The sequence below is a fragment of the Blautia schinkii genome, from assembly GCF_013304825.1.
GTDB lineage: Bacteria > Bacillota > Clostridia > Lachnospirales > Lachnospiraceae > Blautia_A > Blautia_A schinkii_B.
Genome location: NZ_JAAWUO010000013.1, coordinates 1 through 57,671, shown reverse-complemented (window position 1 = coordinate 57,671; position 57,671 = coordinate 1). Strand labels below are relative to the sequence as shown.

At 41.4% G+C, this 57,671-nt stretch carries 48 protein-coding genes, 3 pseudogenes and 1 CRISPR repeat array (1 of these 52 running past the window's edge); of the genes and pseudogenes, 39 read left to right on the top strand and 12 right to left on the bottom strand.

Annotated features, from left to right (window positions below; genetic code table 11):
• From HFM85_RS10980 to HFM85_RS10970, 3 genes are all read left to right on the top strand, one after another.
• Positions 1 to 57: the final stretch of an aminotransferase class V-fold PLP-dependent enzyme gene (locus HFM85_RS10980; protein WP_173738179.1), read on the top strand. 1,239 nt of this gene lie to the left of the window's left edge; only the last 57 of its 1,296 coding nucleotides appear in the window; the start codon falls outside the window, past its left edge; it ends in the stop codon at positions 55 to 57.
• A gap of 216 nt (positions 58 to 273) precedes the next feature.
• Positions 274 to 2,289, top strand: a complete 2,016-nt coding sequence (locus tag HFM85_RS10975; protein ID WP_173738178.1) for a beta-galactosidase — start codon at positions 274 to 276, stop codon at positions 2,287 to 2,289.
• Between the two features lie 169 nt (positions 2,290 to 2,458).
• On the top strand, positions 2,459 to 3,331 hold the full coding sequence (locus HFM85_RS10970) for an alpha/beta hydrolase (RefSeq protein WP_173738177.1): 873 nt from the start codon (positions 2,459 to 2,461) through the stop codon (positions 3,329 to 3,331).
• Between the two features lie 157 nt (positions 3,332 to 3,488).
• Here the strand turns inward: HFM85_RS10970 and HFM85_RS16070 are convergent, their stop codons facing one another.
• Complete coding sequence (locus tag HFM85_RS16070) at positions 3,489 to 5,759, bottom strand: hypothetical protein (RefSeq protein WP_179976601.1); 2,271 nt, start codon at positions 5,757 to 5,759, stop codon at positions 3,489 to 3,491.
• Between the two features lie 142 nt (positions 5,760 to 5,901).
• Between HFM85_RS16070 and HFM85_RS10960 the strand changes: the two genes are divergently transcribed.
• The 11 genes and pseudogenes from HFM85_RS10960 (at position 5,902) to HFM85_RS10910 (ending at position 14,849) form a co-directional block, all read left to right on the top strand.
• Positions 5,902 to 6,237: a hypothetical protein gene (locus HFM85_RS10960; RefSeq protein WP_173738176.1), complete on the top strand. Its 336-nt coding sequence runs from the start codon at positions 5,902 to 5,904 to the stop codon at positions 6,235 to 6,237.
• Positions 6,238 to 6,262: 25 nt separating this feature from the next.
• On the top strand, positions 6,263 to 6,784 hold the full coding sequence (locus tag HFM85_RS10955) for a cysteine hydrolase family protein (RefSeq protein ID WP_173738175.1): 522 nt from the start codon (positions 6,263 to 6,265) through the stop codon (positions 6,782 to 6,784).
• A gap of 451 nt (positions 6,785 to 7,235) precedes the next feature.
• Positions 7,236 to 7,715, top strand: coding sequence for a PTS sugar transporter subunit IIA (locus tag HFM85_RS10950; protein WP_118062224.1), 480 nt, complete (start codon positions 7,236 to 7,238; stop codon positions 7,713 to 7,715).
• Between the two features lie 113 nt (positions 7,716 to 7,828).
• Entirely contained in the window at positions 7,829 to 9,301 is a 1,473-nt protein-coding gene (locus HFM85_RS10945; protein WP_118515802.1) for a PTS transporter subunit EIIC, read from the top strand.
• A 192-nt stretch (positions 9,302 to 9,493) separates the two neighbouring features.
• On the top strand, positions 9,494 to 10,594 hold the full coding sequence (locus HFM85_RS10940) for a YibE/F family protein (RefSeq protein ID WP_173738174.1): 1,101 nt from the start codon (positions 9,494 to 9,496) through the stop codon (positions 10,592 to 10,594).
• On the top strand, positions 10,591 to 11,337 hold the full coding sequence (locus HFM85_RS10935; RefSeq protein ID WP_173738173.1) for a YibE/F family protein: 747 nt from the start codon (positions 10,591 to 10,593) through the stop codon (positions 11,335 to 11,337). Before HFM85_RS10940 ends, HFM85_RS10935 begins: the two co-directional genes overlap by 4 nt.
• Before the next feature lie 200 nt (positions 11,338 to 11,537).
• A pseudogene (locus tag HFM85_RS10930) lies at positions 11,538 to 11,690 on the top strand (helix-turn-helix domain-containing protein); the annotation flags it as partial.
• A gap of 99 nt (positions 11,691 to 11,789) precedes the next feature.
• A complete protein-coding gene (locus tag HFM85_RS10925) occupies positions 11,790 to 12,098 on the top strand; it encodes a HipA domain-containing protein (protein WP_330594873.1) in 309 nt (102 codons plus the stop codon).
• A gap of 314 nt (positions 12,099 to 12,412) precedes the next feature.
• Positions 12,413 to 12,760, top strand: a pseudogene (locus tag HFM85_RS10920) (TnpV protein).
• A 202-nt stretch (positions 12,761 to 12,962) separates the two neighbouring features.
• The gene (locus HFM85_RS10915; RefSeq protein WP_173738172.1) at positions 12,963 to 14,093 is read left to right on the top strand and encodes a PDDEXK nuclease domain-containing protein; all 1,131 of its coding nucleotides are present in this window, start codon (positions 12,963 to 12,965) and stop codon (positions 14,091 to 14,093) included.
• A 102-nt stretch (positions 14,094 to 14,195) separates the two neighbouring features.
• Positions 14,196 to 14,849, top strand: a complete 654-nt coding sequence (locus tag HFM85_RS10910) for a hypothetical protein (protein WP_244092508.1) — start codon at positions 14,196 to 14,198, stop codon at positions 14,847 to 14,849.
• On the opposite strand, the gene HFM85_RS10905 is transcribed toward HFM85_RS10910, so the two are convergent.
• The 4 genes from HFM85_RS10905 to HFM85_RS16540 are packed head-to-tail and all read right to left on the bottom strand — an operon-like array spanning position 14,796 to position 17,467.
• Positions 14,796 to 15,203 (bottom strand): DUF3592 domain-containing protein, encoded by a 408-nt coding sequence (locus HFM85_RS10905; RefSeq protein WP_330594872.1) that lies wholly within the window; start codon positions 15,201 to 15,203, stop codon positions 14,796 to 14,798. The genes HFM85_RS10910 and HFM85_RS10905 overlap by 54 nt on opposite strands.
• Complete coding sequence (locus HFM85_RS10900) at positions 15,200 to 15,841, bottom strand: ABC-2 transporter permease (RefSeq protein ID WP_173738171.1); 642 nt, start codon at positions 15,839 to 15,841, stop codon at positions 15,200 to 15,202. Before HFM85_RS10900 ends, HFM85_RS10905 begins: the two co-directional genes overlap by 4 nt.
• Positions 15,838 to 16,695: an ABC transporter ATP-binding protein gene (locus tag HFM85_RS10895; RefSeq protein ID WP_173738170.1), complete on the bottom strand. Its 858-nt coding sequence runs from the start codon at positions 16,693 to 16,695 to the stop codon at positions 15,838 to 15,840. Before HFM85_RS10895 ends, HFM85_RS10900 begins: the two co-directional genes overlap by 4 nt.
• A gap of 1 nt (position 16,696) precedes the next feature.
• Positions 16,697 to 17,467, bottom strand: a complete 771-nt coding sequence (locus HFM85_RS16540; protein WP_330596724.1) for a GntR family transcriptional regulator — start codon at positions 17,465 to 17,467, stop codon at positions 16,697 to 16,699.
• A gap of 555 nt (positions 17,468 to 18,022) precedes the next feature.
• Here HFM85_RS16540 and HFM85_RS10885 point away from each other — a divergent pair.
• The 3 genes from HFM85_RS10885 to HFM85_RS10875 all read left to right on the top strand — a co-directional run bounded on the left by HFM85_RS10885 (position 18,023) and on the right by HFM85_RS10875 (position 20,808).
• On the top strand, positions 18,023 to 18,460 hold the full coding sequence (locus HFM85_RS10885; RefSeq protein ID WP_173738169.1) for an Hsp20/alpha crystallin family protein: 438 nt from the start codon (positions 18,023 to 18,025) through the stop codon (positions 18,458 to 18,460).
• A gap of 309 nt (positions 18,461 to 18,769) precedes the next feature.
• Positions 18,770 to 19,732, top strand: coding sequence for a nucleoside hydrolase (locus HFM85_RS10880; RefSeq protein WP_173738168.1), 963 nt, complete (start codon positions 18,770 to 18,772; stop codon positions 19,730 to 19,732).
• 113 nt (positions 19,733 to 19,845) lie between these two features.
• Positions 19,846 to 20,808 (top strand): 3'-5' exonuclease, encoded by a 963-nt coding sequence (locus HFM85_RS10875; protein WP_173738167.1) that lies wholly within the window; start codon positions 19,846 to 19,848, stop codon positions 20,806 to 20,808.
• Here HFM85_RS10875 and HFM85_RS10870 read toward each other — a convergent pair.
• The gene (locus HFM85_RS10870) at positions 20,779 to 22,083 is read right to left on the bottom strand and encodes a D-alanyl-D-alanine carboxypeptidase family protein (protein WP_173738166.1); all 1,305 of its coding nucleotides are present in this window, start codon (positions 22,081 to 22,083) and stop codon (positions 20,779 to 20,781) included. The genes HFM85_RS10875 and HFM85_RS10870 overlap by 30 nt on opposite strands.
• A gap of 687 nt (positions 22,084 to 22,770) precedes the next feature.
• On the opposite strand from HFM85_RS10870, the gene ileS reads away from it, so the two are divergent.
• Both ileS and HFM85_RS10860 read left to right on the top strand, forming a co-directional pair.
• Positions 22,771 to 25,935: an isoleucine--tRNA ligase gene (ileS, locus tag HFM85_RS10865; RefSeq protein WP_173738230.1), complete on the top strand. Its 3,165-nt coding sequence runs from the start codon at positions 22,771 to 22,773 to the stop codon at positions 25,933 to 25,935.
• Positions 25,935 to 28,397 carry a glycogen/starch/alpha-glucan phosphorylase gene (locus HFM85_RS10860; protein ID WP_173738165.1) on the top strand — a complete coding sequence of 821 codons (2,463 nt, stop codon included), beginning with the start codon at positions 25,935 to 25,937 and terminating at the stop codon, positions 28,395 to 28,397. The genes ileS and HFM85_RS10860 overlap by 1 nt, the downstream gene beginning before the upstream one ends.
• A gap of 99 nt (positions 28,398 to 28,496) precedes the next feature.
• On the opposite strand, the gene HFM85_RS10855 is transcribed toward HFM85_RS10860, so the two are convergent.
• Entirely contained in the window at positions 28,497 to 28,991 is a 495-nt protein-coding gene (locus tag HFM85_RS10855; protein WP_173738164.1) for an HD domain-containing protein, read from the bottom strand.
• Positions 28,992 to 29,277: 286 nt separating this feature from the next.
• Here HFM85_RS10855 and HFM85_RS10850 point away from each other — a divergent pair, with 286 nt between their 5' ends.
• On the top strand, positions 29,278 to 29,841 hold the full coding sequence (locus HFM85_RS10850) for an HD domain-containing protein (RefSeq protein ID WP_173738163.1): 564 nt from the start codon (positions 29,278 to 29,280) through the stop codon (positions 29,839 to 29,841).
• Positions 29,842 to 30,092: 251 nt separating this feature from the next.
• Positions 30,093 to 33,359: an Ig-like domain-containing protein gene (locus HFM85_RS10845; protein ID WP_173738162.1), complete on the top strand. Its 3,267-nt coding sequence runs from the start codon at positions 30,093 to 30,095 to the stop codon at positions 33,357 to 33,359.
• A 71-nt stretch (positions 33,360 to 33,430) separates the two neighbouring features.
• Here the strand turns inward: HFM85_RS10845 and HFM85_RS10840 are convergent, their stop codons facing one another.
• Positions 33,431 to 33,976, bottom strand: a complete 546-nt coding sequence (locus HFM85_RS10840) for an NADH peroxidase (RefSeq protein ID WP_173738161.1) — start codon at positions 33,974 to 33,976, stop codon at positions 33,431 to 33,433.
• Between the two features lie 106 nt (positions 33,977 to 34,082).
• Positions 34,083 to 34,487 (bottom strand): Fur family transcriptional regulator, encoded by a 405-nt coding sequence (locus HFM85_RS10835; RefSeq protein ID WP_173738160.1) that lies wholly within the window; start codon positions 34,485 to 34,487, stop codon positions 34,083 to 34,085.
• Between the two features lie 256 nt (positions 34,488 to 34,743).
• Here HFM85_RS10835 and HFM85_RS10830 point away from each other — a divergent pair, with 256 nt between their 5' ends.
• From HFM85_RS10830 to cas2, 18 genes and pseudogenes are all read left to right on the top strand, one after another.
• Positions 34,744 to 35,337, top strand: a complete 594-nt coding sequence (locus HFM85_RS10830; protein ID WP_173738159.1) for a DUF3793 family protein — start codon at positions 34,744 to 34,746, stop codon at positions 35,335 to 35,337.
• 30 nt (positions 35,338 to 35,367) lie between these two features.
• On the top strand, positions 35,368 to 35,793 hold the full coding sequence (locus HFM85_RS10825) for a flavodoxin (protein ID WP_173738158.1): 426 nt from the start codon (positions 35,368 to 35,370) through the stop codon (positions 35,791 to 35,793).
• 252 nt (positions 35,794 to 36,045) lie between these two features.
• Positions 36,046 to 36,801, top strand: coding sequence for a threonine/serine exporter family protein (locus HFM85_RS10820; RefSeq protein WP_173738157.1), 756 nt, complete (start codon positions 36,046 to 36,048; stop codon positions 36,799 to 36,801).
• A gap of 145 nt (positions 36,802 to 36,946) precedes the next feature.
• On the top strand, positions 36,947 to 37,393 hold the full coding sequence (locus HFM85_RS10815; protein ID WP_173738156.1) for a threonine/serine exporter family protein: 447 nt from the start codon (positions 36,947 to 36,949) through the stop codon (positions 37,391 to 37,393).
• Between the two features lie 381 nt (positions 37,394 to 37,774).
• Positions 37,775 to 39,790 (top strand): methionine--tRNA ligase, encoded by a 2,016-nt coding sequence (metG, locus tag HFM85_RS10810; protein ID WP_173738155.1) that lies wholly within the window; start codon positions 37,775 to 37,777, stop codon positions 39,788 to 39,790.
• A gap of 2 nt (positions 39,791 to 39,792) precedes the next feature.
• Positions 39,793 to 40,272, top strand: a complete 480-nt coding sequence (gene moaC / locus HFM85_RS10805) for a cyclic pyranopterin monophosphate synthase MoaC (protein WP_173738154.1) — start codon at positions 39,793 to 39,795, stop codon at positions 40,270 to 40,272.
• Positions 40,269 to 41,258, top strand: a complete 990-nt coding sequence (gene moaA / locus HFM85_RS10800) for a GTP 3',8-cyclase MoaA (protein ID WP_173738153.1) — start codon at positions 40,269 to 40,271, stop codon at positions 41,256 to 41,258. Before moaC ends, moaA begins: the two co-directional genes overlap by 4 nt.
• A gap of 6 nt (positions 41,259 to 41,264) precedes the next feature.
• Positions 41,265 to 41,753 carry a MogA/MoaB family molybdenum cofactor biosynthesis protein gene (locus HFM85_RS10795; RefSeq protein WP_173738229.1) on the top strand — a complete coding sequence of 163 codons (489 nt, stop codon included), beginning with the start codon at positions 41,265 to 41,267 and terminating at the stop codon, positions 41,751 to 41,753.
• A gap of 403 nt (positions 41,754 to 42,156) precedes the next feature.
• A pseudogene (locus HFM85_RS16690) lies at positions 42,157 to 42,564 on the top strand (MOSC domain-containing protein); the annotation flags it as partial.
• Positions 42,565 to 42,588: 24 nt separating this feature from the next.
• On the top strand, positions 42,589 to 43,365 hold the full coding sequence (locus HFM85_RS16685; protein ID WP_173738228.1) for a TatD family hydrolase: 777 nt from the start codon (positions 42,589 to 42,591) through the stop codon (positions 43,363 to 43,365).
• A 487-nt stretch (positions 43,366 to 43,852) separates the two neighbouring features.
• Positions 43,853 to 44,575 (top strand): CRISPR-associated endoribonuclease Cas6, encoded by a 723-nt coding sequence (cas6, locus tag HFM85_RS10780; protein WP_173738152.1) that lies wholly within the window; start codon positions 43,853 to 43,855, stop codon positions 44,573 to 44,575.
• A 14-nt stretch (positions 44,576 to 44,589) separates the two neighbouring features.
• Positions 44,590 to 46,302, top strand: a complete 1,713-nt coding sequence (locus tag HFM85_RS10775) for a Cas8a1 family CRISPR/Cas system-associated protein (RefSeq protein ID WP_173738227.1) — start codon at positions 44,590 to 44,592, stop codon at positions 46,300 to 46,302.
• A gap of 2 nt (positions 46,303 to 46,304) precedes the next feature.
• Positions 46,305 to 47,186: a type I-B CRISPR-associated protein Cas7/Cst2/DevR gene (cas7i, locus tag HFM85_RS10770; protein WP_173738151.1), complete on the top strand. Its 882-nt coding sequence runs from the start codon at positions 46,305 to 46,307 to the stop codon at positions 47,184 to 47,186.
• Complete coding sequence (gene cas5 / locus HFM85_RS10765) at positions 47,164 to 47,877, top strand: CRISPR-associated protein Cas5 (protein ID WP_173738150.1); 714 nt, start codon at positions 47,164 to 47,166, stop codon at positions 47,875 to 47,877. Before cas7i ends, cas5 begins: the two co-directional genes overlap by 23 nt.
• 108 nt (positions 47,878 to 47,985) lie before the next feature.
• Complete coding sequence (cas3, locus tag HFM85_RS10760; protein WP_173738149.1) at positions 47,986 to 50,382, top strand: CRISPR-associated helicase Cas3'; 2,397 nt, start codon at positions 47,986 to 47,988, stop codon at positions 50,380 to 50,382.
• Positions 50,383 to 50,391: 9 nt separating this feature from the next.
• Entirely contained in the window at positions 50,392 to 50,886 is a 495-nt protein-coding gene (cas4, locus tag HFM85_RS10755) for a CRISPR-associated protein Cas4 (RefSeq protein WP_173738148.1), read from the top strand.
• 27 nt (positions 50,887 to 50,913) lie between these two features.
• Complete coding sequence (cas1b, locus tag HFM85_RS10750) at positions 50,914 to 51,906, top strand: type I-B CRISPR-associated endonuclease Cas1b (RefSeq protein WP_173738147.1); 993 nt, start codon at positions 50,914 to 50,916, stop codon at positions 51,904 to 51,906.
• 3 nt (positions 51,907 to 51,909) lie between these two features.
• Complete coding sequence (cas2, locus tag HFM85_RS10745) at positions 51,910 to 52,188, top strand: CRISPR-associated endonuclease Cas2 (RefSeq protein WP_173738146.1); 279 nt, start codon at positions 51,910 to 51,912, stop codon at positions 52,186 to 52,188.
• A gap of 178 nt (positions 52,189 to 52,366) precedes the next feature.
• Positions 52,367 to 54,510: direct repeats of the CRISPR family, unit length 30 nt; unit sequence GTATTAATAGAAACATAGTGGAATGTAAAG.
• 130 nt (positions 54,511 to 54,640) lie between these two features.
• On the opposite strand, the gene HFM85_RS10740 is transcribed toward cas2, so the two are convergent.
• Genes HFM85_RS10740 through HFM85_RS10730 form a run of 3 tightly spaced genes read right to left on the bottom strand, consistent with a single transcriptional unit; the run spans position 54,641 to position 57,607 of the window.
• A complete protein-coding gene (locus tag HFM85_RS10740; protein WP_173738145.1) occupies positions 54,641 to 55,864 on the bottom strand; it encodes a CDP-glycerol glycerophosphotransferase family protein in 1,224 nt (407 codons plus the stop codon).
• A gap of 3 nt (positions 55,865 to 55,867) precedes the next feature.
• A complete protein-coding gene (locus tag HFM85_RS10735; RefSeq protein ID WP_173738144.1) occupies positions 55,868 to 56,893 on the bottom strand; it encodes a zinc-binding dehydrogenase in 1,026 nt (341 codons plus the stop codon).
• The gene (locus HFM85_RS10730; protein WP_173738143.1) at positions 56,894 to 57,607 is read right to left on the bottom strand and encodes an IspD/TarI family cytidylyltransferase; all 714 of its coding nucleotides are present in this window, start codon (positions 57,605 to 57,607) and stop codon (positions 56,894 to 56,896) included.
• Positions 57,608 to 57,671: the final 64 nt, after the last annotated feature.

The window sequence follows — 57,671 nt, the reverse complement described above, 5'->3', positions numbered from 1 at the left end:
ACAGATGATATTGATAAATTCCTGAAGATCACTAAGGATATTGCTGAAGGTAAATAAAACAGAATAAGTTTTTGTAAAAAATGAAACAGGAACCGCTCTTTTCTCATGTTTTGGCATGGAAGAAAAGGGTGGTTTTTTTATAAGGATATTGGGGATTTTTCAGGGCAAGTGATAATAATATGGGATAAATGATAATCATATTGAATAAATGATATTCTGTGCAGGAAATTTCTGCTAAGATAGGATTATTAAAATATACAGTGGGAGGCAGAGATGAAAGAACTTCTTTTTGGGGCGGCTTATTATGATGAATACATGCCGTACGACAGACTTGATAAAGATATAGAGATGATGAAAAAAGCGGGGATCAATACGGTGCGTATTGCGGAGTCTACGTGGAGTACCTGTGAGCCGCAGGAAGGTGTGTTTGATTTTTCTCATGTGGAGCGTGTGATGGATGCCATGGAGGAAGCAGGGATCAATGTGATCATCGGAACGCCTACGTATGCAGTGCCTGCGTGGATGGTGAAAGCTCACCCGGATGTGATTGCCACAACGAAAAAAGGCGCAGGGATCTATGGTGCAAGACAGATCATGGACATTACCAATCCGGTGTATCTTTTTTATGCAGAGCGTGTGATCCGCAAGCTGATGGAGCTCAGTGCACACAAGAAATGTGTCATAGGTTTTCAGGTGGATAATGAGACAAAATATTACGGCACAGCAGGCAAAAATGTGCAGCTGGCTTTTGTGAAATATTTAAGAGAAAAATTTCATGATGATCTGGATGCCATGAACCATGAATTCGGGCTGGATTACTGGAGCAACCGGGTCGATGCATGGGAGGATTTTCCGGATGTAAGAGGAACCATCAACGGCAGTCTGGGAGCAGAGTTTGAGAAATTCCAGAGGACTCTGGTGGATAAATTCTTAAGCTGGCAGGTTGGGATCGTCAGTGAGTATAAGAGAGAAGATCAGTTTATTACCAATAATCTGGATTTTGAATGGAGAGGTTATTCCTACGGGGTGCAGCCGGATGTGAACCATCTTCATGCATCACAGGCCCTGACTGTTGCTGCAACAGATATTTACCATCCGTCACAGGACGATCTGACAGGAGCGGAGATTGCTTTTGGCGGGGATATGATCCGCAGTCTGAAGCATGATAATTATCTGGTGATGGAAACCCAGGCGCAGGGATTTCCGTGCTGGACACCGTATAAAGGACAGCTTCGGCTCTGTGCGTACAGCCATCTGGCATCCGGGGCTAATAGTGTGATGTACTGGCACTGGCATTCTATCCATAATTCATTTGAGACATACTGGAAGGGCCTTCTCAGCCATGATTTTGCGGAGAATGATACTTACCGGGAGGCTTGTATCATTGGAAAAGAATTTCAGGAAAAAGGCAGCCATCTGGTGAATCTCAGGAAGAAAAATAAAGTGGCAGTGATGGTGAGCAACGAGGCGCTGACTGCGCTGAACTGGTTTGGTATCCAGGCGACGTCCGGGGATAATGGTGAGATCCGCTACAATGATGTGGTGCGCTGGATCTATGATGCGCTGTATCGGATGAATGTAGAGTGTGATTTTGTATGGCCGGAATCTGAGAATCTTTCTGAATATAAGGCGATTTTTGTACCTGCGCTTTATGCTGCACCTGACAGCACTTTGGAGAGACTGAATCAATATGTGAAAGACGGCGGTACTCTGGTTGTGACATTTAAGAGCGGTTTTGCCAATGAGAATGTGAAGGTCCATGCGGATGCACAGCCGCATATGCTTAAGGCTGCGCTGGGTATAAGTTATAATCAGTTCACGTTTCCAAGGGAGGTGAAGCTGTCAGGAAAACTATATGGTGCGGACTCGGCAGATGGTGAAGGAGCAAGGGCCTTTATGGAACTTCTCAAACCAGAAGGAGCAGAAGTGCTTGCAGGATATGATCATTACAACTGGAAGGATTATGCGGCTATAACCCGAAATAAATATGGTGAAGGTACTGCTTATTATCTGGGGTGTATGACAGATGATAATACTCTTTATAAAGTGATAAAAGGTGCTCTTGGAAGTGCAGGTGTTGAATTATCTGGTTACAGTTATCCGGTAATCGTACGTGAAGGAACAAATGATTTTGGAAAAACTGTCCGGTATTTCCTGAATTATTCTGCAGAGGAACAGGAAGTTACTTATAAGTACGATGATGGAGAAGATGTGATTTCCGGTGAGGAAATTAAATCTGGTGAAGAGCTGAAGATTTCTGCCTGGGATATGCGGATTGTTGAGGCATAGTAACAGTTAGCGTTTACAGGGAATATTTTGCGGGTTTTCCAGGGAGAAAGTCACAAATTGGACAGCAATTAATAATATTAGGAAAAGGGGGCGCAAGCTCCCTTTTTGTGTACATGATAGGGGTTTCTTGTGCTATACTGGAGTAAAAAAATGAAAGGGGTGTTATGGAATGGAAAAAATGAGCAGCATAATAAGGCGGGAATTCAAAAAAGGTGATGATATCCGCGATGCAGGTCTGACGGCTCCGGATGATGTGATCCGATATAAAGATATTGCTTATGGAAAAGATTCTGCCATGCAGGTACTGGATGTGTATCGTCCGAAGGATACAGAGGGAAGTCTTCCGGTGATTGTCAGCGTACATGGTGGCGGTTGGGTATATGGTGATAAAGAGCTGTATCAGTATTATTGCATGAGTCTTGCACAGAGAGGCTTTGCAGTGGTTAATTTCACTTATCGGCTGGCACCGGAGTATCAGTTTCCGGCACCTGTGGAAGATACGAACAGTGTTTTTGCATGGATTCTTGATAATAAAGATAAATATGGCATGGACGTGGAGAATCTTTTTGCAGTGGGCGATTCAGCTGGTGGACAGATCCTTTCGCTGTATGCAGATATCTGCACGAATGAGGAGTATGCAAAAGAATATGATTTCCAGGTACCTGAAGGCCTTAAGATAAAGGCTGTGGCCTTAAACTGCGGTCAGTATAACATGGAGGATACCAGTGATATGACCAGGCAGCTTATGGAGGAGTATCTTCCGGAAAAAGGAACTCCGGAAGAATTAAGAAGGATATCTTCTGATTTACATATAACAGAGAAATTCCCGCCTGCATATGTTATGACAGCAGAAGGCGACTTCCTCCGCGAACAGGCACCATATATGTATGAGAAACTGAAAGAGAAAAATGTGATCTGCGAACTTCACGAATACAGCAGCGCAGATGAGAAACTGATGCATGTTTTTCATCTTAATATGAAGTCTGAGGATGCGAAGAGATGCAATGATGATGAGTGTGAGTTTTTCAAGAAATTTATTTGATAGAATAAATCTGTAAGGAATATATATGCGGGAATGTGTTAAAGGCTTTGGAAATGTGCAGCTTAGGATTATCCGGTAAGGAAACAAAAACACCCTCATATATTACAGTACAATTAATATTGAGGGTGTTTTGTTTATGAATAGTTGTTTGTTTTATTTAAGAAAGAGTTATTTTAGCAAAATTTTCTGTATGAGAAAAGTCGATTTTGTTCACTTTTGCAACATATCCGGTTTCTGTAAGCGGGCACGCTGAGAAATATCGAGTTTCATTACCAATTGTTAATCGGGCGTTAGGATGCATATACGACCAATTTTCTGCATCGTAGTAGCAGTTATGAATATCGTCGAATCCACCGATTAATTTTGCAAAGTCGCAAAGAGCAGCTGGAGAGAGCATGGAATCCCAGTGGTAGGTAGTCCAGTATGGCTCATTTGGAGCTGCCGCTAGATCTAATATTTGTTTTCCGTCGTTTAACAGGTAATTAAACTTCATACGGAGGTATTGGCAAATGGCATCCATCTTTTCAAAAGGAGTCATTTCTTCTGTTGTAACTTTAGAAATAATATCTTTCATCCAGTTTGATTTTGCTGTATTGGAATCTTGTACATGAACAGTTGCTGTTCCGGCAACAGTATAACCATCTAAAGAAGATTCTCTGATTTCTAGTTTGGATGTACCAGATTTTGAAAATTCCCATCCTGTTACATAACCGCCTTCTACTTTCTGTAAACGGGAACTTTCATCACTTTTCAGTAAAAATGTGATGTCATCGTTAAAATCTCTCCAGTTACTTGCTCCGGAATAAGGAGAGCCGTTATCACTGGAAATAGAAATTGTGTCAGGATCAGGATTATCTGTTTTTATGTATACAATTCTGTTGTATCCGGTGTACAGATCTGATACATTTTTATCCAGATAATATAGTTCATATGAGTATTTAGGTTTTCTTGAAAGCTTTTGGCCAGAAGAAATATCGACTTGTTGTATAGCGGTCCAAGGACCTGTGATTTTTTTATTATTCTGAATTTTGTATGTACGGGTGCGAATATAATAGGTGGTGCCTTTTTTTTCATTAAAAGTTATATAAGTATATCCATATCGATATCTGTCATCATCAGCAAGATAGTTATTTGTGTGATCTTCTTTTATATGATATTTTGTTGCGAAATCTTTTTCTTTGCTGATTTGAACTTCACAACCCTCATAAGGATCTGTTATTTCAAAACTATTTGAAAAATAAACAGCAATACCATAAGAACCATAGCTGATTCGTTCTATTTCAGGAAGGGGAAGTGTAGAATCAGTACCTGTACTTGTTATAGTTACATCTCCTTTTCCTTTCTCCTCCATTTTTTGAGTTACCTGTACATTAGCCTGTATAGTTTGATCATAGCGATCTTTAAATGTGATGGTTACATTTCCTGGTTCAGAAGCATAAAAACTATAAAAATCAGAAGAGTATTTCTTATATAGCTGAATAGCATCGGTGTTTGAAATAGTCATTTCTTTAGCAGGAATAGAAGTCTGAATGGTAAAAAATCTTCCTGCATTAACAGACATACTCTCTGAACCTTCAATAAATTTAAAAACTGGTTTAGGGGTTGGAGTAGCGGTAGGTGTTGGTGTATTTGTCGGTACAGGAGTAGCGGTAGGTGTTGGTGTATTTGTCGGTATAGGAGTAGCGGTAGGTGCTGGAGTGTTTGTCGGTATAGGAGTAGCGGTAGGTGCTGGAGTGTTTGTCGGTATAGGAGTAGCGGTAGGTGCTGGAGTGTTTGTCGGTACAGAAGGTGGTGCAATTATAACTTTTTTTCTGGTTCGTCGGCTTTTTATGTGGGACCATATGGAGTAATATTTTTTTCCGTTTGTAATTATATATGTACGGACTTTAGTATAATAAACAGTGTTAAATTTTAATTTTGAGATTGACACTTTTGTTCGATTTTTAACGGTTAGTATTTTAGCATTTTTCATTTTAGAATTTGATGAATACGAAAGCTGATAATAGGTATTGGGGATAGCACTTTTTTTCCATGAAACAGACAATTCTGCGTTCTTTTTAGATGGAGTGATGCTTTGTATTTCTACGGATTTTGGATTAATTGTATAAAATTTGTGAATAGTTCCCCGGTAGGCACCGGTTCCAACAATGGTTAGTTCGTGTTTTCCGACTTTGGAAAAGTCACCTTTATATTTCAGGGCATAATCTTTTCCCTGTTTTAAAACACGATTTTTGTATTTGACGATTACTTTGGGTTTTTGCTTTTTTCCGGTGAATACAGTATTTTCTTTGGAGAGCTGAATATTTTTGCTGCTCAGAGGAAATTTGCTTGCTGCCTGAATGATATTTGTATTTTCAGGAAATATAAGAATTACCATAAGAAAAATACAAAGTAATTGTTTCATCCAGTTTCTTTTTTTGTTTTTCATACGTAGTCACTCCTTTTGTGTAGTTTTTGATTTGCAGGTATAATCAGTATACCACGAAAAACTGAAAATAGACACAACGAAGGAAAGATCTTTCAGGTTATCGAAATATATATTCCTTCCACTTGACATCTTCCGTGAGAGTATGCACAATAAAGGTATCATAGATAAACTGGATGCATGGCCGACATTTTTAAGTATGGATTCATCGGAAGTGATCGTAGAACTAATTGAGAGGTATCCGGAGTTTAGAGCCATGTACGAGCACATATATAATATATGCCGGAATGTGGAAGGAATGATGGAAATGTATTCAGAAGAATTAAAGATTCTCGATCGGAACACAGTGAAGTATATGGTGGATCAGATGCAGGAGCAGATTGATAGTCAGAAGGAACTGATCGACAACCAGAAAGAACAACTTGTAGAGAAAGAAAAAGAAATACAGGAATTAAAACGAAAACTTGCAGAGCGGAAATAAATGATAAAAACAGAGGTGACAGGAAATGAAAAATATTCTTATCGTAGTAGACATGCAAAATGACTTTATTGACGGAGCACTTGGCACAAAAGAGGCTGTTGCCATTGTGCCAAAGGTGGAGGAGAAAATCCGAAATTTTGACGGAGAAGTATTTTTTACAAGGGATACCCATGAAACGTATTATCTGGAAACCCAGGAGGGGAAAAATCTTCCGGTTAAGCACTGTATCCGTGACACAGAAGGCTGGCAGATCCGGAAAGAACTGGATGTTCTCAGGAAGACAGCTCCTGTTGATAAAGAAACCTTCGGCTCCACAGATCTTGCCGGGGAATTGACTATGATCGATGAAGATGAAGGAATTGGAAGTATTACTCTCGTGGGACTTTGCACAGATATCTGTGTGATCTCCAATGCTCTTCTGATCAAGGCATCCCTTCCGGAAGTCCCGATCTGTGTTGATGCCACATGCTGCGCAGGCGTAACACCGGAGAGTCATGAGAATGCACTGAAAGCCATGGAAGCGTGCCAGATTAAGATTATCAGATAAAAATATATCTGACGAAAAATAAATATTTTTTCAAAAAATAAAACTATCCTGAACAAATTGCAAAGTTGAGAAGCTTTGTACCTGGCAGGATAGTTTTATTTGCGTTAAGAGGCTGCGAAAAACATATTGAAATATGGAAGTGATGAACGAACAGGATACGTGGGCAGATGAGATGAGTAAAAAAGAACAGCTGAAATATACAGAATATTCTTGCATAAGATACCACATTAATGTGCGAAAGCTAAATTTTTTTGAAAAATGACAATAAAAATGTGGACAAAACCAAAAATAATGGTTAATATATACACATGCTCAAAAAACCAAATATAAAAATTATGCGAAATATATAATATAAATCCACTATTGATAAAAAATATATAGATATATTTACAAAACAACATCGGGTATATCAATACAGGAAGCAGCGGGGAAATAACGGGAGGGAGATATTATGTTGAAATTTTTTAAAGGAAAAGATAAAGGAAATTTAATTTATGCACCCTGCAGAGGAAGAGTGGTTCCCCTTGCAGAGGTTCCGGACCCGGTCTTTGCAGATAAGGTACTGGGTGACGGTTTTGCCGTGATCCCGGCAGAGGGCAGGATATATGCTCCGGCAGACGGTGAGGTGGCAATGGTATTTGATACTCTTCATGCAGTTACGCTGACAAGCACTCAGGGAGCGGAAATACTGATACATATCGGACTGGATACAGTCACACTTAAGGGTGAACCCTTTAAAGCGCACGTTGCAGCAGGTGACAAGGTTAAAAAGGGTGATCTTCTGATAGAGGCTGATCTGGACAAAATCGAGAAAGCCGGTTTAAATACAATTATCCCGGTTCTGATCTGCAACACAGATGATTACGGAAAGATAAGCCTCCAGAAGGAGGGGGATGTTTCGGCGGATGAAGCCGTCCTCAAGCTTTCATGATCATCTTCATGCAGCTGACAGGCTTATAACAGCCCGGAGATAGTAGTAATTTTCGGGGTGTTATAACCGGAGTGATCCGGTCAAATATATTTATTTTAAGGGAGGGGAAATATATGAAATTTCTTCAAAAACTGGGAAAAGCGTTAATGCTTCCAGTGGCAGTACTGCCAATCTGTGGTATCCTCATGGGTATCGGATACAGGTTATGTCCGGCAACCATGCAGGGTGGAGACATTCACGGCGCAGCCAATCTGATCGGTCTGTTTTTGGTTAAGGCAGGCGGAGCGCTGATCGACAACATGGCGATCCTTTTTGCTATCGGTGTTGGTGTCGGTATGTCAGAAAAGAATGACGGAACCGGCGGAATTGCTGCACTTGCATCCTGGCTGATGCTCACAACACTTCTTTCTACAGGATTTGTTACAACCATCATTCCATCAATCGCTGACAGTGCAACAAAAACTCTTGCATTTGACAAAATTGCGAATCCTTTTATCGGAATCCTTGCCGGTATCATCGGATCTACATGCTATAACAAATTCAAGAGCACCAAGCTTCCTGACTGGCTGTCATTCTTCAGCGGCAAGCGTTGCGTAGCGATCATCGCAGGAGTGGTTTCCATTATCGTATCTGTTGTATTACTGTTTGTATGGCCATTACTTTTCAGCGCACTTGTAGCATTAGGAAAAGCGGTTGCAGGTATGGATGTTGTTGGTGCAGGTATCTATGCATTCCTGAACCGTCTGCTGATCCCTACCGGATTACATCACGCACTGAACAATGTATTCTGGTTTGATACCATTGGACTTGGTGATCTTCAGCGCTTCTGGGCAGGTGAAACCTCTGCAGATGTATCCTGGAGCCTTGGAATGTACATGTCCGGATTCTTCCCATGTATGATGTTTGGTATTCCTGGTGCAGCACTTGCAATGGTTAAATGTGCGAAACCTGCAAAGAAAAAAATCGCGATCGGTCTTGTTGCATCTGCAGCAATCTGTGCATTTATCTGTGGTGTAACTGAGCCGTTCGAGTTTGGATTTATGTTCCTTGCTCCTGGCCTCTATGTGATCTATGCATTACTTTACGGTATCTTTACCATGATCACAGTTGCTCTTGGCTTCCGTGCAGGCTTCAGCTTCTCAGCCGGTGCGATGGATTTACTTTTCTCATCCTCACTTCCGGCAGCACAGAAGACATGGCTCATCCTTCCTCTTGGAATTGCAGCATTCATCGTATTCTATGTTGTATTCCTTTTTGCCATCAAGAAATTTGATCTGAAGACTCCGGGAAGAGAAGACGATGACGATCTTGAGGCAGAGAAGAATATCGAGCTTGCAAATGATGATTATACTGCTATTGCCGCAAAAATCCTTGAAGGCTGTGGCGGAAAAGAGAACATCACAAGTATCGATAACTGCATCACAAGACTGAGACTTGAGGTTAAGGATATTACAGCTGTAAATGATAAAGTGATCAAATCTGCAGGTGTTGCAGGCGTGATCAAACCTGGAAAAACTTCTGTACAGGTTATTATCGGAACCAAGGTTCAGTTTGTTGCAGATGCATTTTCTGAGCTTTGTAAATAATGGCTTTTTTGGAGTCAGGTATTTGTTAAAATAATTATGGGGGCAGCAGAACTGTGAAAACGGTTCTGCTGCTGTTTTTTTGTATACCTTATATTGACCGATACTTTCAAAAAGCGTACAATGTTACTTCGATAAAAAGCAATCGGTCAGTGCGTTTACAATTGCAATATTTCTACAGGGGGAATGAAGTTAATGAAATCCTGCATATTTCACAAAAAATATCTTTTAGCCGGTATATATATTATTTTTGTTCTGTTTACCTGCTGTAATTCCCGATTTTATCATACACCGCTGGCAAAAATATGTTCCGTAACAGAAAAACAGACTCTGAGCAGAGAAGGAACCAGGGGCTCAAAAGAATATTATTATACTCAGAATATTACGGCACGGATATTAAACGGTCCGCATAAAGGGGAAAAAATAACGGTCTCTAATGAATATACATCTTCTCAGGTTCAGACCAAGAAATATCATAAAGGAGACACCGTTCTTTTAAGCGGTTCAAAGGAAAGCCCCGGAAAAACGATACGTTCTGTAAAAAGGGATGGGTATCTGGCATTACTGGCAGGAGGATTATTTTTTCTTCTGATCTGCATTACAGGAAAGCAGGGATTTTACACGATCATATCACTGATACTGAATACAGTCATATTTGCGTATGGATTTCAGGCTTTTACAGAAGGGAAAAATATTTTAAATATCTGTAATGTCATCGCAGTTCTTTTTTCACTGACTACATTGATCTGCTTAAATGGAATTCACAGAAAAACATTTTCCTCAGTTCTTTCAACACTGTGTGTTCTGTTTCTGATCATGGCATTGTTTGAATTTTCTATTTATATGTACGGAGATCTGGATTATTCCAATCTGGAATACCTTGGAAGTACAGGCAATTCAGCAGATATATTCTGGGCAGATATTATGCTGACAGGACTTGGTGCAATTATGGATGTGACGGTGACGATCAGCGCAGCAGTAGGAGAGATCGTGCGGAAAAATCCATCGGTTTCTCTGAAAAGACTGATACATTCCGGTCGTGAAATCGGATATGATATTATGGGAACCATGATAAATGTACTGCTGTTTGTTCTGGCAAGCGGCATGATTCCCATGTTCATACTTAAGATGAATAATGATATAAGCTTTATAACGATCGTGAGATACCACATTCCATATGATATCTGTCGTTTTCTGATAGAAAGTATTGGAATTGTACTGGCAATACCGGTATCTGTTTTTATTGCTTCAGCGATTATGAAAATACCATCACGGAAAAGGGGTGTCAGAGAATGATCATTTTTCTTACATTGATTTTAATTTTTCTGGTGATCTTGATTGGCGGAGAGCGTGGAGCCATGTCAATTATGACACTGGCGGGGAATATTGTAATTTTGTTTTTTTCAATTATGCTGATGTCTGCCGGTTTTCCTGTACTGCTCCTGATATTGGTGGCAGGTGCAGGTGTCTGTTATATTTCTCTGTTTTATCAGAACGGAAATAATCCAAAGACGCGGGCGGCTTTTCTGGCTACACTGCTGGTAATGTTACTTTTGTTTATTCCGATTTATATTATTACATGGAGATCAGGAAGTTACGGGTTAAATGAGCTGCAGATTTCGGAAGACGATTTTATGTATTATTACAGTACGGACCTTCATATTAATATGCTTCATGTAGGAATATTTGTAACTGTTTTCAGTACTCTTGGGGCTGTTATCGATACAGCATTATCTGTAACATCTTCTGTATATGAAGTCTGGACTCATAAAAACAGTCTGACAGCGAAAGAGCTTACAGCTTCCGGCTATCAGGTTGGAAAAGAAATTATCGGTACAACGGTAAATACGCTGCTGTTTGCCTATCTTGGAGGAACTATTTTATTATTTTCATACATTCAGACACAGCAATATACCCTGGAGATCATTCTTAATTCCCAGTTCCTATTCCAGGATGTTGCAGTCATGCTATCTGGTGCGGTAGCCTGCCTTATTACAGTTCCGGTATCGATCAGATGTATTATTAGACAGATCTCATGAAGCATATCTCCACTGCACTGAAGACGGAATCCGTGGTCCCGATACAGATGTTCTTTCCTGTATTCAGCAGATGTGGGCTCTCTTTTATGAAAGCAGTTATTATATTTATGTATTTATGGGAGTGTTTTTACAGGCAGTTCCATTTCTGATCCTGGGAGTCCTTCTATCTTCGGCGCTTCAGACATATGTATCGGAAAAATGGATCGATCAAAAGATTTGAAAGTTCCGGGCAGATTTCGCTGATATCACTTACAAAGATCGCTATGGCACTGGACATAGCAGATGAACTCAGAAATCTTTTTACACAGGTACCTTATAAAGATATTCAGGAGGTCATAAATGAGACAAGATAATACATTGCAGGTATGTTATGACGAAAAGTTTGTAGGAACATTGGCTATGACAGCTGATCATAAGGCTGCATTTCAATATGGCGAAGAATGTGAGAAGATGTGGAAAACATGTTTCGACGAATGTGTTTTAATGTGGCTGCACATAACCGGGACGATCATTCAAAAAATTTCACATATCTATATGATGAATTAAATGACCAGTGGCGTCTGAGCCCGGCGTATGATCTTACTTACAGTAATACCTATTACGGAGAACATACAACAACCGTTGATGGAAATGGGCGAAATCCAGGCAGAAAGGAACTTCTGGCAGTAGGAGTTACAGCAGGTATGAAGAAGGGTAAGTGCGAAGAAATCATAGATACAATTTATGAATGTGTTGGACAGACATTGGGAGAGTATTTATAAGTGTAGCCAGAGAACGAAAAATGTGAAAATGTGAAATGTGTGAAATGTGAAGAAAGTGTGAAATTAGCACTCACCTCTTGATAATGGAAGTCGATTTTTGTCCTGTCTTGTGTATCCCGGAAGTGCCTGTTTTACAGGCTTTCCGGGGCATCAGTCATTTTGTCTGGTATTGTAAAGCAGTGTCAGATTTGTCGTAAATGTCGTAAATTTGTGGTCAAAAAATGATGAGAAATGGAGAGTGCTAATAAAATGAACGCAGGCAGCGAAGCAACTGCGTTCATGAGTAAGTAGCGAAAGCGGATTGCGAATGTCCTATTTATATAACGTATACGAATGTAAATGGATATCTAATCCCGAATCTCACCTATAAATCCGGTGAGCAGATGGAGCAACTTGGCAGGTATGGTTTTCTTCGCAGAGATTATCTGAAGAACCATCGAAATTAAACTTATCAGGTGATGCTTCTGCAGGACACCATTGGAGAGCATCTTCTGGAAGTAGATAAGGCAGTCAGAGAACGGGAAGAGGTAATTCTGAAACAGTTGGAAGAAAAAGAACCACTGCCGGATAAAGAAGCAGATCAAATGGCATGGGTAAGAGCTGCTAATCAGCACAGAGCAATTGCGAAAGAGATTATTCTCAGGAAATTAATTTATGTTTAAATGAAGGTGATAAGGTCGTGGATTGCGACCTCATTATTATATGTGAACATGAAATAGCAGTAGGCAGAATGAAAGAGTTGGGGTAAAATAAGAACATAGATTTTGGAGATTTAAAGAAATCGTTTTGAGGTATCAATCTGGAACTTCAAAATGGAAAAGTTGCGACAGTGTCGCAACAATTATCGAAAAGGAGGTTGCTTTGATGGAAAAAAAACATTCTGAAAAAGAAAAAACAAGTTTGGATTCACCGAGTCCAAAATTAAATAAAAGTATGATTGCTTACCATGAAACAGGAGATTTATTTGCTGATACATGTGAAATCGTGGAGAGTGCACAAAGTATTGCGTATGCGGCTGTCGATACAATTCTGGTTCAAAGGAACTGGTTGTTGGGAAAACGAATTGCTATAGAGTGTCTGAATGAAAATGGAAAAGCGGACTATGGCAAAAAAACTATGGAAAAGCTATCATCAGAATTAAAAGAAAAATATGGCAAAGGCTTTGACTTTAGTAGTCTTTATAAATATGTGAAATTTCATCAGGAATTTCCTCAAATTTTGGACTCACTGCGTCCAAAGTCTGGGCGTCCCTTGTCATGGACGCATTATAGAATTTTGCTTCAGGAAACATCACCAGAGGCACGAGCATGGTATGCAAAAGAGGCACAGGAGCAAGCATGGTCAGTTCGGACTTTGCAACGGAATATTTCTTCACAGTATTATTACCGCATGCTCATGTCTCAAAATACAGAACCTGTAGAAAAAGAAATGAAAGAACTAACAGCTACTTATCAGGCTGATAAGCTGGAATTTATCAAAAATCCAGTAATAGCAGAATTTCTTGGACTATCTTCTAATACAGACTTTACAGAAAGTGAATTGGAGCAGAGAATTATCACGCATATTCAAAAATTTCTCATGGAGTTGGGGAAAGGATATGCATTTGTAGCGAGACAACAGCATATTCGAACTGAAAAAGAAGATTATTACATTGATCTTGTTTTTTACAATTACATTTTGAAGTGTTTTGTATTGATTGATTTAAAAACGTCGAAAATCACACATCAGGATGTGGGACAGATGGATATGTATATTCGTATGTATGATGAAATGAAGCGAAATGAAGGGGATAATCCAACATTAGGCATTATTTTATGTTCTGATACAGACGAAGATATTGCAAAATATTCTATATTGCATGGGCACGAACAATTATTTGCATCTAAATATAAAACTTGCCTTCCATCAGAAGAACAGCTTCGAGAAGAGATTGAAATTCAGAAGAGATTTTATTATCTACAGAAAGAAGAAGACAAAGAAAATAAAGATTTATAAAATATGAGTAGAGAAAGGCGTGAGTCATAGAAATGTGGCTTGCGTCTTTTTCTTTGCCTGAAAGGAAGTGATAAGTTTGAACAAGAAGTTTTGAAGAATTATATGGAAACCAATCCAGAAGGGACAGCACAGACCTATATCTTTCTGGTGGACAATCAGGATATCGCACTTAATATTGTGATGTCAGGTTATCAGGCACTTTGTCTGGTTCAGGAAGATGACGGATATTATTTCAGTGCAGATTCCTTTATAGAAGAAATGAGAGCTATTCAGTTTACTGGAAGTTGCCAGTGTGCCTATCATTATGTGGCTTCCTGTTCAGTGAAGTGGGTAAATGATAAGTTACTGACATTTTTCAAAGACGCTGGTCTTGGTGGAAAAGCAGTCTGGCAGTTGTTCAAAGAGAAAGAGTATCTTGGCAAACTGGATAATCAGAAAGAAGTTGAGAAATTACTGGAACAGTATATTCTTCGGCTTGAGCGAAATCCAAAAGAAGAACCGAAACTGAGCCGTTTTCACTTATTTGATGCAAAAGGGAATGTGAAAGGTGTCCGGGATATGGAGATTGTAGATTACCTGGTGGAGAATGTTCAGTTTTTTGTCGTGGGAATCACACCTTATTATTATGAACACGACGTTTTCCTGGAAGACCATGATGGGGTAAGAATGAAATACCGTATCCAGAAGCTAATCCTACTTATCTTATACAAGATTGAATATAGCCGCTGCAATGCAGATAGCAGCAACGATAAGTGATACAATAATTTGTAAAATGGAAAAACTATACAATTTTTCTGGATTTTGCGTGTCATAACGCACGGTAATGGTTGTTCCAATCTGTGACGCCATTGGTACTTGTATGCAGTTTTGGGACTGATACGTTCTTCCATTCACTTTATACGAAACGGTCGCCCATTTTGAATTACGAAATTTTGAGTTTTCTGGATTTATTGTTTTGAAAGAAATAATCGTACCGACGGTTTGTGCCGTTTTGTTTCCTTTTAAAAAAAATTGAATACAGTTTATCAATCCAAAACACGATGCTATCACAGCAATGACATAAAGAAAAATAGTATCTCTATCCATAGTCTCACCTTCTTTCTTTATCACGCCAAGTCTGCTTTATCGTAAATCTTTATAGACAAAGATGCTGATATTGCTAAAATCGCAAAACCAATAAGGACAATACCGCCATAAACAAGGTATGGGGAAAACATAGAGAGGAAGTTTAAGTTTAGACTTCCTGCTCTCATAAACAGTGGCAGAATAAATGGCGAAGCCATAATAATCACCCCAAAGGCAAACTTTGTTTTTTCATATCCAAACTTATACTGTATTGGCAAATAAATACCAATAAAAACAGATACAATAAGAAACATAAATGCAAACAGCTTTATATCTGATGTTCCTAATCCGGGCATAAACAAGGTTTCAAGTTCAAAAACGATACAACAGATTGCATATATAGCCATGCAAAAAATGTATTTTGATGAAACTATTGCTTTCCGTGAAAATGGTGTGGCACATAGTAATGTCGCAGCTTTTGGAAATTGATACTCTTTTAGGGATACATATTGCAACAGCATGAAAACGCCAAAAATGACAGAAAGAATAAATCCAAAAACTCCCGTAAACTCCGGTGTCCGCCAACGCATGACAGGTGGGATAAGTGCAATAACTACAAGCATAATCAGCACATATTTTTTTACAATCAGAAAATCCTTTTTTAGTAGGGCGAACAACATCATCTTTCACCTCCGATATTTCCAAGCATAATATCCTCAATCGTCGGACGCTCAACCATAATGTTGGGAATATAAGACCGTACTTCGGATATTTGCTTTGTAATTCCTGTAAATCCAAAATCAGTTTCAGATATAGATAAAAAAAGCTTGCGAGCATCAGTTGTTAAAGCTCCGCTATCACCTTTGACTATCCGATATGTGTCAAGCAAGGTATCCTTTTCCTCTCGAAAGACGATACGCCCGTTATCAATCATAATGAGCATATCGGCAATCTTATCAAGGTCAGAGGTGATATGTGTCGAAAAGAAAACACCTTTGCCGCCATTTTCCATGTACTCAGTTAAGATTTTCAAAAGCTGCCCCCTAACTAAAGGATCAAGTCCGCTTGTCGGCTCATCCATAATCAAAAGTTCTGCGTTATGAGAAAGAGCTAAAGCAAGAGCATACTTCATTCTCATACCTTTGGAAAGGCTATTGATTTTTTGCTTCGGGTCAAGCGAAAACATATCCATGTACCGCTTAAAATCCTGTTCAGACCATGAAGTGTACGCAGATGAAATAATTACTTTCATTTCATCCAGCGAAAGTTCTTCGTAAAATCCCCCGCCGTCTAAAACTATACCAATACGGTCTTTGATTTCTCTTTCATTCTTATCCATGTCAAGACCGAAAAACTGAATTTTGCCGGATAGCTTGTTCGTCAGACCTAAAAGCGTCCGCAGCGTTGTTGTTTTACCTGCTCCATTGACACCAATAAAACCTGTGATACACCCCTCTGGCAAAGAGAATGTCACATCTTTCAAAGAAAAATCGCCATACGACTTATTTAAACCGCTGACTGTCAAAATATCGTTCATTTCAATCCTCCTCGTAAAGAATATCCATCATGGAATTAAGTTCTTCCTTACTGATTTTCAGTGATTTTGCTGTTTGTATCATATCCGCCATTTTTTGTTCTACAAGCCGTCGTTTGGAGTCGCGGAGTAATTCAAGATTGCTTGTAGATACAAATGTCCCAATTCCTACTTGACTTACAATAAAGCCCTCCTGTTCTAACTCCTCATATACCCGTCGAATTGTTAAGACGCTCACTTTCAAATCATTAGCAAAAGCTCGAATAGAGGGAAGTGCGTCCCCTTCAACCAATTCTTCTTTTAATATGGCGTCCTTAATCTGGTCTTTTATTTGTTGGTATAAGGGAGTGTCAGAAGTATTTGAGATTAGTATTTTCACAAAGCCTCTCGCCCCTTTCTTTTGATGTGATGTAAATACATATACATTATAAACAATAAGTACATTATTGTCAATATAATACTGAAAACAAACAGATAGAGAGGAATTACAGGATTTTTCTTTACTCTCTTTTGGCAAATGGGGCTTTCCGTTGTAGTAGATAACAAGGGATAAAACTTTCATAGCAAGCATAGGAAATGAGTACCCACTTCCGTATTTTGCCCTGCAAAATTGCTTGTTGGGAAGTGTCCCAAACCCTCGATACGAAAGGAGCGCTTGGATAAAATTAAATATACAGTGAATAAAAGTATTATATGGAATTGCATTGATAATTATTGGTATAATATTGGCTGCCCGGCATTTTATTGTGGCTGGAAATGGTATCGGATATTTCATTTCTGGCATATGTTAATTTTGAGGGTATTTCTAATTTGGATATGTCTAAAATGAATCTGCCGGAAACTGTACCTGCTGTGGTATAAACCATAAGCCGTTGTCGTAAAATGTGGTAAGAAAATCAGACGAATATATTTTTCCAAGAATTTGTCGTAAAAATGTGGTCAAATCAAGAAAATCGAGTGCGAAAGCAAGTGAAAAATCCCTGTGAAGCTGTGAGATACGCCATGCACAGCGCGGGAAAGAATTCCCTCGCTGTAGGGCTGTCGCCCTATATATTTCCATGAAAGGAACCTCCTTTTCAAGCAAGCTTGAAGGAGGTTCCTTTCATGGAAATATGCATGGCTTGTAGCGGTCACAAATTCTTCACAAAAAATTAGCACTCGCCTCTTGACAGTGCTAATAATACGTGTTATAGTACATACAGAACAAAGGAAGAGAGAAAAAAGAAATCTTCCGGAGAAAGTTCTTACAGAATTTTTAGATGTTTTCTGAAACAGTAAATTGAAAATGGTTGCACAGCACGCAGCGAATATAGATCAGGAGGAATGAGTTATGTTAATGCCAAGTATTTTCGGAGAAGATTTATTTGATGATTTTATGGGATATCCAACAGGCCGTCAGGCAGCTTCTAATGCTTATCCTCAGGTAAGGGATATGATGAAGACAGATATCCGTGACGTAGATGGTAATTATGAATTGGAGATCGATCTTCCGGGCTTTAAGAAGGAGGATGTGAAGATCCAGCTGAAGAATGGTTATCTGAACATTCAGGCAACCAGGGAAGAGAAGAAGGACGAGAAGGATGATAAAGGTAAATATGTTCGCAGAGAACGTTATACAGGAACCTGCAACAGAAGCTTTTATGTAGGCTCGAGCATTAAGCATGAAGATATCCATGCGAAATATGAGAACGGAATCCTTCATGTAACCTTCCCGAAGGAAGAGACCAAGAAAGAAGCAGAAGAGAAGAAATTTGTTTCTATTGATTGAGCAGCATTTACTTTGAAGACAATATCCGGAACAACCCAAACGGATAGAATATAACCCCCTTTTTTTTCCACCCCTCTGCCAATGCCCGGCAGAGGGGTTCTTTACGTTTCGGCCTGAAGTACAGAGGTGAATTCTGATTACTGTTTACTGGTAATATTCCGCGAAGCGTGTTGCTGAGAACGGAGTGAACAGTAACGAATTCTGATTAACTTTACACTACATCCTCACTCTGTTATACTTGGAACAGGTAAACAGCGGAAATTCGGCAATACTATAAAATTGGGGAAAAGTTTTTACAGAGGTGAACATATGGGAGATAGAATCAAGGTTATCATGGACTGTGATCCGGGAATTGATGACGGGATTGCGCTGGCATATGCGGCAGCGCATCAGGACGAGCTGGAACTTCTTGCAGTGACAACATTTGCAGGAAATAATACCATTGATAAAGTGACGAAGAATGCACTGGAGCTGGTAGATTTTTACGGACTGAATGTTCCGGTGGCAAGAGGCCAGGAACGTCCTCTTGTGAAAGAGGTACTTCATGCGGAAGAATTTCACGGAGAGACAGGGCTTGGCCATTGTGTGCTGCCGGAAGCAAAATCAGAGGCTGCATCAGACAATGCAGTGCTTTTTATCCGTGAGCTTCTGAACAGACTTCCGGAAGGTGAGCAGGTAGTAATGATTGAAACTGCGCCAATGACTAATCTTGCACTTCTGTTGAAGGTTTTTCCTGAAATAAAGAATAAGATTGGAAAAATTGTATTTATGGGCGGCGCAGCAAAAGGCGGAAACATCACACCGGCAGCAGAATTCAACATTTATGCAGATCCGGAAGCTGCGAAGATCGTATTCGATTCCGGTATCCCACTGGTGATGTGCGGACTGGATGCTACCCTGAAATGCAATCTTACCAGAAACCAGATCATGAAATTATGTCAGTCCGGTGATCCGACAGCCAGAGCCTGTGGAGATATGGCTGGCTATGTACTTGAAAATTCTTCCAAATATCGCTGCGTGGCAAGTATTCACGATGCAGTACCGTTTATGTATCTCCTTCATCCGGAGTTCTTTAAGACAGAAAAAGTGCTCCTGGATGTGGATTGCTCCGATGGTGCCGGACGGGGTGCCACATTATGCGATTTCCGCTGGTGGCTTCACGATGAAGAAAAAATAAAAGATATGATTCTGACAGACGCAGATACAGAGCGCTTTCAGCAGGAGCTGTTCGAAGCGATTTATTCTGTTTCTGAGTGCAGAACCGGGAAATAACCGGGATCAGACCATGAAGTAGCTGCGTTCATAAGATATAGAGGGGCAGAACACAGTGCCTGCTCTTCATAAAGATATCTGTACACACTGTCAGATAAGAGGACAGAAAACCCATGAACTATATTGTATTTGACCTGGAATGGAACCAGAATCCGGACGGAAGAAGACATCCGGACAGCCGGCTCCCTTTTGAGATCATTGAGATCGGGGCAGTAAAATTAAATGAAAAAAGAGAGATCATCGACACCTTCCAGTGCCTGATCAAGCCCAAAGTGTACCACTGGATCCACGACAGCATCCATGAGGTGATCCATGTGGATTATCATGAGCTTGAGAATGGAATCCCGTTTCCAAGAGCTATCCGAAATTTTCTGGAATGGTGCGGAGAGGAGTACCGTTTTTTTACCTGGGGAAATCAGGATGTTATGGAACTTCAGCGGAATATGAAATATTATAATCTTCTGAAACTGATGCCCGGACCGGTACATTATTATGATGTGCAGAAGCTTTTCAGTGTGAAATTCGAAGATGGGATCGCCAGACGTTCTCTGGAATATGCCATTGACTATCTTAATCTTCCAAAGAACCGGGATTTTCACCGGGCACTGGCAGATGCCAGCTATACGGCAAGGATTCTTCTGGAGATTGACGAAGCCTGCATGATCCGTCATCCATCCCTGGATGTATACCAGAATCCGAAGTCAAAAGAGAAAGAAATCTATATTTCCTATACAGATCACGACAAGTTTGTATCCAGGGAATTTGTATCAAAAGAGCGATTAATGAAAGACCGGAATATGATCAGTACAATATGTCCTGTTTGTAAATGTCCTGCAAAGCGAAAGATCCGCTGGTTCAGTACCAATAATTCCAAGGTATATTATTGTCTTGCGCTTTGCCATGAGCATGGCCCTGTTGCAGGAAAGATCCGTATCCGTAAAACAGACGAGGGAAAATATTTCGGAGTAAAAACCCTGAAAGTGAATGATACAGAAGCAGCGGATGAGATCCGCGAAAAACATGAATCTCTCCGCCGCAGGAAACTTTTAAGAAGAGGTCTGGAGAAGCAGGTCTGATACGACATTCCGTTCGTACTGCATTCCCCAGCCAACCAGATGTTTATTATAGTAGTATTTGCTTTTCAGACGCAGCGGGCCGGCAGCATTCTGGAGAACGGCCTGGCGTTTGTTAAGTTTTGATTTCCTGATGCCTTTTGGCAAAGTTACATAAACTTTAGTCTTGTAATAAAACGGATAAGTATTTCCGTTATCTTTAAGGATATATTTGTCACATGGGAGTACCTTAAATGGGACTGGATTCATGGAAACTTTCATATCCACTTTTTCAAAATTTTCAAAACCGTAATTAAAAAGTGAAGCAGTGTCGCTGTAGGCATTTGCAGCAGAAGTAGAATTCAGGATTACAGCAACCAGAGTCATATTTCCGCGTCTGCAGTAGGTGACAAGAGTATTGCCGGAAGCATCTGTGTATCCTGTTTTTCCGCCAAGGACACCCTCGTAGTAGTATTCACCGTTCTTGATCATCTTGTGGTGATTAAGAAGCTGGCGGGCTTCTGCGAATTTATTGGTGGCCGGGATCTCATAATAGCGTCTGGTACAGAACTTACGGTAAAGCGGATTCAGCCAGGCGGATTTTGCAATTCTGGCCATATCAGAAGCTGTGGTGTAATGGTTCTCATCCGGAAGGCCATTCGGATTGTTGAAGTGAGTGTTTTTACACCCAAAAAGCTTTGCACGCCAGTTCATAAGTTCTGTGAATTTTTTTACAGAGCCGGAAACCTGCTCTGCAACTGCTACAGACATTTCGTTTGCAGACTGGAGCATAACAGCCATCAGTGCCTGGTCTCTGGTAAATACTTCACCGGGAGCTGCATAAATGCTGGAATCACCTGCTGATACGCTGGCAGATGCGCTTTCGGAAACAGTGATTTTCTGTTTGTAAGGAATATTTTCACAGGCCAGAAGCGTTGTCAGGATCTTGGTAATGCTGGCAGGATAAAGCTGGGTGTCGGCATTCTTGGAATAAAGAACTGCTTCTGTATTTACATCCATAAGAACTGCTGCCTGTGCTTCGATATTTGGGCCGGTTGGCCAGCCGTCAATGGAGTCGGTATCAGCTGCCTGGTTGTAGTAACTGGAATGGGCAGGTGTGACCTGTGCAGCCTGTCCGCTCTGGCTGTCAGGAACTGGTGTTGCGGTGACAATAGGATCACCGTACTCATCATATCCATAAGCAGCAGCTGCACATGGCTGTGCGCCTGTAATCAGGATTCCCATGCAGAGGATTCCGGCAAAGATCTGGCGCAGAGATCGTTTTTTCGTAATACTCATTTTAATAGACCTTTCAATAATAGTTGTATTTTACCCGTGAGATTCTGTAGTAGTATACCACTTTCCTTCTGGAAAAACTACTTTCAGTCTGTGAAAATTCTATTAAGATAGAATGAACATACATATATAATAAGAGGAAAACCGCTGAAATCCGGCAAAAACACTTGACATATGGAATTTCCCCAACCTATAATATACAGCGTATATGAAAAAGCGAAGACGGAGACAGTAAGTCATATGGAAAGCTTTCAGCGAACCGGGGAGGGTGAGAGCCCGGGGCGAGTAAGTATGATGGAATATCACTCCTGAGCTTCAGTTCTGAAGTTGTCCGGCGCAGCCGGGAAGAGTATCTGAGATACAGATAATGATCAAGTAAGAACTGACGGATTTCCTCCGTTACAGGGAACATATATCGGCAGATACAGTAATGTCCGTCATGTGAAGACATGATACAGGAGCCTGCAGCAGAATCAATAAGAAACTGTAAAGAAAGACGCAGGAACCCGGACACAGGCCCGTATAATGTAACAGGTGGTACAGCGAATCAGACTTCGTCCTTTTACAGGATGGGGTCTTTTTTTATAAGTGCCCGAGGCATTGGCACGAACAGGTATCTGTGAAGAAGCAATCCGCTGTGGCCTCATAGATGAGGCAGCAGCCAGTAATCAGACACAGGAGGTAAATATTGTGTATCGTAAAGTTGACACGAATCTGAATTTTGTTGACCGTGAAAAAGAAGTTGAGAAATTCTGGAAAGACAACAAGATTTTCGAAAAGAGTATGGACAGCCGTAAAGAGGGCGAGACATACACATTTTATGACGGACCGCCTACCGCAAATGGTAAGCCCCACATCGGACATGTTCTGACACGAGTTATCAAGGATATGATTCCGAGATACCGTACAATGAAGGGCTACATGGTTCCGAGAAAAGCAGGCTGGGATACTCACGGACTTCCGGTTGAGCTTGAGGTTGAGAAGAAGCTTGGCCTTGACGGCAAGGAGCAGATCGAGGAGTACGGAATGGAGCCGTTCATCCAGCAGTGTAAAGAGAGCGTATGGAAATACAAGGGAATGTGGGAGGATTTCTCATCTACAGTTGGTTTCTGGGCTGACATGGAGCATCCGTATGTAACATACGACAATAACTTTATCGAGTCAGAGTGGTGGGCACTGAAAGAGATCTGGGAAAAAGGTCTTCTTTACAAAGGCTTCAAGATCGTTCCTTACTGCCCGCGTTGTGGAACTCCTCTTTCCGCACAGGAGGTTTCCCAGGGATACAAGACCGTTAAAGAGCGTTCTGCAATCGTTCGTTTTAAAGTTGTTGGTGAGGACGCATACTTCCTGGCATGGACAACAACACCGTGGACACTTCCATCCAACGTCGCACTTTGTGTAAACCCGGATGAGATCTACTGCAAGGTAAAAGCAGCGGACGGCTACACCTACTACATGGCAGAAGCACTTCTGGATAAGGTTCTCGGCAAGCTTGCAAAGGATGATGAGCCTGCATATGAGATCCTTGAGAAATATAAAGGAACAGATCTTGAGCGTAAGGAATATGAGCCGCTTTTTGCATGCACAGGCGAGGCAGCAGCAAAACAGCGCAAAAAAGCTCATTTTGTAACCTGTGATAACTACGTTACCATGAGTGATGGTACCGGTATCGTTCATATCGCACCTGCATTTGGTGAGGATGACAGCCGTGTGGGACGTGAGTATGACCTTCCGTTCGTACAGTTCGTAGACGGACAGGGTAACATGACCAAGGAGACACCGTATGCCGGTGTATTCGTAAAAAAAGCTGACCCGATGGTTCTCACAGACCTTGACAAAGAAGGCAAGCTTTTTGATGCGCCGAAATTCGAGCATGATTATCCGCATTGCTGGAGATGTGACACACCGCTTATCTACTATGCACGTGAGTCCTGGTTTATCAAGATGACAGCAGTAAAGGATGATCTGATCCGCAACAATAATACAATTAACTGGATTCCGGAGAGCATCGGTAAGGGACGTTTCGGTGACTGGCTTGAGAACGTTCAGGACTGGGGTATTTCCAGAAACCGTTACTGGGGAACACCACTGAACATCTGGCAGTGCGAGTGCGGACATATGGAATCCGTAGGAAGCCGTCAGGATCTCTATGAGAAGAGTGGTGATGAGCGTGCCAAGACTATTGAACTTCACCGCCCATACATTGATGATATCACCATGAAGTGCCCGGACTGCGGAAAGACCATGCATCGTGTACCGGAGGTAATTGACTGCTGGTTCGATTCAGGAGCAATGCCTTTTGCACAGCATCATTATCCATTTGAGAATAAAGACCTGTTTGAACAGCAGTTCCCGGCAGACTTTATTTCAGAGGCTGTTGACCAGACAAGAGGATGGTTCTACTCCCTTCTTGCTGAGTCCACACTGCTTTTCAACAAGGCTCCGTATAAGAATGTAATCGTTCTGGGACATGTACAGGATGAGAACGGACAGAAGATGAGTAAGTCCAAGGGAAATGCAGTAGATCCGTTTGATGCACTGAACAAATACGGCGCAGATGCTATCCGCTGGTATTTCTACATCAACAGTGCTCCGTGGCTTCCAAACCGTTTCCACGGCAAGGCAGTTGTAGAAGGACAGAGAAAATTCATGAGCACTCTGTGGAACACCTACGCATTCTTCGTACTGTATGCGAACATTGACAATTTTGACGCAACTAAATATACTTTAAATTACGATAAGCTTCCGGTTATGGATAAATGGCTGCTCAGCAAGCTGAATACCATGGTGAAGACTGTCGATGAGGATCTTGGTTCCTACAAGATTCCGGAGGCTGCAAGAGCACTTCAGGAATTTGTTGACGATATGAGTAACTGGTATGTAAGAAGAAGCCGTGAGCGTTTCTGGGCAAAGGGCATGGAGCAGGATAAGATCAATGCTTACATGACACTTTACACAGCACTGGTAACTGTTGCCAAGGCTGCAGCTCCGATGATCCCGTTCATGACTGAGGATATCTACCAGAACCTTGTAAGAAGCATTGACACAGACGCTCCGGAGAGTATCCATCTCTGCGATTACCCGGAGGTAAATGAGGCATGGATCGACAAGGATCTTGAGGCAAACATGGAAGAGCTTCTTGAGATCGTTGTTCTTGGTCGTGCATGCAGAAATACTGCAAACATCAAGAACCGTCAGCCGATCGGAACCATGTATGTAAAGGCTGAGAAAGCTATGGATAAATTCTACACAGATATCATCGCAGATGAGCTCAATGTAAAAGAAGTGAAATTCGCAGATGATGTAGAGTCCTTCATTTCCTACAGCTTCAAGCCGCAGCTTCGTACAGTAGGACCGAAATACGGCAAGCTTCTGAACGGCATCCGTACCGCACTCTCCGAGATCGACGGAACCGCAGCAATGAAAGAGCTGAGAGATAATGGTGTTCTCGTTCTTGACATTGACGGAAACAGAGTCGAGCTTGCAGAGGAAGACTTATTGATCGAAACAGCCCAGAGCGAGGGCTATGTGACAGAGACAGACGGTGAGACATCCGTTGTCCTTGATACAAACCTTACACCTGAACTGATCCAGGAGGGCTTTGTCCGCGAGATCATCAGTAAGGTGCAGACCATGCGTAAAGAGGCTGGTTTCGAAGTCATGGACAAGATCATTGTCTATGCAAAAGATAACGATAAGATCATGGATATCATGAAAGCAAACCAGGATGAGATCAAACGTGAAGTACTGGCAGAAAACATTGTTCTGGGAGAAGCAGAGGGTTACACCAAAGAATGGAACATCAACAAAGAGGCTGTAACACTGGGAGTATCCAAAGTACAGGAGGAAAACTAATGATTGACAAGCAGTTTGAGAAAGAGGAATTCAAAAAAAGCGTAAAAGAAAACGTAAAATTCCTTTATCGAAAAACACTGGAAGAGGCTACACAGGAGCAGATTTTTCAGGCTGTAAGCTACACTGTGAAGGACGTTATCATTGACAACTGGCTCAAGAGCCAGAAGGCGTATGAAAAACAGGACCCGAAGATTGTATATTATATGTCCATGGAGTTCCTTATGGGCCGTGCCCTTGGAAACAATCTGATCAACCTTGGCGCATACGGCGAGGTTAAGGAGGCTCTTGAGGAGCTTGGACTTGATATTAACTGCATCGAAGACCAGGAGCCGGATCCGGCTCTTGGAAACGGTGGACTTGGAAGACTGGCAGCATGCTTCCTGGATTCTCTTGCAACTCTGAACTACTGTGCATACGGATGCGGAATCCGTTACCGTTATGGTATGTTTAAGCAGGAGATCCGTGACGGTTATCAGGTAGAGGCACCGGATAACTGGCTGAAGAACGGCTATCCTTTCGAACTCCGTCGTCCGGAGTATGCAAAAGAGGTTCATTTCGGCGGATATGTACGCGTTGAGTGGGATCCGGTGAAGAACGAGAACAAATTTATCCACGAGGGATATCAGGCAGTTAAGGCCGTTCCTTACGATATGCCGATCACAGGTTATAATAACGATGTTGTAAACACACTTCGTATCTGGGATGCAGAGCCGATCGTAGACTTCAACCTTGACTCCTTCGACAAGGGTGATTATCACAACGCAGTAGAGCAGGAGAACCTTGCACGTACTATCGTTGAGGTACTTTATCCGAATGATAACCATATGGCAGGTAAAGAGCTTCGTCTGAAACAGCAGTACTTCTTCGTATCTGCCAGCCTTCAGGCAGCGATTGCCAAATATAAGAAAACACACGATGACATCACAAAGCTTCATGAGAAGGTTGTATTCCAGATGAACGATACTCATCCGACTGTAGCTGTTGCAGAGCTGATGCGTCTTCTTATGGATCAGGAAGGTCTTGGCTGGGATCAGGCATGGGATATCACAACAAAATGCTGTGCTTACACCAACCACACTATCATGTCCGAGGCACTTGAGAAATGGCCGATCGAGCTGTTCTCCAGACTGCTTCCGCGTGTATACCAGATCATCGAGGAGATCAACCGTCGTTTCATTCTTGAGATCCAGCAGAAATATCCTGGAAACTTCGAGAAGGTTAAGAAGATGGCGATCATCTATGACGGACAGGTTAAGATGGCTCACCTTGCAATCGTTGCAGGCTACTCTGTAAACGGTGTTGCACGCCTTCATACAGAAATCCTCAAAAATCAGGAGCTGAAGGATTTCTATGAGATGATGCCTGAGAAGTTCAACAACAAGACAAACGGTATCACACAGAGACGTTTCCTTGCTCATGGAAACCCGCTTCTGGCTGACTGGGTAACAGATAAGATCGGACCGGACTGGATCACAGATCTTTCCCAGCTTTCCAAACTGAAGGTTTATGCAGACGATGAGAAAGCTCTTCAGGAGTTCATGACCATCAAGTTCAAGAACAAAGAGCGTCTTGCAAAATATATCCTGGAGCACAACGGTGTTGAGGTTGATCCGCACTCCATCTTTGATATTCAGGTTAAGAGACTTCATGAGTACAAGCGTCAGCTTCTGAACATCCTGCATGTGATCTATCTGTACAATCAGATCAAGGCACATCCGGAGATGGAGTTCTATCCGAGAACATTTATCTTTGGTGCAAAGGCTTCTGCAGCTTACGCACGTGCAAAGAAGATCATCAAGCTGATCAACTGTGTGGCAGATGTTGTAAACAATGATGCTTCCATCAACGGCAAGCTGAAGGTTGTATTCATCGAGAATTACCGTGTATCCAACGCTGAGATCATTTTTGCGGCAGCAGATGTTTCCGAGCAGATTTCCACAGCAAGTAAAGAGGCTTCCGGTACAGGTAACATGAAGTTCATGCTGAACGGTGCTCCGACACTTGGAACCATGGATGGTGCTAACGTTGAGATCGTACAGGAGGTTGGTGAGGAGAATGCATTTATCTTCGGTATGAGCTCCGACCAGATCATCAACTATGAGAATAACGGCGGTTATGATCCGGACTTCATTTACAATACAGATCCTGAGATCCGTCAGGTACTGATGCAGCTGATCAATGGAACCTTCTCCAGTGATACAGAGATGTTCCGTGACATCTACAATTCACTTCTAGACAAACGCAACATGCCGAGACCTGACCAGTACTTCATCCTTGGCGACTTCCGTTCCTATGCAGAGGCACAGAAGCGTGTTGAGGAAGCATACAAAGATGAGAAACGCTGGGCTAAGATGGCACTTCTCAATACAGCATGCAGCGGTAAGTTCACATCCGACAGAACCATCCAGGAGTATGTAGATGATATCTGGCATCTGGATAAGGTTGTTGTGAAAGAGAACTAAGATATATAAAGTAATCTGCAAAGTATTACCATAAAATAAATTTCCACACAAAAACAGGGCTCGTCAGAAGTGGTGACGGCCCTGTTTTTTGTGTGAAAATTATGCCGGATTGATGACGATCCGGTTGCGTCTGGCCAGTGCAATGGCGATATGGCAGCCTTCCGCGATGGCGCAGGCTTTATCGGCAAAGCTGATGATCCAGGCTTCCCTGTTGCGTGGAAGAGGTCCCAGAGGGAACATATGTGAGAGTATCGCATCCAGCTCTCTGTCTGTGACATCAAAGTGTGCGGCACTGTTATCTGCGGCAGCCTTCGGGTGATAAAACGCCTGATGCTCACCGGTCGGTGTCTCCGCCCTGAAGTCATAGGGACAGAAATCGTGGAGAAGTCCTGCCCTTGCGGCGGCTTTCTCGTCACATCCCAGCTTCCTGGCAATGAACCAGGAGAGGTAAGAAACATTGATACTGTGCATGAGCCGTGTGGTCCACTGGTGGTGGGTGTACAGGCTCAGCTTCAGGAACTCTCTGTTACAGAGGATGTTCTTCACAAGCTCATGATATTCCTGTGAGACCTCATCCGACACCGTGATATCCATCGGCAATCACCTTCTTTCTTTTGTTTATAATTTCATTATGACGATTATGGAGAAAAATGCAATATGGTTTATAGTTTTTTTAGAAATCAGGTGGGATAAATTTTTCAGGATGGAAAATGTCAGTGTGCAGAAGGAAGGAGAGTGCTTTTGTGTAGTCTGTTCTGTGGGAAATTATGGTATAGTAAATAAAAATGCTATAACGGTTTTATGGACAGCTATATAAGATAGGCTGAAAATAGCTGATATAGATGGTTGACATAATAAAAAGAAGAGGAGCGTAATATATATGAAACCAGAAAAACTGATCGAAGTACTTTCTGTTGCAGAACGATTGAAGGATGCAGTGCGCCACTGTTATACATCAGGCGGCAGGCGGGAGAGCGTGGCTGAACATTCCTGGCGGATCACACTGATGGCTTATTTTGTCAGCGATGAATTTCCTGAGGCTGATCTTCTGAAAATTATGAAAATGTGCCTTATCCATGATCTTGGAGAAGCTTTTACCGGGGATATCCCTGCTTTTGAAAAGACGGATAAAGATTCGAAGAAGGAGGCGGATGTACTGGGCGAATGGGTGAAAACCCTGCCGGAGCCATTCAGTAAAGAAATGTCAGAACTCTATCAGGAGATGGAAGAGCAGCAGACTCTGGAGGCCAGGATCTATAAAGCTCTGGACAAGCTGGAAGCCCTGATCCAGCACAATGAATCCGACATCAAAACATGGCTTCCTTTGGAATATGATCTGCAGATGACCTATGGAAACGAGCAGGTGAAATTCTCCGAGTATCTGACCGAATTGCGGAATCATGTGAGGGAAGACAGTGTGAGAAAGATAAAAAAGAGTAAGTAAGCTTCTTGACATATTTGGGGTATACCTTGATATGTCACCTCAATATAGAATGATATTTTGATCAGATCAGACAAGCAGCGAATTGAATTGCAGATATCTGCCTGATCTATATGTAAATTGTAAATGTTTTTCAGAAAATTCTCATTGAAAAATATATCGACAGATTTTGACGAATAAAGGAGAATATGATAGTCAGTCCTCCAATGAGTATAGTATAATTATAGTAGAAAAAACGAAAATGGGGGAATCATATGAAGAAAAAGAGGATTGCGATGCTTCTGGCTGCAGCACTTACGTTTTCACAGAGTATGGGTGCAGCCATACCGGTAGCAGCTGAGGAACTGACAGCAGATACCGGACAGGAAACTGCAGAGACAGAAGAATCAGTTCAGGAGAACGGTGGCTCGGAAATAACAGGGGAAACAGCTTCTGTGTCTGATCTGGAAGACGATGAGGAATTAAGTCTTCAGGATGATGCAGAAAATGCGGAAGAAGTAGCAGAAGAAGAAAACACATCAGAAATTGCGGAGATATCCGGGGATAACACCGAAAACCAGGAGGTCTTCAGTGACGGTTCAGAAGATGGAGAGTCTGCTACAGCAAATGAACAATATCAGCTTAATCTGATATACGAAGGTACCAGTGGGAGTCAGGACTTACTGCCGAACAGTCATGTCAGAATAAAAACCCGTCTGGTTGATACAACTGATTGGAGTGCTGTTTCCACATATGAACTGAAAGTTGCTCCGGTAACTGGTGGAAATGGTGTCAAAATGGCAGACGTATCATTAGATGGCCAGGATATTGTGCTGGATGTTTACAATAAAACCGGAGATGCCAGAATTTCTGCAACGGCATTCATAAATGGAACTGAAGTGGCTAAACGGGAATTTGGGGTTAACATCAGTGAATATGTAATATTGCCGGAAAAAACCATCAACCTTGAAGCTGGCCAGCAACTGGATATAGCAAAAGACATGAAACCACAGCTTGTCCGTTACAAAGATGGAAAAGGAGATCCGATTCCGGTAACAGGGGACAATTACAAGATCGTCATGTCACAGACAGGGCCTGGAGGCGAAGAACTTCGTGATTATGATGCAGATGGTCTGAAATGGATAGCGGTTCCGGGACAGGATCTTCCAATCCTGGAGAGAACAACAGAGAATTCTACATGGTTTGCACTTCTGGCTATGGAGAGATCAGAAAATGGGGACTGGCATTATATTACCCGACATCATTATGCGCTTGATCCTTTGATCAACAGCGATTATGACAATGGTCATAATGATGACAGCGAAGAGAAAAGTTCCTACAGCCTGATATATGATTATCAGGATACGACAGGAAACGGATCTATGCTGCCGAACAGTCAAATGACAGCTACCACTTATCTGGAGGACAAAACAAAGGATTATCAGAGGGTAGATGATTATAAACTGGAAATCCTGGAACAGTCTAAGCTGGCAGAAATTTCAGTTTCTGCAGATGGAAAAAAACTTGTTATTAAATCTGGTAATAAAACCGGTCAGGGCTGCTGTTACATATCTGTACAGATACCGGATGAAAAAGGCGGATACAGAGAAGCATTCAGAAAAGATATATGGTTCAGCGTCAGCGAGTATGTACTTTTACCAGAAAATATCACAGATGCAAATGGAAAGGTATTTATTCCTGAAGTAGGACAGCAGATAGACATTTTAAATAACATGAAGCCGCAGCTTGTCCGCTATAAAAAAGGAAAAGGAGATCCGATTCCGGTAACAGGAGATAATTACAAGATTGTGATATATTCAGAGACAGATGAAAGTACAGGCACAGTGCACCGTGATTATGATGCGGATGGCTGGAAATGGATTGATGTTCCAGGTCAGGAGCTCCCGATCCTTGAGAGAACATCAGGATATGGTACATGGTTTGCGCTTGTTGCAATGGAAAAAAGTGCAGATGGAAACTGGCACCAGATAGCAAGACGAATGTATGAACTGGATACCCTGCCTGGTTATAATGGCAACGACAGTGGAAGCTTCGGTGACAGTGGTCATGATAGTGATGATAGTGAGGAAAAAAGCTTTTATAATCTGACATACGATTTGGAAGGTACGGCAGGAAATGAAGCCATGCTACCGAACAATGAAACGACCATTGTGACAGACATACTGGATAAAACCAGTGGCCAGCATCCGGTAAAGGATTATAAGCTGGAAATCATAGAACAGTCAAAACTGGCAGAAGCTGCAGTTTCTTCGGATGGAAAGAAGCTTATAATTAAATCCAACGATAAAACCGGTGTTGGCTGCTGTTACGTAGCAGTAAAACTTCTGGATAAAACCGGTAAATATAAAGAAGCCTTCAGAAAAGATATATGGTTTGAAGTCAGCGAATTTATGCTGCTACCGGAGAATCTGACAGATAAGAATGGAAAGCTGCTTAATCCGGCTGTCGGAGAATCCATTAATCTCGCCAATTTAAAAGTAAAACTGATTCAGTATATAAACGGAAAAGGTGATCCCGTTGAGATTACAGGAAATGATATAAAAATCGTAGTGATGAGCTGGAGGGATACAGAGTCTGGTAAACTGCAATATGATTACGATGAGGAAGCATGGAATATGCAGAAAGTTTCCGGCCAGGAGCTTCCGATCATGACGAGAAGGTCCGATGATAATACAAGGCTTGCACTGTCTGCCATACGAAAAAACAAAAACGGAGAGTGGGAGCGGCTTGTAAGGAAACATTTTGAGATTGGAGAAAACAGTTCAAAACACAGTCACAGCTGGAAAGCAGTAAAAACTGTTCAGGCAACCTGTACGTCAAAAGGAAGCAGAACTGATAAATGTACTTCCTGTGATGGTGTAAGAACAGTAACACTTCCGGCAAAACATACCGTTGTAAAAGATGCAGCAGTTGCAGCGACAGTATTTAAAGCAGGAAAGACGGAAGGAAGTCATTGCAAAGTATGTGGAAAAGTGATCAGAAAACAAGCTTCAGTCGCCAAACTGAAACCGACGATTTCCCTGACTGCATCTTCCCTGAAAATGAAAGCAGGTCAGTCTACCACTGCATTTAAAGCAGCTGGACTGGCGAAAGGTGATTATGTTACAAAGGTGACATCCGGAAATACAGGAATCGTAAAAGTATCTTCTGTGACAAAGAAGGGAACTTTCAGACTGACAGCAGGTAAAAAGGCAGGAAGTACTACAGTTAAAGTTATTCTCGCAAGTAAAAAGTCAGCATCTTTCAAAGTTACCGTACAGAACGGGGCAGTAAAAACTTCGAAAATTACTGTGAGCACTAAATCAGTGACACTCAAAAAAGGAACTACTTACCGTAAACTGGCATCTTCAGTTAAAGTCACTCCTGTAACCAGTCCGGAAAAAGTTACATACACATCATCCAACAAAAAAATCGCGACAGTAACATCCGGTGGTGTAATCAAAGGTCTGAAAAAAGGAACTGCAACAATCACAATCCGAAGCGGCTCAAAGAAGACAACCTGTAAAGTTACAGTTAAATAAAAATTGTACGAAAAAGGGGGAATCACGGAAGTGATTCCCCCTTAAAAAAATCCTTATTCTATGCGGATTTCTTATTTACCGAAATATCTCTTAAGCAGACCAGCGAATGCTTTTCCGTGTCTTGCTTCGTCCTTAGCCATCTCATGTACTGTGTCATGGATTGCGTCAAGGTCAGCTGCTTTCGCACGTTTAGCAAGGTCGAATTTACCTGCTGTAGCACCGTTCTCAGCGTCTACACGCATCTGAAGGTTCTTCTCTGTGCTGTCTGTTACAACTTCGCCAAGGAGCTCTGCGAATTTAGCTGCATGCTCTGCTTCCTCGTAAGCTGCCTTCTCATAGTACATTCCAACTTCCGGATATCCTTCTCTGTGAGCTACTCTAGCCATTGCAAGATACATACCAACCTCAGAGCACTCGCCCTCGAAGTTTGCTCTCAGGTCTGCAAGGATGTCCTCGCTAACGCCCTTAGCAACGCCTACAACATGCTCAGCTGCCCATGTGAGCTCGCCTTCCTGTTTGGAAAACTTGGAAGCTGGTGCTTTACATACTGGACAGGCTTCCGGTGCCTGCTCGCCTTCGTAAACATATCCACATACATTACATACCCATTTTGCCATAGTTGTGATCTCCTTTTCTTATAAAAAGTTATTTTGATTTTATGTTTCTTTTGAATTAATAATAGTAATTATTACTGTTTTATAGTAACATGTGATCTTATTTTTGTCAAGACTGTTTTTCTTCTTTTTCGAGGCATTCCTTGCAGATTCCATAGAAGCTTGCATCTACGTCAAAGACTTTTCCGTGGATAAATTCTGCAGCTGCCTGCTCAAGAATTCCGTTAAGGCTGTCTGACTGCATATCGATCACCCGGTTGCATCTGGTACACATGAAATGTGAATGCGGTGCGACCCTTCCATCGTAGCGGTCCGCGCTTCCGAAATTGGTCAGCTTCCGGATCTCGCCGATGTCACTGAGAAGAGAAAGATTACGGTAGACAGTTCCGAGACTGATGTTGGGGTAGATCTGTCGAAGATTCTCGTATACTGTGTCTGCCGTTGGATGATCTGTTCTGGATCTCAGAAATTCCTTGATAGATTCTCTCTGACGGCTGTATTTAAGTGCTGCCATAATGTTTCCTCCATATTGGTAATAGTAATTATTACTGATATTATAATACATGACAGAGAGAGATTTGTCAAGAGATTTTGATCTGATTATCCTGAAATATTTTTATTTTATAGAAATATTCTACCCTTAATGATGGGACTTTATCAGTAAAAAATAATGAAGAGAATTTTTAAAAAAATAAGTTGACACAAACTAACTTTAGTAGTATATTTACGATAGTTAGGGAAATCTAACTAAAGCGTAAAGGAGAATGCAAATGACTTGTGCAAAATTTGAATCTGTCATAGGTTATCATTGTTCCCCTGTATTAATGGGAATGAAACCGGCGAACCTTGTTTCCTTTTCCAAGGAAAAAATGCCGGAGCTGCCGGAGATCATTTCGGATTATAAGGAGAGTCTTGAACGGGAAGGCATCCGTATGGAGATCATCTGTGGATGCAGGAAGCATTATCTTCTTCTGGTGTACCGGCCGGATATGCTGCAGGAATATCTTAAGCAGGAAGAAGCCAGGAAGCTTTTGCTCCAGGATGGTTATAATATAGATGGTTCTCTGGATGAGATGATCGCCCGTCTGAAGGAGAGATTTTTTCATAAGACGGAGTTTCCTCATGAGATCGGTCTTTTTCTGGGTTATCCTATTGAAGATGTGAAGGGCTTTCGGAAGTTCGGAGGCAGTGACTGCAAGATGTGTGGTTACTGGAAGGTTTATGATGATGTGGAGCAGGCTCGCAGGATTTTTGACAGCTATGATAAGTGCCGGGAGTTTACTGCGGCGCAGATCCGTGCGGGGTATTCGATTTTACAGGTTGTTGGTATGAAGCATCTCTGTACATCTCAGATGTGCGTATAATATAAAGTTTAAAAACAGGAGGTTTTTAAGATGAGCAAGGTAGGAATTATTTACTGGTCTTCCACAGGTAACACAGAGGCAATGGCACAGGCTGTTGAGGAAAGCGCAAAAGCAGCTGGTGCGGATGTTGAGATCATGGAAGTTGCAGATGCAGACGTAGATAAAGCTCTCTCTTATGATGTTCTGGCACTTGGCTGTCCGGCAATGGGAGATGAGGAGCTTGAGGATGGTGAGTTCGAGCCATTCTTCTCTGATCTGGAAGGCAAACTTTCCGGTAAAAAAGTTGCACTTTTCGGTTCCTATGACTGGGGCGACGGAGAGTGGATGAGAACATGGTGCGGCAGAGCAAAAGACGCAGGTGCAGAGCTTGTTGAGGATGAAGGACTCATTGTAAACAACACACCTGATGATGAAGGACTTGCAGCTTGCCGTGAACTTGGCGGAAAACTTGCATAAGATCTATTAGATTTCAAATAAATAAAAACTGAGCAGAGCATTGGATTTTCAAACACCAACACCATCCGGACAGAAGAGATAGACATCTTTTTTGTCCAGGTGGTGTTTTATTTTGAACAAAAATATCTGCTTATTACTTTGAGGAAATATAGAAGAAATGAATATTAAGACAAAAAATCCTTGTTGATTTTAATATTTACGTGTCCTAAAATAGATAAAGATGAAATAAAGCAGGAAAGAGAGGGATGCCGGATGACGCGGGAGGAAGCGGAACAGTATTTATATTATGCGATGACAATTGGTGAACAGCTTCTTTGCTGCGGAGCAGAGGTTGGACGTGTGGAAGATACCATACGGCGGATCTGCCTGGCATATGGAGCCACCCGGGCGGATGTTTTTTCTATCACATCCAGTATTGTGACGACGATTTATGGAGAAGATTTTGGAATCTGCACCCAGACGCGGCGTGTGCCGGGAATGGCCAATGACCTGGGGCGGCTGGATGACCTGAACCAGCTTTCCAGATATATCTGTGAGTATCGGCCGAAGCCGGAGGAGATCCAGAAGGGGCTGGAAAAGATCCGGGATAAACAAGGATATTCTTTTAAAACGCAGATTTTGATCTATGCTGTAATTTCGGGTTCTTTTTCCGTGTTTTTCGGAGGAGATGTCAACGATATGATCGCTTCTGCGCTGATAGGTATCGCCCTGAAGCTGTTTGAGGCTTTTGTAAAAAAGGGCGCATTAAACTCGCTGCTGACAGTGCTTCTTTGCTGCGGAGCCGGCGGAGTACTTTCCAATCTTACAGTTCTGATCGGGCTTGGACATCATGCGGATCTGATCAGTATCGGAAATATCATGCTTCTGATACCGGGAATTGCATTTACCAATTCATTACGCGATATGTTTTCAGGAGATACCATTACAGGTTTGATCCGATGTATGGAGGCACTTTTGCTGGCACTGGTCGTGGGCCTTGGTTTTACGGTGGCGAATCTGTTGTTTTAACCGAATCAGGGAAATTCTCTTGAAGGTTGCGAAAAGCAATAAGCAGTGAATGAGTAATTCACATACTGTATCAATTGCGGAGTAGCGAAACGCAGCAGATAATGGGAGCATTTGAGAGTAGTTATGATTTATTCAGGAGGAAAATATGCGGGAAATCATACAGCTGGTCGTATCCTTCACAGGATCCCTCGGCTTTGCGGCATTATTTAATATCCATGGAAAAAAACTCTGGTTTGCGGCTGTAGGAGGCTGCCTGTCCTGGGCTGTATATCTGGCAGTGGAGTTCATAACGCCAAGTCCGTATGCGTGCGGCTTCTGGTCAACAGTAGCTATTACTTTGTATGCAGAATGTATGGCAAGAATTCATAAAACGCCGGTAACTGTATTTCTGGTTTCCGCGACAATTCCGCTGATTCCGGGAGCAGCACTTTACCGGACTATGAACTGGATGTTGATGAAGGACTGGGCGAAATTCCAGAAAGATGGAATCTATACGATCCTTTTTGCAGTGAGCATGGCAGCAGGAATGACGCTGACAACTATTGCGTTCCGGATGGCGTGGCGGTGGATGTACAGGCAGAGGAGAATGTAATACAGTAACGAAATTCCCCGTTTACAAACCATCAGAAATGTGTTACGATTTTCCCATATGGAAAACTCGTGGAAGAAGAGAGTACATGTGTACACCGTACTACAGGGAAATCCCCGGAGAACTTTTTATATAAGGAGTTCCGAGACTGAGAGGGATGTGCAGGCGCAGATGGAAGATGGCTTCGGAGAGGCATTGCTGAACCGGTTTGAACGTGATAAGCGAAATGTGAATGTCCCGTTTAATGGACACCGGCAGGTGATGACAGGACCGCCTGTTATAGCGGAAAGGTATAGAAACTGCTGTACCTGATGAGGTTTTTGCCGCGAGGCAGGAACGAAAAGAAGTGGTAACACGGGTAATAACTCGTCTTCTCATATCGTTATGGTATGGGAAGACGTTTTTTTATTTTTATTATGGAGGAAAGAAAAAATGGAAAAGCAGAGATATTATATCAGCACTGCCATTGCGTACACATCCGGTAAGCCGCATATCGGAAATACTTATGAGGTAGTTCTTGCGGATGCGATCGCACGTTTTAAAAGACAGCAGGGTTATGACGTATATTTTCAGACAGGAACTGACGAGCATGGTCAGAAGATCGAGCTGAAGGCTGAGGAAGCTGGCGTTACACCGAAGGAATTCGTAGATAACGTTTCCGGCGAGATCAAACGTATATGGGATCTGATGAATACATCCTATGACAAATTCATCCGTACAACAGATAAAGACCATGAAGAGCAGGTCAAAAAAATCTTCAAAAAAATGTATGCAAAGGGTGATATCTACAAGGGTCATTATGAAGGAATGTACTGTACACCATGTGAGTCTTTCTTTACAGAGTCCCAGCTTGTAGACGGCAAATGTCCGGACTGCGGACGTCCATGCGTACCGGCTAAGGAAGAGGCATATTTCTTCAAAATGAGTAAATATGCAGACAAGCTGATCGACTACATTAACACACATCCGGATTTCATCCAGCCGGAGTCACGTAAAAACGAAATGATGAACAACTTCCTTCTTCCGGGACTTCAGGATCTCTGTGTATCCAGAACATCTTTCAAATGGGGAATCCCGGTAGATTTCGATCCGAAGCACGTAGTATATGTATGGCTGGATGCCCTGACAAACTATATCACAGGTATCGGCTATGACTGCGACGGAAACAGCAGCGATCAATTCAACAAATACTGGCCTGCAGATCTTCACCTTATCGGAAAAGATATCATCCGTTTCCATACGATTTACTGGCCGATCTTCCTGATGTCTCTGGATCTTCCGCTTCCGAAACAGGTATTCGGACATCCGTGGCTGCTTCAGGGCGATGGAAAAATGAGTAAATCCAAAGGAAATGTAATCTACGCAGATGAGCTTGTTGAGTTCTTCGGTGTAGATGCTGTCCGTTATTTCGTACTCCATGAGATGCCATTTGAGAATGACGGTGTGATCACATGGGAGCTGATGGTTGAGAGACTGAATTCTGACCTTGCAAACACACTTGGAAATCTTGTAAACCGTACTATTTCCATGTCCAACAAATATTTTAACGGAGTTGTTGAGAATAAGAATGTAACTGAGCCGGTTGATGAGGATCTTAAGAACTTCATCCTTCAGGTTCCGAAAAACGTTTCCGCAAAAATGGATAAGCTTCGTGTTGCAGATGCCATCACTGAGGTATTCTCTCTGTTCAAACGCTGCAACAAATATATCGACGAGACAATGCCATGGGCACTTGCAAAGGATGAGACAAAGCAGGATCGTCTTGCAACAGTTCTCTACAACCTGGTTGAGGGAATCTGCATCGGCGCATCTCTTCTGAAATCCTTTATGCCGCGTACAACAGAGCGTATTCTTGTACAGCTCAACGCAAACGAGAGAACTCTTGAGGAGATGGATCAGTTTGGTCTTTATCCTTCAGGAAACCGCGTAACTGACAAACCGGAGATTCTTTTTGCGAGACTTGATCTGAAAGAGGTTCTTGAGAAGGTTGCGAAGCTTCATCCGAAGAAAGAAGAGCCGAAGGAAGAGGTAGAAGAGGAGAAAACAGAGGACGTGATCGATATCGAGGCAAAGCCGGAGATCACTTTCGATGATTTTGAGAAGCTTCAGTTCCAGGTTGGTGAGATCATTGCCTGCGAGGAGGTTAAGAAATCCAGAAAACTTCTCTGCTCTCAGGTTAAGATCGGAAGCCAGGTTCGTCAGATCGTATCCGGAATCAAGGCTCACTATTCCGCAGAGGAAATGGTTGGCAAAAAGGTTATGGTCGTTACAAACCTGAAACCTGCCAAGCTTGCCGGAATTCTCAGCGAGGGTATGATCCTCTGTGCAGAGGATGCAGACGGAAATCTTTCCCTGATGGTACCGGAGAAAGAGATGCCAGCAGGTGCTGAGATCTGCTAAGTATGGGATTGAATCATTTTGATAAAAACGGCAATGCTGTTATGGTGGATGTGTCCGATAAACCGGTCACTCACCGTACAGCGACAGCTACCGGTTCCATTCAGGTAAGCCCGGAGATCATGGCTGCGGTAAAAAGCGGAAATGTGAAAAAGGGTGATGTACTTGGTGTGGCCCGTGTGGCAGGTATCATGGGGGTGAAGCGTACTTCTGAGCTGATCCCCATGTGCCATCCACTTCCCATCCAGAAGTGTTCTGTGGATTTTGAAACGGATGAGTATGCGGGAATGATCCGTGTATTTTGCACGGTAAAAACAGAGGGAAAAACAGGCGTGGAGATGGAGGCGCTGACAGGTGTTCAGGTGGCACTTCTGACTATTTATGACATGTGCAAGGCAATTGACAAGCACATGGTTATGTCTGATATCCATCTGGAAGAAAAAACAGGAGGCAAAAGCGGAGATTTCTGCTTTGAGGAAAAATGATAGACAGGTGCGGAAGAAATATTGATTATCTCAGGATTTCCGTAACTGATAGATGTAATTTGCGGTGTATTTATTGTATGCCGGAGGAGGGAGTGCAGCATGTGTCGCGCTCCCTTATTTTGCAGGAAGAGGAAATCTTGAGGATCTGCCGGGTGATGGCAGAGCTGGGTATCCGGAAGATCAAGCTTACCGGAGGGGAGCCTCTGGTTCGTTCCGGAATGCCTCAGCTTGTGGAAAAACTGAAAAATATGACGGGAATCGAGAAGGTGACTCTGACTACAAATGGTGTGCTTCTGAAGGAGCAGATGAAGGATTTTGCCCGGGCAGGGCTGGACGGATTGAATATCAGTTTGGATACGCTGGATGAGGCCTGCAGCAGGAGAATTACCCGGCGTGATGAATTGAATCGGACGCTTGAAGGGATCTCAGAGGCGTTGAAGTATCCGGAGATTTCTCTGAAGATCAACTGCGTGCCCCTTGGGATTCCGGAGCAGGATCTTTGCCGGGTGGCACTTCTTGCCAGGAATCACAGGGTGCATGTGCGGTTTATTGAGATGATGCCCATTGGGATGGGAAAAGAATTTCATGGGGTGTCGGAGGAGGAGCTGTTTGGGATCCTTGGGGAAAAGCTACCACGGTTTTCGCCGTATGTCGGGGAGCCCCTTGGGAATGGACCGTGTCATTATTATGATGTGGACGGTTTTTCAGGAAAGATCGGGTTTATCAGTGCAGTGAGCCATAAGTTCTGTGGGGAGTGCAACCGGATAAGGCTGACTTCCCAGGGGTTTTTGAAAACCTGTCTGCAGTATGCAGCCGGGAGGGATCTTCGGGCAATGATCCGCAGCGGTGGTTCGGATGAGGAGCTGAAGGCGGTGATCCTGGAAGCGTTGGCGGAAAAGCCGGATGGGCATGCTTTTGGAGGCAGCCTGGAGAAACAGAAGGAAGATAAAACGGAGAAGCTTTGTATGGCTCAGATCGGAGGTTGAGTGTTGATGAAAAGAGTTGCTGTGATCACTTCCAGTGATAAGGGTTTCAGAGGAGAACGTGAGGATCTCAGCGGGCCGGCTGTGAAGGAAATCATGGAGGCGGCCGGGTATGAGGTTGTTTCTGTGGAGGTTTTGCCGGATGACCGTGGGATGCTGAGTGCACGGATGGCGGAGATTGCGGATATGGGTTTGGCTGAGCTGATTTTGACTACGGGTGGTACCGGGTTTTCCCAGAGGGATGTAACACCGGAGGCTACGGAGGATGTGATCGAGCGGCGTGTGCCGGGGATTCCGGAGGCTATGCGTGCATTTAGTCTGACGATCACAAAGAGGGCGATGTTGAGTAGAGCTACAGCTGGGATCCGGAAGGGGACGTTGATTGTTAATTTGCCGGGGAGTCCTAAGGCGGTTAGAGAGTGCCTGGAGGTTATTGTGGATTCGCTGGGGCATGGAATTGAGATTTTGACCGGCGAAACTGGAGAATGCGGACGGTAATTATACCTAGACTAACGAACGGACGCCCAACGGAGGCAGGGCCAGGACTGTGACACGCTGCGCGGCCTGTTCGGCTGCGTCGCTGGTTTGCTGCCATTCGTGCTAACTTACTACGCGCATAGCGCTCCGTTCAGACAGAGCACTCGGTGGCAGCAGCTATACTCGCCTCTCGACGGCGGCTCCGCTAACGTCACCGTACTGGCCCTGCCTCCGTTGGGCTGGTTGTTGAGAGTGGTGTAGGTTCTACCGGACATGTTGTTGGTAAGGGACGACTGTGACTGCGTGAGTCTGGTTGTTGAATTCAGTGAATTCTGAGGAATGTGTTGATAGTTGGAAATTAATATTGCTGGTGTGATATATAGGAATAAATTTTGTAGCGATGTGTAATTAATAGGAGTTTGTTATGGGAAAAGTACTTGCGGTTTGTATCAGTGAGAAGAAGGGGACGGAGAAGAGGAATGTCGGGTCTGCGGTTTTTGTGGAGGACTGGGGGCTTGAGGGGGATGCTCATGCCGGGAAGTGGCACAGGCAGGTGAGTCTTCTTTCAAATGAAAAGATAGAGGATTTTCGCGCCAGGGGCGCGGTAGTTGAGGATGGTGCTTTTGGTGAAAATCTGGTCGTGGAGGGGATTGATTTCGCGAAGCTTCCGGTTGGAACGAGATTCCGCTGTGGTGAGGTTGTACTGGAGCTGACTCAGATTGGAAAGGAGTGTCACAATGGCTGTGCTATTTTCCAGAAGATGGGAGAGTGCATTATGCCCCGTGAAGGTGTGTTTACAAGAGTGCTGAAAGGTGGAAAAGTTTCTGTCGGTGACGAGATGACTGTGGATAAAGCCATGATTTTTGATACCCATGCACATTATGATGATGAGGCTTTTGACGAGGACCGTTATGCCATGCTGGATAGTATGCAGGAGAATCGAATCGGGCATATTGTGGATGTGTGTGCTTCTGTGGAACACTTTGACCGGGTTTATGATCTGGTGGAGAAGTATCCGTTTATTTATGGTGCAGTAGGTGTACATCCGGATGATGCAGATAAAGTGGATGCGGCAGTTTTGGATGAGATCCGCAGATATTGTGATAAGGAAAAGACAGTAGCCGTAGGTGAGATCGGCCTGGATTATTACTGGCATAAGGAGAAAGAAGCGCACCTTCTTCAGCAAAAAGTCTTCCGCCAGCAGATGGATATTGCCCGTGAGAAAAAACTCCCGTTTATGATTCACAGCCGTGATGCTGCCGAGGATACGCTGAATATTGTGAGAGAATATATGAAGAATGGAATGTATGGCGGAGTTATCCATTGTTTTTCTTATAGCAAGGAAATTGCAAGGGAGTATCTGAATATGGGACTTTATTTGGGAATTGGCGGAGTGGTGACATTTAAAAATTCACGGAAGCTGAAAGAAGTGGTAGAGTACGCACCATTGAATCAAATCCTGCTTGAAACTGACTGTCCGTATATGGCACCTGTGCCGAACCGTGGAAAGAGAAATAGTTCTCTGTATTTGCCGGAGGTTGTGAAGACTGTCGCAGAGATTAAGGGAGTCAGCTGCGAGGAGGTTGTGGCTGTGACGGAGAGTAATGCGGTGAAGGTGTTGAATTTGATATAGCAGTTATATTATGAAATGAAGAAGAAGTCACTGTATGGCAGATAGAAAATCATCTGTTTACAGCGGCTCCTTTTCAAGTTAACAAGAAACTCACCCGGCAGGCGTGCCATTCTCCTGCATCTCTCAGAGCTGAAAAGAAAGCTCTTGTCAGTACCATCGGCGCGTGGGTGACACGGAAGTTTACCACCACGGGGAGTTTCTTGTTGTGGGTTCCAATATGGGACTATTATAGAAATTAGAATCATGGATTAATGATTAATAATCTAAATTCACATTCCAAAATGGATTGTATCTTTGAGTATTATAAATGATACATACATAAAATTAAAGGCGAATTTTTTAATGCAGATAAATATTTATTATTAACAATAAAAAAACAATCCATTAGAATATTAATCATTTTTGCATTGACTTTATAAGAGACCTATGCTATTTTAGAAGAAAGAAAATACCAATTAATTAACAACTTCCAGAAAGGAGGAACAAGATGAATGAACTAAGATTGGAATTTCAGTTGGAAACAACTGAGATTCCAGCAGAATTGGACATGGTTTTGGTGAGTTTTCTAAAAGCTGCTGTGGAGAATTATTCTCCGGCACTTTTTGAAAAACTCTATAATAAAAATTCGTCCATATTAAAAACTTATGTCTGGGCGACATACTTACCTGGGGCGAGATTTACACAGGAAAAAATATTACTTAATCAGAACAGATTTACTATGACATTTTCAGATGCAGACATAGGCGAACTGATTGAATTTTATAATGCGTTTGTACTTATGAAAGGCAAACCTTACCCTATGAATAAGAATTCCATGCGACTGATATCAATAAAGATACGAAACATCTCAGAAATTCAGGATACAGAACTCATTATAAAAATGAGAAGCGCACTTATTGTCCGTAAACATAATTCTACGGATAATAGTGATAAATATTACACATGTGAAGATCCGGAATTTGGAGAAATGGTGAAGGAAAATTTGAGAATTTTTCTTGAAAAATTGAATCTGGAAATGGATATCAGTGATTTTTCCATAACGCCATTGAAAGGGAAAAAAGTGGTAACAAGGACCTGGGGGCGACTTGTAGATGGAAGTATCGGGGTATATAAGATAACAGGAAATCTGGAATTGTTGAATTTATTGCGCGCTGCTGGGTTGGGAACACGTAGATCATTAGGTAAAGGCATGTGGGAAGTCATATATTAGGGGGGGTTACTAGTATGGAAAAATATGTGATCACTCTTGGTGATTTCCTGAAGAATGCTGGGATTGTAGGATTTCACTACATGCTTGAAACTGCAGGGGCAGAGGAAGGTGTTGATTTTGGCCATTCCGATGATGACCAGGCATTATGGGTCAGCATGGATTTTGCGAAAAATGCAGACTGGACGAATATGTATTTTAAAGCCTTTATCAGGTATTTTGGCCCATTTAGTACGTATCAGGGAATTAAGGATAAAATTCAAACATGTATTGAAAAAATAGAAAATGGAAACTGGGATCCAGGAAAACAGGAAAAAGATGATCTGAAATTTATCAATGAAAAGCTGCAGTCAAATAGCTATCAGGCAGGTTTTGCAAATATTAAAAAGAAAATTAAAAATTCGGAAATCTATGAGAAATTAAAGAAGAATAAACTCAGTGATAAATTGTCATCAGAAGAACTGAAAAACAGGTTAAAAGAGCTTCTGGAGTTTATAAATCAGCCAGAATGCAGTGAAACTTTTGCAATGAAGAGTATTATATATACCTATATAAATCGGTTCTGGAATGGAAAATGTTTTCTCTTGCGTCCGAATGCAAAAAAAGATATGCGAGAGGTGTTTGAAAAAGATTTTTCAGAACCATTTCGAAAGTATCTGAGTGCAGATCATAAGAAGGCAAAAGATCTCTGTATTGATTGTGGGGATCCAATAGGGCCGAAAGAAAAGGTCTCGATAGCATTCATGAATGAAGTTGGAGACGATTTTACAAGAAAACGTTCTGCATTCTGGGACTGTAAAGTGGACGCGTTTCTTTGTCCTGGTTGTGCTTTTATATATGCGCTCAGTCCGTTGGGATTCCGGTTATATGTCAATAAATTTGTTTTTGTAAATATAAATAACAGCATTGGCGCTTTGTTAGATGCGAATTCTAAAATTGGAAGAATTGATCAGGAAGGAGAAAAAACTGAGAACAAGAAATATTCTCAGTGGTTTGCGGAGACGATCAATATTTTACTAAGAGAAAAACAGCAGGAATTATCTAATGTACAGGTTATCTTACGTGGAGTGAGTGCGGATGATAGGTATAGATTAAGTATTATCCACAAAAAAATGCTGGAAATTATTTGCGAATCAAGGGTATCTGATGCTCTGACATCGCTGGCAAAATCTCCATTTACTAAAATCAAAGATAACTTTGTAAATGTACATGAAACTGTAGTTATGAATCTTTTGCAGCATCGAGACCAGTATCAGTTGTTAAATCAGCTTCTTAAAGAAAATATAAAAGAAGAATCAAAGAATTTTTATATATTCTGGGTATATGAAGTACAGTTATGGACGGAGATTGTGTTGACGTATTTAGAGCGTAAAGAAAGAAATGAGAAAGGAAGGGAGCTTTCTATGACTTGTGGAGCTATGAAAAAAAGTGGAGCGGATTTGAGAAAAGCGATTATGACTGCAAAGGGAATGACTTCCAGTGAAGGCCTGAGAGGTATTGAATATCAGTTGTTGAATGCGTTAGCCGTGAGAAATGTAAATAAATTTATGGATGTTGTAATGCGTTTGTACAGTGCGTATGGTTCTAAGAGAAATGAGGATGGACATGAACTTTTGATACCAACGGGATTTGTTCAGATGTTAAATGATAAGCAGAAATTTACGGAATATGGATATGCGTTTGTAATGGGATTAGTAGGATCTTACGAGCCTAAGAAGGAGGAAGCATGACTATGAAAAGAGAAGGTTTAACATTTACAGTAATTTTTCTGGCGGAAAGTGCAAACTATGGAGAAGGAATTGGAAATATTTCATCACTGAAAAAGATGACTAGAGGAAATTACGAAGAGTATTCTTATATTTCCAGACAGGCACTGAGATATAACATGGTGCAGCAGGCAAACTGGGATACAACGCCTGTGGATGGAAAAAGTGGAGTAGTACAGTTTGCTCCTTCTGCAACGATCGAAGATTATCCGGAGATTGATCTATTTGGATATATGAAAACAACTTCTAAAGGAGAAGATCAGAATGGTGGAGCTTCTACAAGAAGTGCAGTTGCCAGACTTAGCAATGCGATTGCACTGGAGCCATTTCAGGGAAATCTTGAGTTTTTGACTAACATGGGACTTGCTGTGAGAGGAAATCTGCAGAACGGAATTGCGCAGAGTGAGATTCATCGTTCTTATTATTCTTATACTATGTCAATAGATCTGGACAGAGTTGGTGTAGACGGCGAGATCAATATTGCAAGAGAGGATAAAGCAGAAAGAGTGAAAGTTCTCCTGGATTCTGTTCATTATTTGTACAGAGATATTAAAGGAAGAAGAGAAAATCTCAGCCCATTATTTATAATCGGAGGCAGATACAGCAGAAAAAATCCATTTTTTGAGAACAGAGTAAAAGTGGATTCAAATAAGATTAATGTAAATACATTACAGGAATTACTTGAGGATGATAATATCAGAAATTACACGTATGCAGGAATTACAGCAGGTATTTTTGATAATGAAGACAAATTAAAAGAGGTATTAAAAGCAGAATCTGTAGGCGCAGTATTTAATCATCTGAAAGAGGAAGTGGAACAGTATTATGGAGAGGGCAATCAGGATTAAATGTTTTCAGAACCTGGTAAATTATAGAAAACCTAGTAGCTTTATTATTAAAGAAACATTTCCTCTTCCGCCATATTCTACAGTTCTTGGAATGATTCATGCGGCTTGTGGTTATACAGAGTTTCATCGAATGAAGCTCTGTATACAGGGAACAAACAGCGGGACAGTATCAGAACTTTACACGAGATATTCATTTTCGGCGGGTACGAAGTATGAAGAAGGGCGGCATCAGATCTGTGTTGAAGATGGAGAAAAATATGGAATTTTCAGAGGTATTGCCAATGTTGAATTGGTTTGTGACAACGATATGGTGATACATGTAATTCCGGAAGAGGAAGATTTTGAGAAGGTATATAATTCTCTGAAATATCCACCAAGATATTTATCGTTGGGACGTTATGAAGATCTGCTGGATATTGAACGGGTGGATATTGTGAATATCCATCAGGAAGATGAAGTGGAAATAAAGAGAGATATGTATATACCGGTGAGCTATGGAATCGAGTTAGGAGACAGACGAGGAACAATATACAATCTCACAAAAGAATATGAAATTACAAAGCAGGGTCTGCGCCGTTGGAAAAAAGAAGGTGGAAGAGTAAAAGCTTATTATTGTTCAGCAAAAACGTCAATAGATGAAGGGGCATATGTGGATGATTTCGAGAAAGATGCAGCATTGATATTTTGCTGATTAGCAATGAGATTGTTCAGTAATGTAATTTGTATTTGAAACGTAGTGGATCACGGATAGGCTTATAAGGAGGCAGAGCAGTTGTTCTGCCTCCGGAAGGAGAAAGCTATGGAGTATTATGCAAAATCCAGAAAGAAGATTTTGGCTCAAGATGAGATTGATAAAATCAGAAATGAACTGGAAAATCTTATAATAAATCTTGAAGATGAATTTACAGAAATGGATCTTAGGATTATTAAAAATAATATAATTCATTTGCAGGATACGAAAGAAGAGGAACAGAAAACGTTAAAGGAACATCAGGACGACATTGTAAGATGCGCAGAGATGTTTTTTTTAGAATACGGAGAATACTTTACAGAAAGAGAAAAGTGTCTGGTTACAGAAGCCAGCAGAATACATGACTGGGGAAAAGCAAATCTGGTTTTTCAGAGATTGGTAAATCCGAATTTGATAAAAAAAATGTATCCGGATATAAAGCGGGATACACAGATTCCGCACGGATTTTTAAGCGCAGTTACCATATCAAAAAAAGAATTTAAAAGATTGTCAGAATTGTTTTCGGAAGAAGATTTTGGACCTTTTATTACAGCTGTATATCATCATCATGACAGGGATGACTGTTATGAAGGATCGGAGATTCGGAAATATGCAGAAAAATATTATTTAAAGCAAATCAAAGAATATCTTGGAAAAGATATTGACAAGTTATATTGCAGCAATTTGAATAAACTGTTATATCGTAATAATATTTATACGCCTAAATTTACAGTAGATTCTAAAATATGGAATGAGTATCTTTTGATCAAAGGGCTGCTCAATAAATTTGATTATACAGTAAGTGCAGGGTACGAAAAGGCAGAAATTGCACCAGATCTGCGGGAGAAAAAATTGAAGAAAAATATAGAAGTTTATCTTCAGAACAAAGAATTACGACCTGCACAGAAATTCATGATGGAACATAAGAATGAAAATCTGGTTATTGTAGCACCTACAGGTTCTGGAAAAACAGAGGCTGCGTTATTATGGCTTGATGGAGAAAAGGGATTTTATACATTGCCGTTAAAAGTTTCTTCTAATGCGATTTATTCTCGAATTAAAACGAATTATTCTTATAGTGATGTTGCATTATTGCATTCAGATAGTATGGCTATGTATCTGAAAGAATTTGATCAGGACGATACAGATATTGATGAAAAGTATGATCGTGCAAGAATGCTGGCACAGCCATTAACGGTTTGTACAGTTGATCAGCTTTTTAAATTTGTTTATAAGGCGTTGGGAACGGAGATTTTGGCTGCAACTTTAAAGTATTCGAAATTAATTTTGGATGAAATCCAGGCGTATGAACCAAGGGTTATCGCAACGATTATTTATGGCTTGAAGACAATACAGGAAATGGGAGGACATTTTGCTATTATTACGGCTACATTTCCTCCTGTTTTAAAGAAGTTCATGGAAAAATATGGGCTATCAGAAGGGCTGCAATATCAGTTTAAAGATTTTACAGAAAAAGAATATCAGTCAGATCAGTTTCCAAGACACAAAATCCGAATTGAAAAGTCGGAGGTAGATATTGAAGAGATATTAGAACAGGGAAGCACTAAAAAAGTTCTGGTTATTTGCAACACTGTTTCCAAAGCACAAAAAATTTATAAAGAAATGCGGGAAAGAACAGAGAATGTAGAACTTTTGCACTCTTGCTATATCAGAAGAGACAGGGCTTTTTTGGAAGAAAAAATTATGCTTTTCTCGGAAGCGGAAAAGCCGGGAATATGGATAACAACACAGATTGTAGAAGCAAGTCTGGATATAGATTTTGATATGCTTTATACGGAAATGTGTACAGCGGATAGTTTTTTGCAGAGAATGGGACGATGCAACAGAAAAGGACGATATATTCCTGAAGAACCAAATATTATTGTGTATGATAATCGAAATGGTGTGGGAAAAGATAGAGTTTATGATTCTGATATGTATGATCGTTCTTTAAGATTTCTTTACGAATATGAAAATATGTTGTTCGGTGAAGAGCTAAAAACGGTTTATATGAACAATGTTTACAATCCGGAAGAAATAACTGAAACGAGCTATTACAAAGAAATCGAAGAATGGTTGAAAAGGTTTTCGACAATTCATCCGGCAGAATATACATCAAAAGAAGCTAAAGTGAGGGATATAAAAAGTATTACTATTGTGCCGGAAGAGATTTATGATAAAAAACAGGAATTGTTTGAATATGGAATAGATTTTTTAAGAAAGCCAAATCTGAGAAAAGAAGTCAGAAGCATTATGAAAAACAGGCTTGAAGACGTAACGTTGAGCATGAGTATTTATAATAAATTTCCCGAAGCAGTAGACAGGGATGTAATTGGAAGTAAAAATGGCAGAAACATTATGAATATTCACAGAGCAGGATATAAATATGATTTTGATCCTGAAAATGGAAAAGGTGCAGGCTTGTTATTAAATGAACAACTGGAGATGGATGGTATATTTATGTAGGTGATAAAAATGGATGAGAGAATCACTGGGGTGATGATTTATTATTATTTCGTTTGTAAACGGAAGTTGTGGTATTTTTGTCATGATATCCGGATGGAGACGGAGAATGAAGATGTAATTTTGGGTAAGATTCTGGATGAGAGCAGTTATAAGAAAAAGGATAAGCATGTAAATATTGATGATATTATAAACATTGATTTTATCAGTGAGAATAAGGAACTGCATGAGGTCAAGAAGAGTAAGGCTGTGGAAGATGCAGGAATCTGGCAGGTGAAGTATTATCTTTATTATTTGCAGCGGCGAGGTGTGAATGGTCTTAAGGGAAAGATTGATTATCCGTTGCTGAAGAAGTCTGTGATCGTTGAATTATCGGAAAAGGATGTGGAAATTCTGGACAGGATTATTGCTGAGATTACGGAGATTAAACATCAGGAAATTCCACCAGCTTCTGGTAATAGGAAATTGTGCAAAAAATGTGCTTATTATGATTTGTGTACCATATAAACTTTGGATTTGTATCGGGGGAAAAGTATGAAGCAAAGTTTTTACGTTTATAATAACGGGGATTTGAAACGGAAGGATAATACACTTCAGTTTACAAATTATGATGGTGAGAAGAGGGATATTCCTATTGAGAGGATTTCGGATATTTATGTTATGTCCGAGATGTCGTTTAATACGGCGTTTATTAATTACATATCACAGTATGGGATTCCAATGCATTTTTTTAACTATTATAATTTTTATACGGGGAGTTATTATCCGAGAGAAAGTCTGTTGGCGGGTCAGCTGTTGGTGAAGCAGGTCAGTTATTATACAGATTATGAGAAAAGACTGGTTCTTGCAAGGAAGTTTATAGAGGCAGCAGCAGATAGTATTTATCGGAATCTTCGATATTATAATGGTCGGGGAAAAGATGTGTCGGAATATTTGAGAGATGTGGATTCTCTTCGTAAACAGCTGGGACGAGTGACGACGATTGAAGAGCTGATGGGAATTGAAGGTAATATCAGAAGAAGATATTATGCTGCGTGGAATGTGATCGTTAATCAGGAGATTCAGTTTGAGAAGCGTGTAATGCATCCGCCAGATAATATGATTAATTCGCTGATTTCTTTTGTTAATACGCTGATTTATACGAAAGTGCTTGGTGAGATTTATCATACGCAACTGAATCCTACAATCAGTTATTTGCATGAACCTGGAGCGAGACGGTTTTCATTAAGTTTGGATATTGCGGAAGTGTTTAAGCCGTTGATTGGTGACAGGTTGATTTTTTCGCTGTTGAATCGGAATCAGATTACGGAAGATAGTTTTACGAAGGAGTTGAATTTTTTGCATTTGAAGAAGGATGCTTCTAAATTGATTGTTTCTGAGCTTGAGAAGCGATTGAAAAAGACTGTAATGCATAAGGAACTTGGACGGCAGGTTTCTTATCAGTATTTGCTTCGGCTGGAGTGTTATAAATTAATAAAGCATCTTATTGGCGAAAAGGAATATGAAGGATTCAGGATATGGTGGTGAGTTATGTATGTGGTTTTGGTTTATGACGTGAGTCAGCAGGAAAATGGCGCAAAGAGGTGGTTGAAGATTTTTAAGATTTGTAAAAGGTATTTGACTCATATCCAGAATTCTGTTTTTGAAGGTGAACTTTCCAAGGCTCAACTGGCGCAGCTGCAGCAGGAATTGAAGTTGTATATTGACGAAGAACTGGATTCTGTGATTATTTTCAAATCACGGCAGGAGAAGTGGCTGGATAAAGAATTCTGGGGACGGAAAGATGATACGACTAGTTTTATTTTATGACTGTCGACCTATGATAAGGAAAAAATCCCGGGAGGTCGACAATGCAGGAATTTTATTGGGGAAATGCGAATTTTGTAGCTCTCTAAAGAAATTTAATTAAATTTAGAAATAATGAAATGACATGGTTGACAGAAAGTGGTAAGATTAGGTTTGTAGAATGAGCGGTTGTGAGTGATGGGTATTAATAGAAACATAGTGGAATGTAAAGACAGCTCCAGCTAGACCACCAGAGTTTCCTCCTGACCCGTATTAATAGAAACATAGTGGAATGTAAAGCGTATCTCTTGACAAGATCACGTTCTTCCCGGCACTGTATTAATAGAAACATAGTGGAATGTAAAGTGATTACTGGAATCCATTCATCAGAAATCCTTTTTGTATTAATAGAAACATAGTGGAATGTAAAGTAGTTATAATCTCCTTTTTGTATATTTACATCAATCTGTATTAATAGAAACATAGTGGAATGTAAAGAATACACCAAACGTGAACAACAGGAACTCCTTGAAGGTATTAATAGAAACATAGTGGAATGTAAAGTATGGAGGCCTGTACGTGTCCACTGTGGACGTTAAAGTATTAATAGAAACATAGTGGAATGTAAAGATCAGCAGACCGATTTTTTTTACAGCACTCCCAAGGCCGTATTAATAGAAACATAGTGGAATGTAAAGGTCTATCTGGCTAAGGAATAGTCCGATGCCTCTTCCGGTATTAATAGAAACATAGTGGAATGTAAAGGAAAGAAAAGGCAGCAAACGAGAAAAGAATCTCTGAGTATTAATAGAAACATAGTGGAATGTAAAGCCAGATATGTCCATGTTGCCCATACATCCCCCGGATTGTATTAATAGAAACATAGTGGAATGTAAAGTTGCTTCTCCTTTCTTACAAGAAGCTTCCCTGAGCAGTATTAATAGAAACATAGTGGAATGTAAAGAGGATTTCAATGACAACCTGTGACACCAGATCGCGTATTAATAGAAACATAGTGGAATGTAAAGATTAATTGTGACGCGTTACTTATTGATGAGTTTTCTGTATTAATAGAAACATAGTGGAATGTAAAGTATGAAACAGGAAAGCATTTAATGAATTGCTTTTACGTATTAATAGAAACATAGTGGAATGTAAAGACCAGTTCTGGTAATTCTTTACACATATCTTTTGCGTATTAATAGAAACATAGTGGAATGTAAAGCTACAGGTTCGATAGCTTTATTCCAACGCGCGTATAGTATTAATAGAAACATAGTGGAATGTAAAGATAAAGATTTTTGGGAGAACGGAATGGAGTTTGAAGTATTAATAGAAACATAGTGGAATGTAAAGAGCGTATATGTTACAACATACAGGTCATAACCTGCGTATTAATAGAAACATAGTGGAATGTAAAGAGATACGTTATCTATGATCTTCTGGTTGTCTTCCGGTATTAATAGAAACATAGTGGAATGTAAAGCTGGAAATCTGGAAATGACATACAAGCTGATTGATGTATTAATAGAAACATAGTGGAATGTAAAGGAGATGAACCTCAACTGCTTTTGTCTTGAGGTTGTCGTATTAATAGAAACATAGTGGAATGTAAAGAAGGTCATAATGGATGGCTTGGTCGAGGCGGCGCCGGTATTAATAGAAACATAGTGGAATGTAAAGTCAGTGCTCGTGTTTTTTCCTGCTGGCTGTGATTAGTATTAATAGAAACATAGTGGAATGTAAAGCATTGAAAGATGCCGCTTTCAGTCCGCTGCTTCTGGTATTAATAGAAACATAGTGGAATGTAAAGACCTTACACGGCAATCTCACAAGTAGTCCCTGTTCTGTATTAATAGAAACATAGTGGAATGTAAAGAGGATGGGCTACCCGTTCAGATATTAATGAGGAATTCGCGTATTAATAGAAACATAGTGGAATGTAAAGACAGGCACATGCATTCTCTGCATAGATGGTCACGTGGTATTAATAGAAACATAGTGGAATGTAAAGTTTTAAATTTGCTGTATGTGTCTAAGGCTTTCGCCGTATTAATAGAAACATAGTGGAATGTAAAGTGTTACGTTGTAAGTTCCGGCCGCAAGTCCTTCTGTATTAATAGAAACATAGTGGAATGTAAAGGCAGAAAATATTCCGCTGGCAGATGGACATCGCCCGGGTATTAATAGAAACATAGTGGAATGTAAATAAATTTTCTTTTGCAGATGCAGGTTTTGATGATTATGGTATTAATAGAAACATAGTGGAATGTAAAGTACATATAATCCTTGGGATACCGTCCTTCTCCTGACATCGTATTAATAGAACCATAATGAAATGTAAAATTTGGTGTGCAGTTCGTACAGTACCAGGCGTTTCGCAGACATTAATAGCTCCATTCTGGAATAAAATCCTCTCAGCACCTGGCTTTCGCTGCCAGCGGCTGAGAGGATAAATAATATTTTAAAAGATCTTTTAATTCTTCCGTACCAACTCCATAATCCTATCCGTAGCACAGCCATCACACGCGGACATAAATTTCTCTCTAAAGACATGAACCTGTTCCTTATCGAACCGTGTGTCAAGATTCTGAATGTAATCAATGATCTCCTCAGTTTCAGTTACGACAGGGCCGGGGGTGAGGTCATCGTAGTTGTAGTAGAAACCTCTCCAGTCGAAGTAATCTTCCAGGTCGTAGGCGTAGAAGATCATTGGGCGTTCGAAAAGGGAATATTCGAAGATCAGGGATGAGTAGTCGGAGATGCAGATATCGCTGACGCAGAGCAGTTTATCGATATCCAGATCTGTTGTTACATCCATTGCGAAATCTTTGCAGTCCTCGGGAATTTCCGGGCGTTTTTTTACGAACGGGTGGTGTTTCAGGAGAAGAATGTATTCATTTCCAAGGGCTTTTTTCATAGCCGGGATGTCGAGGCAGTCAGGGGTTTTGGCTTTTGCGACTCTTCCGCGGAAGGTAGGTGCGTACAGGATTACTTTTTTGGAACGGGCCTGGGGGAATACGGAGTAAACAGATTCCCTGGCATTTTCAATAAAATTTTTATCATAAAAAACATCTGTACGGCTGATTCCGGTTGCTACGATTTCGGTATCAGTACCTTTCAGGTTCATGGCTTCTTCGTAAGCCCAGCTGACTTCCGGACTGCTGACTGTAACGTAGGATAAGTTCCTGTAGTTGGGGAATTTTTCCTGAGTGCGGCGGTCGGCACCAAAGATCAGGTCAGCAGTGCTCATGCCGAATTTCTTAAAAGCACCGCAGGCGTGCCACACCTGAAAGATTCGGCTTCCTTTGCGCAGCGAAATACTGCTTGTGACATCGCAGGCATCATTGAGAAAGATATAATGTGCATCCGCGATATCTTTCAGCATATGCAGGCAGCGGCGGATATAAGCCGGATTATTTGATTTGATGTTCAGAAGATATTCTTCGTGGACCTCATAGCCTTCGTCTTTCATGCGTTTGTAAATAAGCTGAAAAGCATCTGTGATCTTGTCAAAACGTGCTTCAATAAAAACGACTTTATCAGGATTCATCTTTCGGGTAAGCGCGAAAAATTTATAAGTGAAGGGATAAATGACCCGAAAGATCAGAACTTTGCGGGCCATTCGATAGCACTTCTTAACTTTCGATGGCAGTGCCCGGTAGATTTTTTTTAAAACTTTTTTTAAAATCTTCTTCATGTGTTAATTCTCCCAGATCATAATGGTTTTTCCCATAATTTTGTGGATATCGATCTCAAAAGCGCGGGTGATATCCTGAATACTTCTTACATGAATCTCCGCTCCTACGATTTTTTCCAACTGATTGATCAGATCCGGATTTTGATTGTACAGTTTGATAAGACCAAGAAAATCCTCCCGGCCGCTGCGGCTGCTTCCAAAAAGACGAAGACCTTTTTCCAGGATCATGCGTGTGTTGATGGGGGCGAAATCCTCAGAGACCCCCATAATGGATATGGTTCCCTCTGGATTAATATAGTCAATGATCTGATTGATCGCTTTGGAAGAAGCGGCTCCACCCACACATTCGAAAGCATGATCCATGTGAAAATCTTCCGGAATATCTGAAATCAAATATACATCATCTGCAAAAGAAAAATCGTGAAGTTTATATTCGTTGACACCAAAAACGCAGACTTTGGTCTTAGGCAGGATAGCTTTAAGAAGAAGGGAAGTGATATATCCCAGATTTCCATCGCCCCAGACTCCGATCACATCCCTGCGGCTGTGGGAAAAGCGAAGGAATCGCTGGATCGTGTGGTAGCTGACGCTGACGATCTCTGTAAAAGCAGCTACGGACAGGTTGACATCTTCCGGCAAGGCAACAAGACGGTCAGGTTCCATGCTTACATATTCCTGCATAAAACCGTCAAAACCGCTGGCCCGAAACTGACTGCTTCTGAGATAATTTTCTGCAATGATGTCGTCCTTTTCAGTAGGAGTATTAGGAATCATTACAACAAGAGTTCCCTCTTCAAACTGGCCTGTGGGGTCGAAAGCAACCCGGCCGACTGCCTCATGGATGAGAGCCATTGGAAGCTTTTTGCGAAGGATATTTTCTGCGCGGAGACCCTGGTAATAACGTTGGTCAGCATTGCAGATAGACAGGCGGACAGGATGAACAATCACGTGAGATTTATCAAGGGTAATGTCATTAAAGACCAGTTCAAACTGACGTGGTCTGACTAAACGGTAAACAGATGTCAGCATTTATTTCCCTCCCATGATAGCTTCAGCCATGCGGATGTCGGAAGGATATGTGATTTTGATATTTGTAACATCGCCTTCCACAAGATGGACCTTTTCTCCTTTAAGAACAAGGATTTTGCAGGCATCCGTGAGAATTTCTTTTTCTGCGGAAGAAAGACCCGCATAAATATCCCGGAGTTTTTTTGCCCGGAAAGACTGCGGGGTCTGTCCCTGGTACATGGCAGAACGATCGGGAATGCTACTGATGAACTTATGATCCTGGCTTTCTACGATGGTATCTGACGCAGGGATCACAGTGTCGCAGGCACCATATTCCACGGCTGCCTGGATATTCTCCTCGATCATGCGGTGAGATACAAAGGGACGTACGGAATCATGTGTTACAATGATCGTATCGTCATCAAGTCCGAAATTCTCTTCAATGTAGCGGATTGCATTCATGATCGTCTCGTTTCTTGTTGAACCGCCCGGGATAACGATGATGTCGGAATGGTCAGGAATATATTTGCGGATGAGATCTTTTGTATGAGAGATCCATGCTTTCGGAGAAAGTACGATAATTCTGTCAAAAGCAGAATGGATCACGAATTTTTCAATGGTATGAACGATAATTGGCTTCCGGCCGATCTCCATAAACTGTTTCGGGCGTTCTGCATTGCCCATTCGTGTTCCCTGGCCGCCGGCCAGGATAATACCAAAAATATTGTTAGCCATAGATGCTTACCGTTACTGAAAACTTATAAAAAGTTATAAACTTCTATGTTTCATTCCTACTTCA

Excerpts from the sequence above, each read along its gene's own strand:
- HFM85_RS10975 (WP_173738178.1), top strand. The coding sequence starts at position 274 with ATGAAAGAACTTCTTTTTGGGGCGGCTTATTATGATGAATACATGCCG.
- HFM85_RS10970 (WP_173738177.1), top strand. The coding sequence starts at position 2,459 with ATGGAAAAAATGAGCAGCATAATAAGGCGGGAATTCAAAAAAGGTGAT.
- HFM85_RS16070 (WP_179976601.1), bottom strand. The coding sequence starts at position 5,759 with ATGAAAAACAAAAAAAGAAACTGGATGAAACAATTACTTTGTATTTTT.
- HFM85_RS10960 (WP_173738176.1), top strand. The coding sequence starts at position 5,902 with ATGCACAATAAAGGTATCATAGATAAACTGGATGCATGGCCGACATTT.
- HFM85_RS10955 (WP_173738175.1), top strand. The coding sequence starts at position 6,263 with ATGAAAAATATTCTTATCGTAGTAGACATGCAAAATGACTTTATTGAC.
- HFM85_RS10950 (WP_118062224.1), top strand. The coding sequence starts at position 7,236 with ATGTTGAAATTTTTTAAAGGAAAAGATAAAGGAAATTTAATTTATGCA.
- HFM85_RS10945 (WP_118515802.1), top strand. The coding sequence starts at position 7,829 with ATGAAATTTCTTCAAAAACTGGGAAAAGCGTTAATGCTTCCAGTGGCA.
- HFM85_RS10940 (WP_173738174.1), top strand. The coding sequence starts at position 9,494 with ATGAAATCCTGCATATTTCACAAAAAATATCTTTTAGCCGGTATATAT.
- HFM85_RS10935 (WP_173738173.1), top strand. The coding sequence starts at position 10,591 with ATGATCATTTTTCTTACATTGATTTTAATTTTTCTGGTGATCTTGATT.
- HFM85_RS10915 (WP_173738172.1), top strand. The coding sequence starts at position 12,963 with ATGGAAAAAAAACATTCTGAAAAAGAAAAAACAAGTTTGGATTCACCG.
- HFM85_RS10910 (WP_244092508.1), top strand. The coding sequence starts at position 14,196 with ATGGAAACCAATCCAGAAGGGACAGCACAGACCTATATCTTTCTGGTG.
- HFM85_RS10900 (WP_173738171.1), bottom strand. The coding sequence starts at position 15,841 with ATGATGTTGTTCGCCCTACTAAAAAAGGATTTTCTGATTGTAAAAAAA.
- HFM85_RS10895 (WP_173738170.1), bottom strand. The coding sequence starts at position 16,695 with ATGAACGATATTTTGACAGTCAGCGGTTTAAATAAGTCGTATGGCGAT.
- HFM85_RS16540 (WP_330596724.1), bottom strand. The coding sequence starts at position 17,467 with ATGAAATATCCGATACCATTTCCAGCCACAATAAAATGCCGGGCAGCC.
- HFM85_RS10885 (WP_173738169.1), top strand. The coding sequence starts at position 18,023 with ATGTTAATGCCAAGTATTTTCGGAGAAGATTTATTTGATGATTTTATG.
- HFM85_RS10880 (WP_173738168.1), top strand. The coding sequence starts at position 18,770 with ATGGGAGATAGAATCAAGGTTATCATGGACTGTGATCCGGGAATTGAT.
- HFM85_RS10875 (WP_173738167.1), top strand. The coding sequence starts at position 19,846 with ATGAACTATATTGTATTTGACCTGGAATGGAACCAGAATCCGGACGGA.
- HFM85_RS10870 (WP_173738166.1), bottom strand. The coding sequence starts at position 22,083 with ATGAGTATTACGAAAAAACGATCTCTGCGCCAGATCTTTGCCGGAATC.
- HFM85_RS10860 (WP_173738165.1), top strand. The coding sequence starts at position 25,935 with ATGATTGACAAGCAGTTTGAGAAAGAGGAATTCAAAAAAAGCGTAAAA.
- HFM85_RS10855 (WP_173738164.1), bottom strand. The coding sequence starts at position 28,991 with ATGGATATCACGGTGTCGGATGAGGTCTCACAGGAATATCATGAGCTT.
- HFM85_RS10850 (WP_173738163.1), top strand. The coding sequence starts at position 29,278 with ATGAAACCAGAAAAACTGATCGAAGTACTTTCTGTTGCAGAACGATTG.
- HFM85_RS10845 (WP_173738162.1), top strand. The coding sequence starts at position 30,093 with ATGAAGAAAAAGAGGATTGCGATGCTTCTGGCTGCAGCACTTACGTTT.
- HFM85_RS10840 (WP_173738161.1), bottom strand. The coding sequence starts at position 33,976 with ATGGCAAAATGGGTATGTAATGTATGTGGATATGTTTACGAAGGCGAG.
- HFM85_RS10835 (WP_173738160.1), bottom strand. The coding sequence starts at position 34,487 with ATGGCAGCACTTAAATACAGCCGTCAGAGAGAATCTATCAAGGAATTT.
- HFM85_RS10830 (WP_173738159.1), top strand. The coding sequence starts at position 34,744 with ATGACTTGTGCAAAATTTGAATCTGTCATAGGTTATCATTGTTCCCCT.
- HFM85_RS10825 (WP_173738158.1), top strand. The coding sequence starts at position 35,368 with ATGAGCAAGGTAGGAATTATTTACTGGTCTTCCACAGGTAACACAGAG.
- HFM85_RS10820 (WP_173738157.1), top strand. The coding sequence starts at position 36,046 with ATGACGCGGGAGGAAGCGGAACAGTATTTATATTATGCGATGACAATT.
- HFM85_RS10815 (WP_173738156.1), top strand. The coding sequence starts at position 36,947 with ATGCGGGAAATCATACAGCTGGTCGTATCCTTCACAGGATCCCTCGGC.
- metG (WP_173738155.1), top strand. The coding sequence starts at position 37,775 with ATGGTATGGGAAGACGTTTTTTTATTTTTATTATGGAGGAAAGAAAAA.
- moaC (WP_173738154.1), top strand. The coding sequence starts at position 39,793 with ATGGGATTGAATCATTTTGATAAAAACGGCAATGCTGTTATGGTGGAT.
- moaA (WP_173738153.1), top strand. The coding sequence starts at position 40,269 with ATGATAGACAGGTGCGGAAGAAATATTGATTATCTCAGGATTTCCGTA.
- HFM85_RS10795 (WP_173738229.1), top strand. The coding sequence starts at position 41,265 with ATGAAAAGAGTTGCTGTGATCACTTCCAGTGATAAGGGTTTCAGAGGA.
- HFM85_RS16685 (WP_173738228.1), top strand. The coding sequence starts at position 42,589 with ATGATTTTTGATACCCATGCACATTATGATGATGAGGCTTTTGACGAG.
- cas6 (WP_173738152.1), top strand. The coding sequence starts at position 43,853 with ATGAATGAACTAAGATTGGAATTTCAGTTGGAAACAACTGAGATTCCA.
- HFM85_RS10775 (WP_173738227.1), top strand. The coding sequence starts at position 44,590 with ATGGAAAAATATGTGATCACTCTTGGTGATTTCCTGAAGAATGCTGGG.
- cas7i (WP_173738151.1), top strand. The coding sequence starts at position 46,305 with ATGAAAAGAGAAGGTTTAACATTTACAGTAATTTTTCTGGCGGAAAGT.
- cas5 (WP_173738150.1), top strand. The coding sequence starts at position 47,164 with ATGGAGAGGGCAATCAGGATTAAATGTTTTCAGAACCTGGTAAATTAT.
- cas3 (WP_173738149.1), top strand. The coding sequence starts at position 47,986 with ATGGAGTATTATGCAAAATCCAGAAAGAAGATTTTGGCTCAAGATGAG.
- cas4 (WP_173738148.1), top strand. The coding sequence starts at position 50,392 with ATGGATGAGAGAATCACTGGGGTGATGATTTATTATTATTTCGTTTGT.
- cas1b (WP_173738147.1), top strand. The coding sequence starts at position 50,914 with ATGAAGCAAAGTTTTTACGTTTATAATAACGGGGATTTGAAACGGAAG.
- cas2 (WP_173738146.1), top strand. The coding sequence starts at position 51,910 with ATGTATGTGGTTTTGGTTTATGACGTGAGTCAGCAGGAAAATGGCGCA.
- HFM85_RS10740 (WP_173738145.1), bottom strand. The coding sequence starts at position 55,864 with ATGAAGAAGATTTTAAAAAAAGTTTTAAAAAAAATCTACCGGGCACTG.
- HFM85_RS10735 (WP_173738144.1), bottom strand. The coding sequence starts at position 56,893 with ATGCTGACATCTGTTTACCGTTTAGTCAGACCACGTCAGTTTGAACTG.
- HFM85_RS10730 (WP_173738143.1), bottom strand. The coding sequence starts at position 57,607 with ATGGCTAACAATATTTTTGGTATTATCCTGGCCGGCGGCCAGGGAACA.